The sequence below is a fragment of the Streptomyces sp. NPDC001407 genome, assembly GCF_042895325.1.
GTDB lineage: Bacteria > Actinomycetota > Actinomycetes > Streptomycetales > Streptomycetaceae > Streptomyces.
Genome location: NZ_JBIAWF010000005.1, coordinates 172224 through 227980 on the forward strand (window position 1 = coordinate 172224; position 55757 = coordinate 227980).

General features: G+C 72.5%; 48 protein-coding genes and 1 pseudogene (2 of these 49 cut by a window edge). 24 read left to right on the forward strand and 25 right to left on the reverse strand.

The features are described from left to right. The 3 genes in view from ACFY1P_RS10005 to ACFY1P_RS10015 are tightly spaced (at most 10 nt apart) and all read left to right on the forward strand, a layout consistent with a single transcriptional unit that may run on beyond the window. A protein-coding gene (locus ACFY1P_RS10005) for a SulP family inorganic anion transporter (protein ID WP_390750363.1) crosses the window boundary here: on the forward strand, positions 1-1191 show its 3' portion. The gene continues 552 nt to the left of window position 1, outside the view; the window shows 1191 of its 1743 coding nt (coding positions 553-1743); the start codon falls outside the window, past its left edge; the stop codon is at positions 1189-1191. Further along, the gene (locus ACFY1P_RS10010; RefSeq protein ID WP_390750364.1) at positions 1188-1826 is read left to right on the forward strand and encodes a DUF4232 domain-containing protein; all 639 of its coding nucleotides are present in this window, start codon (positions 1188-1190) and stop codon (positions 1824-1826) included. The genes ACFY1P_RS10005 and ACFY1P_RS10010 overlap by 4 nt, the downstream gene beginning before the upstream one ends. A 10-nt stretch (positions 1827-1836) precedes the next feature. Beyond that, on the forward strand, positions 1837-2220 hold the full coding sequence (locus tag ACFY1P_RS10015; protein ID WP_361531295.1) for a VOC family protein: 384 nt from the start codon (positions 1837-1839) through the stop codon (positions 2218-2220). A 26-nt stretch (positions 2221-2246) separates the two neighbouring features. Here the strand turns inward: ACFY1P_RS10015 and ACFY1P_RS10020 are convergent, their stop codons facing one another. Next, positions 2247-3908 carry an FAD-binding oxidoreductase gene (locus ACFY1P_RS10020; RefSeq protein WP_390750365.1) on the reverse strand — a complete coding sequence of 554 codons (1662 nt, stop codon included), beginning with the start codon at positions 3906-3908 and terminating at the stop codon, positions 2247-2249. Between the two features lie 145 nt (positions 3909-4053). Between ACFY1P_RS10020 and ACFY1P_RS10025 the strand changes: the two genes are divergently transcribed. Continuing rightward, entirely contained in the window at positions 4054-4662 is a 609-nt protein-coding gene (locus ACFY1P_RS10025) for a TetR/AcrR family transcriptional regulator (RefSeq protein WP_361531289.1), read from the forward strand. A 96-nt stretch (positions 4663-4758) separates the two neighbouring features. Here the strand turns inward: ACFY1P_RS10025 and ACFY1P_RS10030 are convergent, their stop codons facing one another. The 4 genes from ACFY1P_RS10030 to ACFY1P_RS10045 all read right to left on the reverse strand — a co-directional run bounded on the left by ACFY1P_RS10030 (position 4759) and on the right by ACFY1P_RS10045 (position 10275). Next, positions 4759-5439: a 4'-phosphopantetheinyl transferase superfamily protein gene (locus ACFY1P_RS10030; protein ID WP_361531286.1), complete on the reverse strand. Its 681-nt coding sequence runs from the start codon at positions 5437-5439 to the stop codon at positions 4759-4761. Positions 5440-6049: 610 nt separating this feature from the next. Then, complete coding sequence (locus tag ACFY1P_RS10035; protein ID WP_390750468.1) at positions 6050-8035, reverse strand: prolyl oligopeptidase family serine peptidase; 1986 nt, start codon at positions 8033-8035, stop codon at positions 6050-6052. A 64-nt stretch (positions 8036-8099) separates the two neighbouring features. Continuing rightward, positions 8100-9449 carry a M20/M25/M40 family metallo-hydrolase gene (locus ACFY1P_RS10040; protein WP_361524842.1) on the reverse strand — a complete coding sequence of 450 codons (1350 nt, stop codon included), beginning with the start codon at positions 9447-9449 and terminating at the stop codon, positions 8100-8102. Next, positions 9442-10275, reverse strand: coding sequence for a M55 family metallopeptidase (locus ACFY1P_RS10045; RefSeq protein WP_361524916.1), 834 nt, complete (start codon positions 10273-10275; stop codon positions 9442-9444). The genes ACFY1P_RS10040 and ACFY1P_RS10045 overlap by 8 nt, the downstream gene beginning before the upstream one ends. Before the next feature lie 237 nt (positions 10276-10512). Here ACFY1P_RS10045 and ACFY1P_RS10050 point away from each other — a divergent pair, with 237 nt between their 5' ends. Continuing rightward, a complete protein-coding gene (locus ACFY1P_RS10050; RefSeq protein WP_361524845.1) occupies positions 10513-10878 on the forward strand; it encodes a hypothetical protein in 366 nt (121 codons plus the stop codon). Here the strand turns inward: ACFY1P_RS10050 and ACFY1P_RS10055 are convergent. The 3 genes from ACFY1P_RS10055 to ACFY1P_RS10065 all read right to left on the reverse strand — a co-directional run bounded on the left by ACFY1P_RS10055 (position 10868) and on the right by ACFY1P_RS10065 (position 14088). Next, positions 10868-11809: a GlxA family transcriptional regulator gene (locus ACFY1P_RS10055; protein WP_390750366.1), complete on the reverse strand. Its 942-nt coding sequence runs from the start codon at positions 11807-11809 to the stop codon at positions 10868-10870. The two genes, ACFY1P_RS10050 and ACFY1P_RS10055, sit on opposite strands and share 11 nt — an antisense overlap. Then, positions 11806-12390, reverse strand: a complete 585-nt coding sequence (locus tag ACFY1P_RS10060; protein WP_361524850.1) for an isochorismatase family protein — start codon at positions 12388-12390, stop codon at positions 11806-11808. Before ACFY1P_RS10060 ends, ACFY1P_RS10055 begins: the two co-directional genes overlap by 4 nt. 87 nt (positions 12391-12477) lie before the next feature. Next, positions 12478-14088: a carboxylesterase/lipase family protein gene (locus ACFY1P_RS10065; RefSeq protein ID WP_390750367.1), complete on the reverse strand. Its 1611-nt coding sequence runs from the start codon at positions 14086-14088 to the stop codon at positions 12478-12480. 186 nt (positions 14089-14274) lie between these two features. On the opposite strand from ACFY1P_RS10065, the gene ACFY1P_RS10070 reads away from it, so the two are divergent. After that, positions 14275-14994 (forward strand): hypothetical protein, encoded by a 720-nt coding sequence (locus ACFY1P_RS10070; protein WP_390750368.1) that lies wholly within the window; start codon positions 14275-14277, stop codon positions 14992-14994. A 101-nt stretch (positions 14995-15095) separates the two neighbouring features. Here ACFY1P_RS10070 and ACFY1P_RS10075 read toward each other — a convergent pair whose 3' ends face one another. The 5 genes from ACFY1P_RS10075 to ACFY1P_RS10095 form a co-directional block, all read right to left on the reverse strand. Continuing rightward, entirely contained in the window at positions 15096-15824 is a 729-nt protein-coding gene (locus tag ACFY1P_RS10075; protein ID WP_361524858.1) for a class I SAM-dependent methyltransferase, read from the reverse strand. 99 nt (positions 15825-15923) lie between these two features. Then, a complete protein-coding gene (locus ACFY1P_RS10080; RefSeq protein WP_390750369.1) occupies positions 15924-18332 on the reverse strand; it encodes a SpoIIE family protein phosphatase in 2409 nt (802 codons plus the stop codon). Between the two features lie 205 nt (positions 18333-18537). Beyond that, positions 18538-20928: an MFS transporter gene (locus ACFY1P_RS10085; protein ID WP_390750469.1), complete on the reverse strand. Its 2391-nt coding sequence runs from the start codon at positions 20926-20928 to the stop codon at positions 18538-18540. A 325-nt stretch (positions 20929-21253) separates the two neighbouring features. After that, positions 21254-21697, reverse strand: a complete 444-nt coding sequence (locus ACFY1P_RS10090) for an SRPBCC family protein (RefSeq protein WP_361524867.1) — start codon at positions 21695-21697, stop codon at positions 21254-21256. 117 nt (positions 21698-21814) lie between these two features. Continuing rightward, positions 21815-22408: a HEAT repeat domain-containing protein gene (locus ACFY1P_RS10095; protein ID WP_361524870.1), complete on the reverse strand. Its 594-nt coding sequence runs from the start codon at positions 22406-22408 to the stop codon at positions 21815-21817. 349 nt (positions 22409-22757) lie between these two features. Here ACFY1P_RS10095 and ACFY1P_RS10100 point away from each other — a divergent pair, with 349 nt between their 5' ends. From ACFY1P_RS10100 to pssA, 9 genes are all read left to right on the forward strand, one after another. After that, positions 22758-24590 (forward strand): 3-hydroxybutyryl-CoA dehydrogenase, encoded by a 1833-nt coding sequence (locus ACFY1P_RS10100; protein WP_361524872.1) that lies wholly within the window; start codon positions 22758-22760, stop codon positions 24588-24590. A gap of 100 nt (positions 24591-24690) precedes the next feature. Further along, complete coding sequence (locus ACFY1P_RS10105; RefSeq protein ID WP_361524875.1) at positions 24691-25518, forward strand: TetR family transcriptional regulator; 828 nt, start codon at positions 24691-24693, stop codon at positions 25516-25518. Positions 25519-25887: 369 nt separating this feature from the next. Continuing rightward, positions 25888-27225: a crotonyl-CoA carboxylase/reductase gene (gene ccrA / locus ACFY1P_RS10110; protein ID WP_361524878.1), complete on the forward strand. Its 1338-nt coding sequence runs from the start codon at positions 25888-25890 to the stop codon at positions 27223-27225. Then, entirely contained in the window at positions 27225-29237 is a 2013-nt protein-coding gene (locus tag ACFY1P_RS10115; protein WP_390750370.1) for a protein meaA, read from the forward strand. Before ccrA ends, ACFY1P_RS10115 begins: the two co-directional genes overlap by 1 nt. Continuing rightward, a complete protein-coding gene (locus tag ACFY1P_RS10120; RefSeq protein ID WP_361524883.1) occupies positions 29234-30199 on the forward strand; it encodes a CoA ester lyase in 966 nt (321 codons plus the stop codon). The genes ACFY1P_RS10115 and ACFY1P_RS10120 overlap by 4 nt, the downstream gene beginning before the upstream one ends. Before the next feature lie 5 nt (positions 30200-30204). Beyond that, positions 30205-30717: a MaoC family dehydratase gene (locus ACFY1P_RS10125; RefSeq protein ID WP_361524886.1), complete on the forward strand. Its 513-nt coding sequence runs from the start codon at positions 30205-30207 to the stop codon at positions 30715-30717. A gap of 1 nt (position 30718) precedes the next feature. Continuing rightward, entirely contained in the window at positions 30719-31924 is a 1206-nt protein-coding gene (locus tag ACFY1P_RS10130; protein WP_361524889.1) for an acyl-CoA dehydrogenase family protein, read from the forward strand. A 171-nt stretch (positions 31925-32095) separates the two neighbouring features. Continuing rightward, positions 32096-32743: a phosphatidylserine decarboxylase gene (locus ACFY1P_RS10135; RefSeq protein ID WP_361524891.1), complete on the forward strand. Its 648-nt coding sequence runs from the start codon at positions 32096-32098 to the stop codon at positions 32741-32743. After that, a complete protein-coding gene (gene pssA, locus ACFY1P_RS10140; RefSeq protein ID WP_361524894.1) occupies positions 32730-33584 on the forward strand; it encodes a CDP-diacylglycerol--serine O-phosphatidyltransferase in 855 nt (284 codons plus the stop codon). Before ACFY1P_RS10135 ends, pssA begins: the two co-directional genes overlap by 14 nt. 498 nt (positions 33585-34082) lie before the next feature. Here pssA and ACFY1P_RS10145 read toward each other — a convergent pair whose 3' ends face one another. Further along, positions 34083-35264 carry a glycerate kinase gene (locus ACFY1P_RS10145; RefSeq protein ID WP_390750371.1) on the reverse strand — a complete coding sequence of 394 codons (1182 nt, stop codon included), beginning with the start codon at positions 35262-35264 and terminating at the stop codon, positions 34083-34085. A 150-nt stretch (positions 35265-35414) separates the two neighbouring features. Here ACFY1P_RS10145 and ACFY1P_RS10150 point away from each other — a divergent pair, with 150 nt between their 5' ends. Then, entirely contained in the window at positions 35415-37145 is a 1731-nt protein-coding gene (locus ACFY1P_RS10150; RefSeq protein WP_390750372.1) for a BCCT family transporter, read from the forward strand. Here ACFY1P_RS10150 and ACFY1P_RS10155 read toward each other — a convergent pair. The 5 genes and pseudogenes from ACFY1P_RS10155 to ACFY1P_RS10175 form a co-directional block, all read right to left on the reverse strand. Next, positions 37142-37927 (reverse strand): SDR family oxidoreductase, encoded by a 786-nt coding sequence (locus ACFY1P_RS10155; protein ID WP_361527749.1) that lies wholly within the window; start codon positions 37925-37927, stop codon positions 37142-37144. The genes ACFY1P_RS10150 and ACFY1P_RS10155 overlap by 4 nt on opposite strands. Before the next feature lie 74 nt (positions 37928-38001). Beyond that, positions 38002-38580, reverse strand: a complete 579-nt coding sequence (locus tag ACFY1P_RS10160; RefSeq protein ID WP_361527747.1) for a TetR/AcrR family transcriptional regulator — start codon at positions 38578-38580, stop codon at positions 38002-38004. Between the two features lie 62 nt (positions 38581-38642). Further along, positions 38643-39244: pseudogene (locus tag ACFY1P_RS10165) on the reverse strand (DUF4865 family protein). Between the two features lie 35 nt (positions 39245-39279). After that, the gene (locus ACFY1P_RS10170; protein ID WP_390750373.1) at positions 39280-39849 is read right to left on the reverse strand and encodes a TetR/AcrR family transcriptional regulator; all 570 of its coding nucleotides are present in this window, start codon (positions 39847-39849) and stop codon (positions 39280-39282) included. An 86-nt stretch (positions 39850-39935) separates the two neighbouring features. Then, positions 39936-40226, reverse strand: coding sequence for a hypothetical protein (locus ACFY1P_RS10175; protein WP_361527755.1), 291 nt, complete (start codon positions 40224-40226; stop codon positions 39936-39938). Positions 40227-41792: 1566 nt separating this feature from the next. Between ACFY1P_RS10175 and ACFY1P_RS10180 the strand changes: the two genes are divergently transcribed. Continuing rightward, on the forward strand, positions 41793-42065 hold the full coding sequence (locus ACFY1P_RS10180) for a hypothetical protein (RefSeq protein ID WP_390750374.1): 273 nt from the start codon (positions 41793-41795) through the stop codon (positions 42063-42065). Continuing rightward, positions 42062-42652, forward strand: coding sequence for a hypothetical protein (locus tag ACFY1P_RS10185; protein WP_390750375.1), 591 nt, complete (start codon positions 42062-42064; stop codon positions 42650-42652). The genes ACFY1P_RS10180 and ACFY1P_RS10185 overlap by 4 nt, the downstream gene beginning before the upstream one ends. A 16-nt stretch (positions 42653-42668) precedes the next feature. Here ACFY1P_RS10185 and ACFY1P_RS10190 read toward each other — a convergent pair whose 3' ends face one another. The 5 genes from ACFY1P_RS10190 to ACFY1P_RS10210 form a co-directional block, all read right to left on the reverse strand. Then, positions 42669-43178 carry a methylated-DNA--[protein]-cysteine S-methyltransferase gene (locus tag ACFY1P_RS10190; RefSeq protein ID WP_361527737.1) on the reverse strand — a complete coding sequence of 170 codons (510 nt, stop codon included), beginning with the start codon at positions 43176-43178 and terminating at the stop codon, positions 42669-42671. Between the two features lie 5 nt (positions 43179-43183). Further along, entirely contained in the window at positions 43184-44659 is a 1476-nt protein-coding gene (locus ACFY1P_RS10195; RefSeq protein ID WP_390750376.1) for an AlkA N-terminal domain-containing protein, read from the reverse strand. A 316-nt stretch (positions 44660-44975) separates the two neighbouring features. Then, positions 44976-45527: an isochorismatase family protein gene (locus ACFY1P_RS10200; protein WP_361527733.1), complete on the reverse strand. Its 552-nt coding sequence runs from the start codon at positions 45525-45527 to the stop codon at positions 44976-44978. Positions 45528-45537: 10 nt separating this feature from the next. Next, positions 45538-46827, reverse strand: coding sequence for an MFS transporter (locus ACFY1P_RS10205; RefSeq protein ID WP_390750377.1), 1290 nt, complete (start codon positions 46825-46827; stop codon positions 45538-45540). Next, positions 46824-47267: a MarR family transcriptional regulator gene (locus ACFY1P_RS10210; RefSeq protein WP_361527729.1), complete on the reverse strand. Its 444-nt coding sequence runs from the start codon at positions 47265-47267 to the stop codon at positions 46824-46826. Before ACFY1P_RS10210 ends, ACFY1P_RS10205 begins: the two co-directional genes overlap by 4 nt. A gap of 162 nt (positions 47268-47429) precedes the next feature. Between ACFY1P_RS10210 and ACFY1P_RS10215 the strand changes: the two genes are divergently transcribed. The 5 genes from ACFY1P_RS10215 (at position 47430) to ACFY1P_RS10235 (ending at position 53039) form a co-directional block, all read left to right on the forward strand. Next, positions 47430-48272 (forward strand): nitrilase-related carbon-nitrogen hydrolase, encoded by an 843-nt coding sequence (locus ACFY1P_RS10215; RefSeq protein ID WP_361527727.1) that lies wholly within the window; start codon positions 47430-47432, stop codon positions 48270-48272. 80 nt (positions 48273-48352) lie between these two features. Then, positions 48353-49633 (forward strand): aspartate aminotransferase family protein, encoded by a 1281-nt coding sequence (locus ACFY1P_RS10220; RefSeq protein WP_361527725.1) that lies wholly within the window; start codon positions 48353-48355, stop codon positions 49631-49633. Further along, a complete protein-coding gene (gene hydA, locus ACFY1P_RS10225; protein ID WP_361527723.1) occupies positions 49630-51030 on the forward strand; it encodes a dihydropyrimidinase in 1401 nt (466 codons plus the stop codon). The genes ACFY1P_RS10220 and hydA overlap by 4 nt, the downstream gene beginning before the upstream one ends. Positions 51031-51043: 13 nt before the next feature. Beyond that, on the forward strand, positions 51044-52048 hold the full coding sequence (locus ACFY1P_RS10230; RefSeq protein WP_361527721.1) for a TIGR03842 family LLM class F420-dependent oxidoreductase: 1005 nt from the start codon (positions 51044-51046) through the stop codon (positions 52046-52048). A gap of 307 nt (positions 52049-52355) precedes the next feature. Continuing rightward, the gene (locus tag ACFY1P_RS10235) at positions 52356-53039 is read left to right on the forward strand and encodes a GNAT family protein (RefSeq protein WP_361527719.1); all 684 of its coding nucleotides are present in this window, start codon (positions 52356-52358) and stop codon (positions 53037-53039) included. Between the two features lie 15 nt (positions 53040-53054). Here ACFY1P_RS10235 and ACFY1P_RS10240 read toward each other — a convergent pair whose 3' ends face one another. Beyond that, on the reverse strand, positions 53055-54110 hold the full coding sequence (locus ACFY1P_RS10240) for a biotin/lipoate A/B protein ligase family protein (RefSeq protein ID WP_361527717.1): 1056 nt from the start codon (positions 54108-54110) through the stop codon (positions 53055-53057). Between the two features lie 143 nt (positions 54111-54253). Here ACFY1P_RS10240 and ACFY1P_RS10245 point away from each other — a divergent pair, with 143 nt between their 5' ends. Next, positions 54254-55757 carry the 5' portion of a gamma-glutamyltransferase family protein gene (locus ACFY1P_RS10245; protein WP_390750378.1) on the forward strand. It continues 308 nt past the right edge of the window, so the window shows 1504 of its 1812 coding nt (coding positions 1-1504); its start codon is at positions 54254-54256; the stop codon falls past the right edge of the window.

The window sequence follows — 55757 nt, forward strand, 5'->3', positions numbered from 1 at the left end:
GACCGGCACGGGGCCGCCGCGGCGATGACGATCGGCGTGCTCGCGCTGTGCCTGGCAGGCAGCCGGCTGCGGCCCGCCCTGCCCGTCCCGCTCATGGCCGTGGCCCTCGCGACCGTCCTCACCCACTTCCTGCACCTGCCGCTCGCCACGATCGGTCCGCTGCCCGCGGGACTCCCGGCCCCCTCCCTCGGCTTCGTCTCCCCGGCGCTCGTCCCGCAGTTGCTGCCCTCGGTGTTCGCCGTCGTGGCGCTGAGCGCGCTCGAAGCCCTGAGGACGGCGGCCGCGGCGGACTCGCTGACCGATTCCGAGCGCCATGACGGCGACCGCGTGCTCTTCGGCCTGGCGGCCGCGAACGCGATCACGCCCGTGTTCGGCGGGATGGCCGCGACGGGCACCGTCTGCCGCACCGGCATCAACATCCGCGCCGGCGCCCTCTCCCGGCTGGCCGCCCTCGTCAACGCGGCCGCCCTCGCGCTCGTCGCCCTCACCGCCGGTCCGCTGATGTCCGCCGTTCCCCTGGCCGCGATCGCCGGGGTCCTCGTCGCCACCGCCGTGCGCATGGTCGACCTCGCGGCGCTGCGGGCCCTGCGCGGCTCCGGCCACGGGCAGTTGGCGGTGGCGGCCGTGACCGCGACGACCACCGTGCTGTTCGACCTCGTCACCGGCATCACGGTCGGGGCCGTGCTCACCGCGGCCCTCGCGCTGCACGCGGTCACGAAGTCCGCCGCCGTCCACCGCATGCTCCCCCGGCAGTCCCGGGACGGCGAGGCGCCGCCGCCCGCACCCGACGACGCGTCCGTCGCCGTCTACCGCATCGACGGGCCGCTGCTGTTCACGACCGCCGACCGCCTGCTGAAACCCGTCAGCCGCTCCCAGGCCACCGTGACCATCCTGCACATGGCCCGCGTCACCCTCATCGACGCCACCGGTGTGCTCGCCCTCGGGGAGGCCATCGACAGCCACCACCGGCGGCGCGCCCACATCCTGCTCAGCGGCATCCGCCCGAACCACCGCCCCCACCTCGACGCGCTGGGCGTCCTGCGCAGGCTGCGCTCGCACGAACACCACGCCTTTCCCGCCCCGGCCGACGCGTTCCGCTACGCACAGCGCGCCCTGCTCAACCCGCCCGCACTCCCCGGCCCGGCACCGACCGGTTCCTGGCTGGAGACGGGTGACACGATGTCCGGATGAAACCGGTGACATCCGAAGTGACGCGTATATCCCGCAAGCCTCTCGTCCGGCTCGCCGGTCTCCTCACAGCAGGCCTCCTCACGGCGTGCGGCGCCCCGGTGCCGGGGCCGGCACCGGAGACGGCCGGCCGGCCGGGCGACCGGCCTTCCCCCGACGCGATGTCCGGCGCGCCCGACGTGCTCGACTGCCCCTCGTCCGGGCTGCTCGCCCAGGCGGGCGAGGCCAACGCGGCGATGGGGCTGCGGGTGCTGACGGTCGAGCTGACCAACTGCGGCACGGATACGAAGACCGTCAACGGCTATCCGGACATCCAGATCCTCGACAGCGACCGGAAGCCTGTGGAGGTGGAACTCGAACGCGGAGCGGCGTCCGTCCTCGGCCAGGACGACTTCGACGCCGGGCCCGTGGAAGTGACTCTGGCGCCGGGCGGGAAGGCCAGGGCACGACTGGCGTGGCGCAACACGGTGGACGACCTGACCAAGTCCCCCGTCACCGGCGCGTACCTGTCCCTCGCCACCGCACCCGGCTCCGCCCGGCAGAACGTCCCCGAGACCATCGACCTCGGCACCACGGGCAGACTGGGCCTGAGTGCCTGGGCCGCCCCCTCCCTGCCGGGCGGGAAGGTGCGGCAGTGATGATGGCCCGATGAACCGTCTCGGGCTCGTGACCCTCGTCGTTCGTGACTACGACGAGGCCATCGACTTCTACGTCCACTCCGCCGGCTTCGAACTCGTCGAGGACACGCGCCTCGACGAGCACAAACGGTGGGTGGTCGTGGCCCCGCCCGGCGCGAAGGAGACCGGCGTGCTCCTCGCCCGGGCCGTCACCCCGGAGCAGGAGGCGCGGATCGGCGACCAGACGGGCGGGCGAGTGAGCCTCTTCCTCCACACCGACGATTTCGCGCGGGACCACGCCCGGATGCGAGCGGCCGGTGTCACCTTCGAGGAGGAGCCCCGCCAGGAGCCGTACGGCACGGTGGCCGTCTTCCAGGACCTCTACGGCAACCGCTGGGACCTCCTCGGGAGCTGAGGCTCCAACTGCCTGCCCGGCCTTCGCTAGGGCAGGCGCACGGACTGCGTGTGCCGGAAGACGTTCTTCGGGTCCCAGGCCGCCTTGACGCGCTGCAGGCGCGGGTAGTTGTCCTTGTAGTACAGCCGCGCCCACGGCGTCTTGGACGTGTTCCACGCCGGGTCGCCGAGGTCCGTGTCCGGGTAGTTGACGTAGCAGCCGTCGTTGACGTCGTCGGGGACGGGCACGCCGCCGGTCCCGGCGTACACGTCGCGGTACAGCTCACGGATCCACGTCAGGTGGCGGGCGTCCTCGGCGGGGTCGGTCCAGTACGTCTGGTACTGGAGCTTGAGCACCGAGTCGCGCTGGGCCACCGCCGTGTCGGCGGGGGCGACGGCGTTGATGCGGCCGCCGTAGGAGTCGACCTGCACCAGGGCGTCGGGGTTGGTGTAGTCCGTGCGGGACAGGTGCCGGTGCAGGGCCTCGATCTGGGCGTCGGTGAAGCCCTTGCGCATGTACGCCGACTTGTACTTGCCGCGCAGCGTCGGGTTGGCACCGCTGAGCGAGTCGGTCGCCAGGAACCACGGCAGCCGCCTGGGCGCGGAGAACTCCGGCATCGCCGCGTGCTCGCCCATGCGCTGGGTCATCGCCCGGCGCGTGATGCCCACCCCGTCGTGAATGGCCGTCAGATAGTCGTCGAGCATGCGCCGCGCGCCCGGCACGGTGGCGTCCACCTGCGTGACCAGACCGACCTGGCCGGCCGAGCGGTGCGTCAGCTTCAGCAGTCCGAAGAGCGCGTTGTACGGCGAGTCGGGTGCGCTGTTGCGCTCGTGCCACGTGCCCCAGTTCCGCAGCAGCCTGGCGAACGACGCCTTGTCGAGGTCGTCCCACTTCAGGGCCGTGGCGTGGACGAACACCTCGGACGGCGGCCGGGGCAGCAGGGTGGACGGGTCACTTCCGCCGGCGCCCGGCGACCGGAGCCAGTACCGCGTGATCACACCGAAGTTGCCGCCCCCGCCGCCGGTGTGGGCCCACCACAGCTCCCGGTTGGGGTCGTCGGGCTCCCGGGTCGCCACGACCGCCCGCGCGGTCCCCTTCTTGTCGACCACGACGACCTCGACGCCGTAGAGGTGGTCGACGGTGAGCCCGTGCTGTCGCGAGAGCAGACCGTAGCCGCCGCCGGATATGTGTCCGCCGGCGCTGACGGAATAGCACGAGCCCGCGGGCAGCCCCACGCCCCACATCTTGTACAGCGTCTCGTACACCGCGAGGTTCGACGCCCCCGCCTCGACCGCGAACGCCCGGCGGGCAGGGTCGAAGTAGACCTCCGTCATCGCGGACATGTCGATGACGGCCTGCACGTCCTTGTTGAAGACGAAGTCCTCGTAACAGTGACCGCCGCTGCGGACGGCGATCCGCTTCCCGGCCGACACGGCTTCCTGGACGGCGCTCACCACCTGTTCCGTGGAGGTGACCAGGCGGACGTACTCGGGCGCGCCGACCCACCGCTGGTTGATGCCGCGGACGAGGTCGGCGTAGCGGGAATCGCCCGGTGTGACCGTCACCGCCGCGGGCGCCGGTATCCCCGGCGGCGGGGCGGCCTGCGCGCGCGTGGGCACGGCCGCGGCGAGGGCGGCACCGCTGGCGGCGACGCCTCCGGTCAGCAGACTGCGGCGCCCGATGGGCGCCGTACGACCGGTGTTGCTCATGATCGGTCCCCCTGGGACTTCAGGTACGGGCTTCGCCCCAGATTTGATCATGAACGTGAACGACGTGTCCGATCCCCGTATGCCCAGGGCAGCGGCGGAAGTGGAAGGCATTGCCCTACTCCCTTACGCCTGGAAGGCTTTGCCCATGAGGCATACCGAGGTGGACGAGGGTCCGACGACGGCCGACTCCACCGCACAGCGGGCGCGGATCGTACAGGCAGCCGCCGAGACCATCGCCGACTACGGACTCCTGGGCGCGTCCCTCGCCCGGATCGCCGAGCGGGCCGACGCGACCGGAAATCTGGTGGTCCATCACCACTTCAAGAACAAACAGCAGTTGATCGACGAGTTGGTCGCGGACGTCCAGGCCGGGCTGGGGCAGCTGACAGCGGAGCGGGTGCGGCAGGAGACGACGGCCCGGGGCAGGTTCCTCGCCCTCCTGCGGGCCCACGTCGAGTTCACCGGCGCGCACCGCGTCCAGATGAGCGCGCTCCTGGCGATCTTCACCAACAGCGGCTTCCCGTTCGCGGCGGCCGGCCGCGCCGACGCGCTGGCCCCCATCGAGGCGATCCTGCGCGACGGCCAGGCCAGTGGCGAATTCCGCGCCTTCGACCCCAGGGTGATGGCCTCACTGGCCCAGTGCACGCTGGAGGGCCTGCCGGTCCTGCTGGAGACCGACCCAGAGCTGGACCTCGCGGTCTACGCGCACGAGGTGACGACGCTCTTCGACGTGGCGACGCGGCGGGTGCCCTAGGAGGAGCTACCGGACTTCACGTACCAGCGCAGCCGCGCCGGGCTCGCTCACGTGGGTGACTCCGCCTGGTTCGGTAGGGTTCGGGACCATCTCAGCCTATACGGGCGTCGCCACCGCGATCGCGGCCGCGTAGCCGGGGTCCACCTCGATGTCGGTCAGCGTCCAGCCCGGCGGTGGGCCGGGGGTGGGCGTGGTGCCGACGTAGGTCTTGGCCGGGCTCTCCGAAAGGCCCGTTCCCAGACCCTTGAGATACGCCTCCTTGCGCGTCCAGCAGCGCGCGAACGCCGCCGGGAGCTGCGCGGCCGTCAGCGCCGCCAGCTCGGCGCGCTCGTCGGGGTGGAGCATCCGTGCCACCTCGGCCGCGACCTCGGCCGACTGCTCCCGCTCCACGTCCGCCCCGACCGGGGTGTCGGCGAAGGCGATGAAGGCCAGGTCACCGGCGTGCGACAAATTGAAGTGAAAGGGCGCGCCCAGCACGGCGGGACGCCCGTGCGGACCGCCGCAGCCGGGGCACGGCTCGCGCGTCAGCTCGACGGCGGCCGGATCCGCACCGAGGTACGCGCCGAGCAGGCGGCGCAGGGCGAGGTGGCTGGCGACGTAGCGGGTACGGAGGTTCTCCGTGGCGAAGGCGGCGGCTCTGGCTTGCTCTTGGGGGTCGAGGGTCTGTCTGTGGGTGGGTGGGGGGTCGGTGATCCGCAGTAGCCACGTCCGGGCCGGGCCGGGGGTCCAGGGGGTGGGGTCCGGGTCGTGGCCGAGGATCTGGGGAGGGGCGGTCATGGGGGGGCTCCTTGTCGGTGCAGTGCGCTTGATTTTTCCCTGAAGTGGGCGCCTGCGGCGCTTTGTTCCCCTACCCCGCCCCTTCCCGAAACTGGGGCTCTGCCCCAGACCCCGACGTGCGGCTCCGTCGCCGCCTGCGGCGGGAGCGGCCTGCGGCCGCGTCCTCAAACTCCCCCAGCTACCTCCCCCAGACTCCGTCCGGGGGTGCCCCCAGAGGTGCCCCCAACGGGCTGAAAAGCAAAAGCATGGCGCGCCCGGCGAAAAGAAAAGAAAGACTGGCGTGCCCCGAAGCCGGAACGAGCCTGCACTTGCCCTCCGGTGGGAGGGGGTGGGGTCGGAGGGTGGGGTTCTGGAACGCGGTGCGACTTCACGGCACCCAATACGGATCACGGCGCCCGCACCGCGTTCCAGGTCCTCAGCCCGGAGGCCCCACCCCCGGCACCCACCACACACCCAAGCCCGGCCGGCGTTTGAGGCCACGCCCGAAGGGCGTCCCGCCGCAGGCGCGAACCGAGCCGCACCCGACAACGGCGAACCCCCACAACCCCAGCCCGGCCGGCGCCTGAGGCCACCCCACCCCAGCCACAACACACCCGCACCCGACAACCGCTCACCCTCCAAGCGACAGCACCAACCCCCCACCCACCTCCACCCCGAACGTCTGCGCATAAAGCGACAGTTCCGCCCGCAGCGCACAGATCACCGTCTCGGCCCGCCGGAAGCCATGGCCCTCCCCCTCGAACGTGAGGTAAGCGTGCGGCACCCCCCGACCGGCCATCGCCGCCACGAACCGCTCGCTCTGGCCCGGTGGGCAGATGGGGTCCTCCAGGCCCTGGAGCAGCAGGAAGGGCGCCGAGATGCGGTGCGCGCCGTGCAGTGGTGAGCGCTCGCGGCAGCGGTCTGGCTCCTTCGTCGGCGAGCCCACCAGGGACTCCGCGTAGCGGGACTCGAAGTCGTGTGTTCCGTCGGCCGCCCAGGTCAGCAGGTCGAGCACCGGATAGGCGATGGTGCCGCAGGCGTAGAGACCGGTGGAGGCGAGGGACGCCGCCGCCGTCCAGCCACCGGCGCTGCCACCGCGGATCGCCAGCCGGGCCCGGTCGGCGGTGCCCTCCTCGGCCAGGGCTTCCGCGACGGCGGCGCAGTCCTCCACGTCGACCGTGCCCCACGCCTCGCGCAGCCGCTCGCGGTAGGCGCGGCCGTAGCCGGTCGAGCCGCCGTAGTTCACCTCGGCGACCCCGATGCCGCGCGAGGTGAAGTAGGCGATCTCCAGGTCGAGGACGAGCGGGGATCGGCTGGTGGGACCGCCGTGCGCCCACACCACGAACGGCGGCAGTTCGCCGTCGGGTGCGGCGTGGTCGGGGTTGTGCGGCGGGTAGACGTGGGCGTGGATCTCCCGGCCGCCGGGCCCGGTGAAGGTGCGGACCCTGGGCCGGGGGTAGTAGGCGGGGTCCACGGCGTCGGTGTGGCGGGCGCCGATCGCGCGGGCGCGGCCGGTGCGGGTGTCGAGCTCCACCACCTCGTAGGAGGTGCGGTCGCTCGCGGCCACCCCGACGACGCGGGTGCCGCTCACCGCCAGGGCCGGGGCCCACTCCGTCCAGGGCCCGGCCGCGTCGGCGACCTCTCCGGTCGCCGGGTCGAGTATGCCGAGGACCGCGGCGCCCCTGCCGTGCAGCACCGCGATCAGACCGCTGGCCAGCGGCGCGAACCAGCGCTGGTGCGTGCGCCACAGCGGTCCCGCGAACTCCTCCTCGCGGGCGCAGAGATTGACGTTCAGTCCGCTGTCCACATCCACCCGGTGCAGGTTCCACCAGCCGCTGCGGTCGGTCGCCGCGATCAGGGAGCCGTCCGGTGCCCACTCGGTCTGGGCGACGGACTCCTCCGGTCCGCCCAGGAGCGTACGCACCTCGGTGAAGCCGCCGTCGGTGACCCGGGCGGTCTTCAGCTCGCTGCCGTCCCAGGGCATCCGGGGGTGGTCCCAGGCGATCCAGGCCGCCCGCCGGCCGTCCGGGGAGAGGCGCGGCCCGGTCAGGAAGCGGTGCGCGTCGTCGGTGAGCTCGCGGACCGCGGACCGGTCCCGGGCCGCCGAACCGTCCAGCGGCACGGCGGCGATCACTCTGCGGACGTCGGTGGGGCGCTCGCCCGTGAATTCCTCCAGCACGCACCACACTTCGCCGCGCTCGACGACGAGCACGGGGTCCGCCCAGCGCAGCCCGCCGCCGACCGGGGAGACCGGGGTCAGCGGCCGGGGCTCCGTACCGTCCGGCGCGTCGGGCTCGACGGCGTACAGCCGCTGGTCGGCGAAGTGCGTGAACACCACCAGCGGCCCGCCCCCGTCCCGGGGAACCGCCGCCCAGGGGCCACCGCCGTACTCGATGACCCTGCTGCGTACGTTCCACGGCACGTCGAGCACCGACGACTCGGTGCCGTCGGACCGCCGTCGCACCAGGGCGTGGCGGCCGCCCTCCGCCGGGCGTGGCTCGACCCACCACACCTCGTCACCGACCATGCCCACGGCATCGGGCCGGCCTCCGGCGTGGGCCGCGTGCGCGGCGTCGATCGGGGACTGCCAGGCTCCGTAGGGCGCCGTGGACACCATGTCCGTCACGTCTCCTTGTCCATCGGGGAATTCACCGCTAAATCGAGAAGTACAGCAGGGCCGTTCACAGACCCATGAGGAAGTGGTCGAGCACCCGGACGCCGAAGTGCAGCCCGTCGACCGGGACCCGCTCGTCGACCCCGTGGAAGAGCGCCTGGTAGTCGAAACCGGCCGGCAGCCGGACCGGCGCGAAGCCGTAGCCGGCGATGCCCAGGGTGGCGAACTGCTTGGCGTCGGTGCCGCCCGACATGCAGAAGGGCACCACGTGCCCGTCGGGGTCGAAGCGCTCGACGGCCTCCCGCATGCGGGCGAACAGCGGCACGTCGAGGGGGGCTTGCAGGGCGTCGTAGCGGTGGTAGAAGTCCCAGCTCACGTCCGGCCCGGTGAGCTCGTCCATGGTGGCGGCGAACTCCTCCTCGCCGCCCGGCACCGTCCGCCCGTCCACATGCCCGACGGCCGTGCCGGGGATGACGTTGACCTTGTACCCCGCGTTCAGCATCGTCGGGTTGGCGCTGTTGCGCAGCGTCGGGGCGAGCAGCGCGGCGGCCGGGCCCAGCTTGCCGAGCAGGCCCTCCGCGTCGAAGTCGGGGGCGTCCGGGTCGGTGTCGATGCCGTGCAGCGCGGCGATCTCCACCAGTGCCGCCCGCACGGTGGGGGTGAGCCGCAGCGGCCAGCGGTGGTCGCCGATGCGGGTGACGGCGGCGGCGAGCGCGCTCACCGCGTTCTCCGTGTTCACCTTGGAGCCGTGGCCGGCCCTGCCCCGCGCGGTCAGCGTGAGCCAGGCCGTGCCCCGCTCCCCCGCCGCCACCGGATAGAGCCGCAGCCGCGACCCCGCGTGGAAGGTGTACGCGCCGGACTCCCCGATGCCCTCCGTGCAGCCCTCGAAGAGGCCGGGGTGCTCGCCGGCGAGGAACCCGGACCCGAAGACGCCGGTGTCCTCCTCGTCCGCGGTGAAGGCCAGCACGATGTCCCGGCGCGGCCGGACCCCGGCGCGCGCCCAGGCCCGGACGACCGCGAGGACCATCGCGTCCGTGTTCTTCATGTCGATCGCGCCGCGGCCCCACACCACGCCGTCGCGCACCTCGCCGGAGAAGGGGTGGACGGACCACTCGGCGGGTTCGGCGGGTACCACGTCCAGGTGGCCGTGGACGAGCAGGGCGTCGGCGTCCGGGTCGGTGCCGGGGATCCGGGCGACGACGTTGGTCCGGCCGGGCGCCTTCTCCAGCAGGGCGGGCTCCAGGCCCGCCTCGCCCAGCCGCTCGGCCACGTACTCCGCGGCCGGGCGCTCCCGGCAGTCCCCGCCGCCGCGGTTGGTGGTGTCGATGCGGATCAGCTCCGAGGTGAAGCGCACCGCCTCGTCCAGCGCCCGCCCGTCGACCCGCTCCGCTCGGACGCCTGCCCGGCTGTCAGCCATATTCTTCCTCCACGGCGGCCGACACGACGGTCGTGACCGCTTTGAAGCAGCGAATGCCCTCGTACATGGTCGGCGTGGTGTAGGCGACCCGGCGCTCGCCGCTCTGCTCGACGCCCGGCACGCATGTGGCGGCTCCGGCGAGGTGCTCGGCGTCGAACTCCAGCTCCATGCTGACGGGCCCGCCGCGGACCGGCTCGTGCCGCACGGCGAGTGCCACCGCCTCCCGCGCCGCGGCCCTGATCTGCCCGGCCGTGCGCGCCGGGGTGCGGCACACCGCCGCGTACCGCGACACATAGTCCTTGACGGCGACCGAACGGGCCGCCGGGGCATAGCCCTTGGCGTCCTCGCAGGTCCGGTCGTCGCCCGTCACCAGCACCACGGGCACACCGTATTCCGCGACGACCAGAGAGTTGAGCAACCCTTCGCTGGCCCGCGTGCCGTCCACCCATACGCCGGTGAGCGAATTGGCCAGATAGGTGTGCGCGAGGACGCCCTCCGCGCCCGCGGCCGCGTGATAGCCGACGAAGGCGATCCCGTCCACGTCGCCGTGCTGCACGCCCTCGACCATGCTCAGCGACTTGTGCTTGCCGGTGAGCATCTCGGCGCGCTCGGGCAGCTGCTCCAGCAGGAGGTTGCGCATGCTCCAGTGGGCCTCGTTGACGAGGACCTCGTCGGCGCCGCCGTCGAAGAACCCGGTGATCGCGGCGCTCACGTCGGACGTGAACAGGCGGCGGCAGCGCTCCCACTGCGGGGTGCCCGGCAGTACGTCGGCGGGCCAGGTGACGCCGGTGGCGCCTTCCATGTCCGCGGAGATCAGGATCTTCACCATGCGTCAGTCTTATCGCAGGGCGGTGGGGGGCGCACGGGGGGCAGCGGGTATTTCTCCCGCGGCCCGCGGAGGGGGCGGGCAAGGGTCCCGGCCCGCCCCGGCCAAGGCCGCCTGCGCGAGCGGTTGTTCAGCGGCGCGGCGCAGCGCCCACCGACGAGTGAATCCCGCGCGCGGGCCGCGTGGCGTGGATAGCTGGTGGCACCAAGTCCACCGCTTCGTGAGGGGATTCCCCAAATGCGTATCCGCCGTGCCCTGGGCGCCGTCGCGCCCGTCCTGCTGCTCGTCGCCGCGCTCTGCCCGGACGCGCGGGCCGCGAACGGCGCGCTGACCGTGGAGTACGACCGGTGCCAGCCGGGCACCGGCGCGGCCGACACGGTGTGTCTGCACGAGACCGTGCAGCGGCGCACCGAGAACCCCGCGGCCGGCAGGTGTGTCGAGCTGCTCTCCGGCGAGCACACCACGGTCCGCCGGATCACCAACGGGACGAACAGCCGGGCCGTCTATTACTCCGACAACCGCTGCACCAGGCGGCTGGGCACGCTCGCGCCGCGTGCCGCGGCCTCGAACGTCGCGGCCCGCAGCGTGAAGTTCACCAGCTGACGGGCTCGGCGGCCGCCCGGGGCACCGGCGGCCGGCTGCGGAGGCGGCGCAGCATCCGGGCGTCCTGGAAGCCGACCGCGCGGGCGGCCGCCTCCGCGGTCGAGCCCCGGGCCATGAGGTGTTCGGCGCGCTCGACGCGCAGCTCCTGCTGATAACGCAGGGGCGTGAGGCCGGTGGCGGCGGTGAAGCGGCGGGTGAGGGTGCGCTCGCTGAGGCCGCAGGCCGCCGCCAGGTCCGCGAGGCCCAGCCGGTCGGTGAAGCGGGCGTCGATGAGGTCCTGCGCCTGGTGGACGGCGTCGATCAGGTGGGTGCGGTGCCGCAGCATCGCGCTGGCCTGCTGCTCGTCGCCGTTGCGGCGGGCGTAGACCACCATGGAGCGGGCGACGCGGGCGGCAGCGGCGGGTCCGTGCCGGGCGGCCACGAGGTGCAGGGCGAGGTCGATGCCGCTCGCGATCCCGGCGGAGGTGACGACGCGGCCGTCGAGGACGTAGAGCACGTCGCGGACGACCCTCGCCCGGGGGTAGCGCCGGGCGAGTTCGTCCTGGAGGTCGTGGTGGGTGGTGCAGCGGCGGCCGTCGAGCAGGCCCGCCCTGCCGAGGGCGTCCGCGCCCGCGCAGACGCTGGCCACGGTGCCGCCCGCGGTGTGGTGGGCGGCCAGCCGCTCCAGCGTGGCCTCCGCCAGACCCCCGTTCTCGCGGAAGCCGCGCGAGCGCCAGCCCGGGACGACGACGAGGTCGTCGGCGGTCAGCTCGGGCCAGTCGGTGGCGGCCCGCAGCGTCACGCCCTGGGCGGTGGGGACGTCTTCCCGCTCGGCCACGTATCCCACGGTGTAGCCGTGGCCGAGGTCGGCCGCCGTGGAGAAGACCTGGGCGGGCCCCGCGAGGTCCAGCAGATGCAGCTGGGGGGCGAGCAGGAAGACGACCCGTGTCACGATCCGGTCAGCTCCTCGACGGTGGCGATCCTGGCGAAGCGGCCCGCGAGCGCGTACTCCGTACGGGCGACGATCGCGTCCGTGCCCAGGGTACGGGGATCAGCCAGGATCTCATCGAGGCTCCGGCCGGCAGGGGCGTCCCAGTGCTCGATGGGGTGGGTGGCGGTCGCGTCGGTGACGAAGGTGACGCCGTAGCCGAGGTCGGATGCGACGCGGGCGGTGGTCTCGCAGCACTGCTCGGTGCGGATGCCGCTGACGAGCACCTCGCGGATGCCGCGCTCGGTCAGCAGCTGCTGGAGGTTGGTCGTGGTGAAGGCGTTGTGCGAGGTCTTGGTGAGGACGGGCTCCCCCTCCAGCGGCTCCAGGCCGTCGATGGGGCGGGTGAAGCCGAGGGCGGGGTCGAAGACGTTGCCGGTGCCCGGCTCGTGGTGGAGGACCCAGACGACGAGGTCGCCCTTGCTGCGGGCGGCGGCGACCAGGCGGTCGACCTGGCCGACGATCCCGGGGTTCGACACGGCCGCCCAGTTGGGCCGCTGCCGGAAGGATTCCTGGACGTCGATGACGAGGAGTGCGCTGTTCATGTGCTCATCCTCGGGCTGGCGCGGCCCCTCGCCCAAGGCATGATCGGGGCTCGATGCGGAACGATCCGGTCACGTCGGCGGAGCGGCTCACGAGTCCTGGGAGGGGAAGGAGTAGTCGTCCCACAGGGCGCGCTCCCTCTCCAGCGGAGCGCGCTCGACGCGGGGCGTCAGGTTCCAGATCAGCGTGGCCCGGTCCGCGGCCCGGTACGGGCGCCAGCCGGGGGTGCCGAGCCGGGCGAACGCCGCCCAGGCGTCGGTCATCGCGTGCGACAGGCGCGTCAGGGCGGGCCGCTGGGCGCTGACCGTCGCGGGCCCGCGCGGCACCCACCCGAGGTCGAGGTTGCCGAAGACGAAGGGCATCTCCAACTGGTGCATGGCGCCGAGGTTCTGAGCGGCCGGCACGCCCGGCGCGTACGGGACGTGCCAGTCGAATTGGTAGACGTACGTGGGACGCCAGCGGGACTGGGCCTCGGCGAGCCGGAGCGTGGGCACCCGCTCCAGCTGGTCGGTGAGCATGGCGTTCACCACCCGGCCCTCGCTCAGCCCGGGGCGGTCCGCGGCGTAGACGTCGTACATGCGCTGCTTGCGGGCGGCGAGCACGGACGGGAAGAAGGGATAGGAGCGCAGGGGCAGGTCGAGCAGACCCGGAGTGAACAGCGCCCAGAAGTCCGTCTCGTTGGTGTTCGTGCCGGCCATGACGTCGACGTGGCGGGCGCTGCCGGCGGCGATCCGGTCGACGACCGGGCCGGGGACCAGCGAGCCGTCGATGTACGGCGCGAAGAACACGGCGCCGGAGAATCCCGGCAGGCCGTCCCGGGTCTTCTTCTGGAGCTCCAGGATCTGCCGCGTGGAGAGGGCGTTGAGGTCGCCGACGCCGTGGATGCCGCCGAGCGTGAAGACGCGCTCGGCGGCCGTCCGCGCCGAGTGGGCGGTGTGCACGGCGTTCGCGGGGCCGCTCTCGGCGATGGCGCGGCGGAAGAGGCGCTCCGGCCGGTCCCCGGCGAGCAGGGCGTCGACGGAGACGGCGCCCGCCGACTGCCCGAAGACGGTGACGTCGCCCGGGTCGCCGCCGAAGTCGCGGACGTGGTCGTGCACCCAGGAGAGCGCGGCGACCTCGTCCCGCAGGCCGTTGTTGCCCGATCCGGCGTACGAGCGGTCCAGGCGGCCGAGTTCCGTCCAGCCGAGGATGCCCAGGCGGTAGTCGGCCGAGACGACGACGGCGTCGCCGCGTGCCGCGAGGGCGGCGCCGTCGTCCAGGGCGTCGCTCGCGGATTCGTAGATGTCCTCCCCGCCGTGCAGGAAGACCATGACGGGCTTGTGGGTGCCGGGCGCGCGGGAGGACCACACGTTGACGTGCAGGCAGTCCTCGACGCCGCTGCCATCGCCGTCGGAGAGGTCCTGGGGGCACGGCGGCTTCGCCTTGTCGGCCGGGAGGGTGCCCTGCCAGGCGGCGGGCGGCTCGGGCGGGCGGAAGCGGCGGGCGCCGGTGGGCGGCGCGGCGTACGGCACGCCGAGATAGGCACAGACGCCGCTCCTGACCGCGCCCCGCACCGCGCCGAGCGAGGTGCGCGCCCGGCAGTCGGCCGGGGCGACGGCGGTGCCCGCCGCGGGGGCGCTCAGCGCGGCGGTGAGCGCCAGGGCCGTGACGGCCGTGGCCACGGTGCGGCTGGCCCGCCGCCGGCTGTTCCACGGGAACACCAGATCTTCTCCTTCGGCCCTGCCGCGCTCCCGGTTCGGGACCCCGCGGCGCACTCCCGTCCGCCTTCGTCCAGAATCGGTTCACGCGCCGCCCCGGGCCATCACCTGTCCGGGGGAATCCGGGGTACAGATCACCCTGGCGGCGCGTACGGAGCCGACGTGCCCTCACCCACAAGGAGCCCGCTCATGGACAACGCCCCGGTGGCACCCCGCCGTACCCTGCTACGGATGATCACGTTCGGCGGGCTGGTGACGGCGGCCGGGTCCCTGACGGCCGCCTGCGGCAAGGGGAGCGGCAAGGCCTCGGCCGCGTCCTCCGGCTCCCCCGCGAGCGCGGCCGGTTCCGCTTCGGGAGCGGACATGATCATGTTCATCCGGCACGGCGAGAAGCCGAAGGAGAACGGCGACAAGCCGCCCTTCGGCATCACCGAGGACGGCGAGCGGAACGCCCACGCCCTGCTCGTGCGCGGCTGGCAGCGGGCGGGCGCGCTGGTGACGCTCTTCGCCCCCGACAGCGGCGAGCCGCGCGAGGGTCTGCGGCGCCCGGACGCCGTCTACGCCGCGGGCCCCCAGCCGGGCGCGAAGGGGCTGCGGCCGAGCGAGACGGTGGCGCCGGTGGCGGCGAAGCTGGGGGTGCGGACGAACGTCACGTACCGCACCGGTGACGAGAAGGCGCTCGCGAAGGAACTCGCCGGGCGGCACGGCTGCACCCTGGTCTCGTGGGAGCACCACGGCATTGTGGAGATAGTCAAGGCACTGGGCGGGGAGGTGCGGCCCTCCCCGCCCAAGGACTGGCCCGACGCGCGCTTCGACCTGGTGTGGGTGCTGGTGCGGTCGGGATCGGGATGGACGTTCACGCAGGTGCCGCAGCTCCTGCTGGCGGGCGACAGCAAGGACCCGGCCTGAGCGCTCCGCCGGAAGTCCGGTGCGTCATCCGCGGGGCGTGTCATGGCCGTTCGCGCGGTCCGGCTACGTCGGCGAAAGCACCGGACTTCGCCGGGCCCCGCTCAGGATGACTCCGCGCGGCTCGTCACGTACCACCGCGCCGGCAGCTCGACGCGTTCGCCGTCCTCGCGGAACTCCGTCATCGCGAGCGTGATGGCGCCCTCGGCGAGGATCGCGAGGCCCGCCTGCCTGAGCAGTTCCGGGACCTCGCCGTCCGCCACCTCGGCGGGGCGCAGGCCGTGTTTCACGACACGGCTGCCCTTGGGTGACGGACTGTCAGGACGGAGGACGGCCTCCGCCAGCACCTCCTTCGCCGCCTCGGTGAGCTCGACCACGAAGGCGCGGCCCCGCGCACCCGTCAGCTCCGCGACCGCCCGCGCGACCGCCGGGCGGTCCTCGGGGCGGCTCTGGTGGATCACCGCGCGCATATAGACGTTGGCGTCCCCGACCCGCGCGTGGAGCGCGCGCACCGCCTCGGTGTCCGTCAGGTCGAGCCGCTCGAACTCCGCCACGCCCTCGGCATCGGCGCGCCGCGCGTGCTCGACGGCCGCCGCCGAGATGTCGACGCCGACGGCGCGCGGGAAGCGGGTGGCGAGGTAGCGGGTCTGGGTGCCGTTGCCGCAGCCGAGGTCGAGGACCGGCAGGGCGGCGTCGGCGTGCGGGGCGAACAGCTCCAGGTGCGGGACCGCCGTCAGCGAGGGGTCCGCGTCCCAGATCGCGTCCCCCGGGGCGTCGGAGGTCTCCCTCCAGAAGCCTTCCCACGCCTCGGCGTACTGCTGCGATGTGCTCATACACGCTCCCGGACAGTCGGTATGACGGTTCGTCATGATCTTGACTACCGTCGCCCGGCGTGCCGCGGCAAGATCCCCGCTGCTACCGTGCCCGTAATTTCACCGGATGTTCGACCCGGTGCCAGTGGCGCTGACCAGCGACTGCTCGAACCACACTGTTTTGCCCCGGCCCGTGTGGCTCGCGCCCCACTCGCGCGCGAGAGCGCTCACCACCCGCAGCCCGCGCCCGGACTCCGCACCGGGGTCGGCGCCCAGCAGCGCGGGCAGCGCGTGGTCCTCGTCGGTCACCTCGCAGAGCAGCACGTCCGTACGCACCAGGCGCAGGCCCAGCGATGAGGATTCGGTGTGCCGTACGGCGTTGGTGACGAGCTCGCTGACCAGGCTCTCGGCGGTCGGGGCGGCCGCTTCGAGCCCCCACTCGGCGAGTTGGCCGCGCACGAGCCGGCGGGCCCGGCGGACCTCGGCCGGGGCGCGCTCCAGCTGCCACGCGGCCGTGTGCTCGGCGGGGATGCCGTTGAGCCGGGCCATCAGCAGGGCGACGTCGTCCTTGCGGCCTTCGCCGGTGTTGAGGGCGCGGATGATGGTGTCGCAGGCGTCGTCCATGGACGCCGCGGGGTGGGCGGCGGACTCGCAGAGCGCGGCGAGCCCCGCGCCGATGTCCTGGCCGCGGACCTCCACGAGCCCGTCCGTGCACAGCACCAGCCGGTCGCCCGGCGCGACCGGCACGGTCGCGGCCTCGAAGGCCACCCCGCCGACGCCTATGGGCGCGCCCGTGGGCAGGTCGAGCAGCATGCTGCGGCCGTCCGCGGCGCGGACGAGCACGGGCGGGATGTGCCCGGCGTTGGCGATCCGCAGCTCCGAGCGGATCGGGTCGTAGACCGCGTAGAGGCAGGTGGCCAGATAGTGCTCGCCGAGCCGCTGGGCGAGATCGTCGAGGTTGCGCAGCAGCTGCTCGGGCGGCAGGTCGAGGGCGGCCATGGTCTGCACGGCGGTGCGCAACTGGCCCATCATCGCCGCGGAGTTCAGGCCGTGCCCCATGACGTCGCCGACGACGAGGGCGGTGCGCGAGCCGGGCAGCTTGATGCTGTCGAACCAGTCGCCGCCCACCCGGCCCAGGCGGGTGCCCGGCAGATAGCGAGTGGCGGTGTCGCAGCCGGCCATGCGCGGGGTGAGCTGCGGGAGCATGCTGTCCTGGAGCGTGTCGGCGACGTTCTCCTGGTAGGTGTACATGCGGGCGTTGTCGAGGACGAGCCCGGCGCGCGCGGCGAGTTCGGCGCCGGTCGTGCGGTCCATGTCGTCGAAGGGGGTGCGCCCGTCGCGGCGCATGAGGACCATGAAGCCGAGGACGACGTCGCGTGCCTTGAGGGGCACGACCAGCATCGACCTGCCGTTGATGAGCGGCCGCAGGTCCCGCTTCTCGAACTGGCCGGAGATGCGGTTGGCCAGCTCCTCGCCGATGCGCGGGATGAGCACCGGCTCGCCGGTGACCATGCACTGGAAGAACGGGGTGTGTTCGGGGAAGGCGATGGCCTCGCCGACGGGCACGGTGTCGTCCCAGCGGCCCGGTTCGTCGTTGTGCTCGACCCAGACGCGGTGCCAGACGGTGGTGACGTCGGGCGGGCCGTCGGGGAAGCCCTCGCCCGCGAGGACGGCGGCGCGCAGGTGCGTGCCCGCGAAGTCGGTGAAGCGGGGCACGGCCGCGCTGGTGACCTCGCGGATGGTGCGGGCCAGGTCGAGCGAGGTGCCGATGGAGCCGCTGACCTCGTTGAGGAACTCCAGCCGCTCCCGTACGGCCGCGTATTCGAGGTCCGGCGCGTCGGCGGGGTCCACCGGGGCGGCCGGGCCCCGCGGGCGCGGTGCGGCGGTGGCGGTACGGGCGGCACGCCGGGCCTCGCGCTCGGCGTATTTCGGGGTGCCCCAGTCGGGGGTGACCGGGACCCGCTGGTGCTGGCTGAACTCCAGTACCGGATAGCCCAGTTCGAGGACCTGGGAGACGATGCGGCCGCTGAGGGCGGGGCCCATGTTCGGCAGGATGTCGGGGAGCCGGTCGGCGAGGCTCTCGCCGTCGGGCAGCGTGGTGTGCGGGGCGAAGCCGGGGAACACCTGCTCCCGGGCGGAGGAGCGGAAGGGCCCGGCGTCGGCGGCGAGGACCAGCAGCCGCTCCTCGCCGGGCCCGGCGAGCGGATAGGCCCACCACAGCACCTCGACGGGCCCGCGCTCGGGGGAGTGCGAGCGGGCCCGTCCGGCGCTGGGGTAACCGGTGGCGCCGTCGGCCGCGGCGCGGCCGAGCCGGGCGTCGAGGCCGGTGCCGCGGTGGCCGTCGTCGGGATCCTCGTGCAGGGCGCCGCCGATGGGCATGAGGTCGGCGGCGGGGGCGCCGACGGCCTCGTCACGGTCGTATCCGAACAGCTTGCGGGCGCCCGTGCTCCAGTGGGTCACCTGGCCGGCGGACCCCACGACGACCACAGCGAGCGGGATCCGTCCGGGGACGGGCGTGCCATGGTGCATGGGCGGGTGCTCCTTATGGTTTGCGCCACCGTCTCACTACCGTAGGGGGCACGGGGCGGCCCGTGTGCGGAATCGGCGGAACCGAAGCGCTCCGCCGGAAGTGCGGTCCGGCCGCCGCGGGTTCCGGTGGGAGTGACCACGCCCGCGTGACGTCACAGGCCCGCGCCCCTCGCGGGGCGCGTTACCGCACTTCGGCGAGGCCGCTTCAGTCCGCGTGGCCCAGCTGGAGGTCCCGCTCCGTGCGGCCGCCGCCCGCGACCTGGAGGACCGTGGCCACCGGGGGGTAGCCCGCCGCGATGACCGTGTACTCACCGGCGGACAGGTCCACGAAGCGGAACGCCCCGTCCGCCCCCGTGGCCGCAGAGTCGACGACGTTGCCCGCGGCGTCCAGCAGCGTCACGCGCGCGTCCTCCACGGGCCGGCCACCGCCCGCCCGGACGACGCCACGCAGCACCGCGCCGCCGGCCAGCTCGATGTCCTGGCGGGTCTCGCGGCAGGACTGGACGGTCACCGGCAGGGCCGCCGGCCGGAAGGCGGGGGCGCTGGAGGCGAGGGTGTACTCCCCGGCGACCAACTCCGAGATCACATAGCCCCCTTCGCGCCCGGTGCGGGTGGTGGAGACGACCTCACCGTGCACATTGGTGAGGGTGACGAGCGCGTCGCGCACGGGGTTGCCGTCGGGGGTGAGCACGGTGCCGGCGAGGCGGCCGGCGCCGCCCAGGACCACGTCGAGCTCGATGGGCCGCTCGCCGATGGTCACGGTGACCGCCTGCGGCTGGTGCCCGCCGGCCGCGGCGATGAGGACGTACGAGCCGGTGCCCGGCGTGCTCAGCGCGTACCGCCCGTCCTCCCCGCTCGCGCCGCGTCCGATCTGCTGGCCGCGGACGTCGATGAGCGTGAGGGCGGCGCGCGGCACGGTGGTGCCGTCGGGGTGCTGGACGGTACCGGTGACGGGGATGCCCGCGACGAAGTGCGCCGGGCCGTCCGACGGTTCGGCGCGCGCGGACGGGATGACGGGGGCTTCGGGGGCGTTGTGGGACACCAGGGGTTTCTCTTTCAGCAGGAAGGCGAGCAGAAAACCGAGGATGAGCACCGGTACGAGATAGAGGAAGATCCGCGGCATGGCGTCCGCGTAGGCCCGTACATAGCCGTCGCGGACGGCCTCGGGCAGGGCGCGCACCAGCTGCGGGGTGATCGAGTCGGGCGAGGGCAGCCCGGCGCGGTGGGGCAGTTCGGCGTGCAGCCTGTCGGCGAGGCGGCGGGCGAAGAGGGTGCCGAAGACGGCGGCGCCGACCGAACCGCCGATCTGCCGGAAGTAGTTGTTGGCGCTGGTGGCGGTGCCGAGGTCGGCGGGGTGGACGGAGTTCTGCACGGCGAGGACGAGGACGGGCAGGGCGAGTCCGACGCCGGTGCCGAGGATGCCCATCCAGAGGCTGTAGACGGCCCGCGGGGTGTGGGTGTCGAGGTGGGAGAGGTAGTACATGCCCACGGCGGAGACGGCGCCGCCGATGAGGGGGAAGGGCTTGCAGCGGCCGGTGCGGCTGATGAGCTGGCCGGTGACGAGGGAGGCCAGCACGACCCCGCCCATCATCGGGAGCATCAGCAGCCCGGACTCGGTGGCGTCCGCCCCGTCGACCATCTGGAGGAAGGTCGGCAGATAGCTGGCGGCGCCGAAGAGGCCGACGCCCATGGCCGCGCCGACGAGGCCGCAGACGTTGAAGACCGGGTCGCGGAAGAGGTGCGGCGGAATGATCGGTTCCGTGGCGATGTGCTCGACCACGACGAACAGCAGGGCGGTGCCGAGCGCGGCCGACGCGAGCCCGACGATGACGCGCGAGCGCCACTCGTACTCCGTGCCGCCCCAGGTGGTCAGCAGCACCAGGCAGGTCGAGAAGGCCATCAGCAGCAGCGCGCCGAGGACGTCGAAGCGGCCCCTGCGGAAGCGCACCGGGAGTTTGAGGCCCACGGCGACGACGAGGAAGGTGATGAGGCCGAAGGGGATGTTGACGTAGAAGCACCAGCGCCAGGAGGCGTGGTCGGTGAAGAAGCCGCCGAGCAGGGGCCCGGCGACGGAGGCGAGGCCGAAGGCGGCGCCGATGACGCCCATGAAGCGGCCGCGCTCCCGCGGCGGGACGATGTCGGCGATGATCGCCTGGACGCCGATCAGCAGCCCGCCGCCGCCGACGCCCTGGAGGACGCGGAAGGCGATGAGCTGGTTCATGGTGGCGGCGTGCCCGGCGAGCGCGGAGCCCGCGACGAAGACGACGATCGCGAAGAGGAAGACCCCCTTGCGCCCGCAGAGGTCACCGAGCTTGCCGTAGACCGGCAGCACCGCCGTGGAACTCAGCAGATAGGCGGTGACGGCCCAGGACATCCGGTCCAGGCCGTGCAGCTCCCCCACGATCTTGGGGAGGGCGGTGGCGACGATCGTCTGGTCGAGCGCGGCGAGGAGAAGCGCGAGCATCAGGCCGACGAAGACGACGCGGACGCGGGCCGGGCCGGGCCGGGGGACGTGGTGCGCGGGGGCCGGGCCGGCCGCGGGGAGGGCGGGCGGTGGGCCGTCGCCGTGCGCGAGGGCCGCGCCCTGGTCCCGCAGGGCCGGGGACGGTGGTCCCTCGCTCTGCACCAAGGTGGTCCCGAATGTGGTCCCGCCCACGTACGACTCCCCTCATCGCGCCTGCATCGCCGCCCTTTTCTCGCATTTGGCAACAACGGCTAGCAAGCGCGGTGATTGACCGGAGAGTGCCCTCTGTGCGGCTTTCGCGCCGGTCGGAGGCATACGAGGCACGGTGGGAGGGTTGGGGAAACCACCCGAAACGGTGAAGCCCGGACCGTTGCGGTCCGGGCTTCCACCGACTGTTCTCGCGTAGTTCCAGGGCTGGTTCGCGCGCGGCGGCCCCTTCTTCACAGCTGTCGCGCGGCTACTTCTCCACCTCGGCGGCGAGCTTGGCGAGCACGGCGTCGTAGATGCGGCCGAGGCCCTTGGGGGCGAAGGTGCGCTCGAAGAACCCGCCGACGCCGCCCGCCCCGTTCCACACGGTGGTGACGACGACCCTGGCCTTGCCCTCGCCCGCCGGGGTGACGGTCCAGGTGGTGACCATCGAGGAGTTGAGGTCCTTCTCGACCAGCTGCCCGGTGGTCGGCTCGGTGACGTCCAGCAGGCAGTCGCGGACGCGCTTGCTGGTGGCCTGGAGCTTCCAGTGCACCTGGGTGCCCTCGCCGTCGCCGCCCTCGCGCACCTCGTACTCGCTGAAGTGCTCGGGCAGCAGCTTGGCGCGGGTGCCGCTGTAGTCGGCGAGCGCGTCGAACACCTCCTCCGGGTCCGCCGCGATGATCCGCTCCGTGGTGGCCTCGACCTGGCCCATGGCTGTCCTCCCGGACGTCGTGCGTAGTCCCTGCGGGGGTCAGCCAACCACCAACGCGACGGGCGCCCAAATCCTCCCCGGCCGGGCGCGGCCGGAAGACGTCCGGAGCGCGGTGCCTCACGCCAGGCGCTCGAGCGCCTCGCCCGCGGCCGCGCGGAGGCGGTCGTGGGCGCGGGCCGCCACCAGGGCGTCCTCGGCGCGGCGGTCGCCCAGGGCGCCGAGGCCCTCGACGCAGGCGCGGGCGACGGGCCAGCAGTGGTCCCGGGCGGCGAGCAGCCGCTCCAGGGTGGCGAGCAGGGCCGGCACGGACTCCGGGGCGCGCAGTTCGGTGAGCAGGCGGACGGGGTGCAGGGCGTAGGCGGTGCGTAAGGGATTGGTGGCGAGGGCGGCGGCGGCACGGGCCGTGCGGGGGTCGCCGAGCCGGGCGAGGACGAAGGCGGCGGTGGCGCACCGCACCGGCTCGCGGTAGTTGAGGAGGAGCACCAGGGTCTCGAAGGCGCGCCGGTCACCCTCCGCGCCCAGCGCGAAGGCGGCGATCTCCCGCGCCCACAGCGGGCGTTCGGGGGCCACCAGGATGGCGGCGAGCTCGTCGCGGCGCCCGTCGCGGGAGGAGCGGACGAGCGCGAGCAGGCGCTCGTAGGCCGCGAACTCGGTGGGGCTGACCAGTTCGGCACGCACCCGCTTCAGCAAGGCGCGAAATTCCTCTTCCATTGCCCGCTCTCCTCCCCGAGTGGCCTGAACCACATCGTAAGTCGCACGCCCCTCCCCTGGTGCTCTTGGTTACCGTTGAGTTAATCTCCCGGCAAGAGCAGCACCCCTGCTCGGGCGGCCTGGTGACGCAGCCGCCGCACATGTGATGCCGGTTCGTCGGTTCGGCACATCCCATTACGGCCCGGCCCCGGGACAGGGCCGGCCGGTCAGCTCAACTCCCTTTCCGTGGGCCCTCCTTACCCGTACCCGGAAATCCCACGGCCGTCGCGGGCCGCCACGGTCCGCGCACCCGACCGGCACTCAACCGACGTATCCCCCGCGCACGGGGAACACTTTCTGGAGTCTCGCGATGGACCGTACGTCCACCCCTGAGTCTGTCCCCTCCCGGCCGGGACCCTCCGGCCCCGCCCTCCGCACCGTCGCCGTGGTCGGCCTCGGCACCATGGGCACCGGCATCGCCGAAGTGCTGGCCCTGGCCGGCCGCGAGGTCATCGGCATCGACGTCTCCGAGGCTGCGGCCGCGCACGCCGTCCGCGCCCTGGAGGCCGCGACCGCCCGCGCGGTGCGGCGCGAGCGGATCACCGAGGAGGAGCGGCGGGCCGCGCTGGCCCGCTTCCGCACCTCCCACGAGCTCGCGGCCGCGGCCGAAGCCGATCTCGTCATCGAGGTGGTGCCGGAGGACTACGCCCTCAAGCACGAGGTCTTCACCGCCCTCGACGCCGTCGTGCGGCCGGACACCATCCTGGCGACGGGCACCAACGCCCTGTCCGTGACCCGGCTCGCCGCCGACTCCGCCCGCCCCGAGCGCGTGCTGGGCCTGCACTTCTTCAACCCGGCCCCGGCGATGCGGCTGGTGGAGGTCGTCTCCTCGGTGCTCACCGCGCCCGCCGCCGTCACGGCCGTCACCGAGCTCGCCCGCGAGCTGGGCAAGGAGCCGGTCGCGGTCGGCGACCGGCCCGGTTTCGTGGCCGACGGGCTGCTGTTCGGCTATCTCAACCAGGCGGCCGCGATGTACGAGTCGCGCTACGCCACCCGCGAGGACATCGACGCGGCCATGCGGCTGGGCTGCGGCCTGCCGATGGGCCCGCTCGCCCTGCTCGACCTGATCGGCGTCGACACCGCCCGCACGGTGCTGGAGGCGATGTACGCCGCCTCCCGCGACCGGCTGCACGCGCCCGCGCCCATCCTCGGCCAGCTCGCCGAGGCGGGGCTGACCGGCCGCAAGTCCGGCCGCGGGTTCTATACGTACGAGGCGCCGGACTCGGCGGTCGTCGTGCCGGACGAACGGACGCCGGGCAGCGTCGCGCAGGGCGGCGGCGAGGTGCGCGAGGTGCGTGCCGTGGGCGTCGCGGGCTCGGGCACGATGGCGAGCGGCATCGCGGAGGTCTTCGCGAAGGCGGGGTACGCGGTGGTCCTCGCGGCCCGGACGGCGGAGAAGGCCGAGGCGGCGAAGGCGCGGATCGCGGGGTCCCTGGCCCGCTCGGTGGAGAAGGGCAGGCTGACGCCGGCGGAACGGGACGCCGCGCTGGCCGCGATCACCCCGGCGGGCTCGCTGGACGCCTTCGCGGAGGTGGACCTGGCCGTCGAGGCGGTGGCGGAGGATCTGGCCGTCAAGCAGCAGCTGTTCGCGGCGCTGGACAAGGTCTGCAGGCCGGGCGCGATCCTGGCCACCACCACCTCGTCGCTGCCGGTGATCGCCTGCGCCCGTGCCACCGGCCGGCCGCGAGACGTCGTCGGGATGCACTTCTTCAACCCGGCGCCCGCGATGAAGCTGGTGGAGGTGGTGCGCACGGTCCTCACCGGTGACGACGTGCACGCCACCGTCCGGGCGGTGTGCGCCCGCGTCCGCAAGCATCCGGTGGACTGCGGGGACCGTGCGGGCTTCATCGTGAACGCGCTGCTCTTCCCGTACCTCAACAACGCGATCAAGATGGTGCAGGAGCACTACGCGACGCTCGACGACATCGACGCCGCGATGAAGCTGGGCGGCGGCTATCCGATGGGCCCCTTCGAGCTCCTGGACGTGGTCGGCCTCGATGTGTCGCTGGCCATCGAGAAGGTCCTGCACCGCGAGTTCCGCGACCCGGGGCTCGCGCCGGCACCGCTGCTGGAGCACCTGGTCGCGGCGGGGTGCCTGGGCCGCAAGACAGGGCGCGGCTTCCGTGAGTACGCCCGGCGCTGACCGCTGCGTGCGGGTCGACGGCGTGGGGTGGGGCGGGCTGCTCGAACCGGCCGCCGGTCCGCCCCGGCACGCCCATACGGACGCGTGTTACGTTCCCCACATGCCCCAGCCCGCCAAGGCCGCCCGCACCCCGCGTCCGCCCGCCGACGCATCCCGAGAGCCGCGCACCGCCGCCGACAGCCCGGGCAGCCGCCGCGCGGCGGCCCAGCGGCTCACCATGCGCCGCAAACTCGCCGCGGCCGCGATGGAGTTGTTCGCGACCAAGGGTTACGAGGCCACGACCGTCGACGAGATCGCGGCCGCGGCCGGGGTCGCCCGGCGGACCTTCTTCCGGCACTTCCGCTCCAAGGAAGAGGCGATCTTCCCCGACCACGACGACACGCTCGTCCGGGCGGCGGGCGTGCTCGACGCCGCCCCCTCCCACGAGAACCCGCTGGACACCGTCTGCCGGGGGATCAAGGAGGTCATGCGGATGTACGCGGCCTCCCCCGCGGTCTCCGTGGAGCGCTACCGCCTGACCCGCGAGGTGCCCGCCCTGCGGGAGCGCGAGATCGCCTCGGTGGCCCGCTACGAGCGGCTGTTCACCCGCTATCTCCTGGGGCACTTCGACGAGAGCGCCCACCACGTGGGCGACGACGACCCGTTGCTCGCCGAGGTCGCCGCCTCGGCCGTGGTCACCGCGCACAACCACGTGCTGCGGCGCTGGCTGCGCGGCGGCGGCGAGGGCGATGTGGAGACCCAGCTCGACCACGCCTTCGCCATCGTGCGGGAGACGTTCGGCACCGGCATCGGAGCGGGCCGTTCCGCCCAGGGCGCCCCGGCCGCCACGGCGCGGGCCGAGGGCGAGGTGCTGGTCACGGTGGCCCGTACGGACGCGCCGCTCGGCGAGGTCATGCGCGCCATCGAGAAGGCTCTCAAGAAAAACTGACCCTCCATAACCTCCTATAACTCGACAGTTCAGGACATTCAAGGCGGCCGCCCGGGACAGGGTGGCCGCCTTTTCTTGCCCATGCGTGCCCTCCGGATGACATCTGAGAGAAATTGTTGGCACTCGGTGTCTTGTCCCCTGGCACGCGGTGCCACTACCTTGTGGGTGTCCGGGCGGCCGGCGCGCAGACTCAACCGTCGTGCGCCGGCTGTCCCCACAAGCACTCCTTGTGCGCCCGGACGCCTGCGTCACAGGCCACCGCGCCACCCGCGCCGCCGCACCACCCGCCGAACCGACGGCACCGCCTCTGCACCACCCCCGACGTTCCCTCAAGCCGTTCCACGACGCGCTTCGCCGGAGGCTCAACAGATGAACCACATATTGGACGCGATACTCGCCGCGGACAGCTCGGCCGAGGACTTCGCCGCGCTGCCCCTCCCCGAGTCCTACCGCGCGGTGACCGTGCACAAGGACGAGGCGGAGATGTTCGCCGGCCTCAGCAGCCGGGAGAAGGACCCCCGCAAGTCCCTGCACGTCGAGGACGTCGCCGTCCCCGAACTCGGCCCCGGCGAGGCCCTGGTGGCCGTGATGGCCAGTTCGGTGAACTACAACTCCGTCTGGACCTCGATCTTCGAGCCGGTGTCGACCTTCGCCTTCCTGGAGCGCTACGGGAAGCTGTCGCCGCTCGCCAAGCGGCACGACCTGCCGTACCACGTCATCGGCTCCGACCTGGCGGGCGTGGTGCTGCGCACCGGCCCCGGCGTCAACGCCTGGCGGCCGGGCGACGAGGTCGTCGCGCACTGCCTGTCGGTGGAGCTGGAATCCGCCGACGGCCACAACGACACCATGCTCGACCCCGAGCAGCGGATCTGGGGCTTCGAGACCAACTTCGGCGGCCTGGCCGAGATCGCGCTGGTGAAGTCCAACCAGCTGATGCCCAAGGCGAAGCACCTGACCTGGGAGGAGGCCGCGGCTCCGGGCCTGGTCAACTCCACCGCCTACCGGCAGCTGGTCTCCCGCAACGGCGCCGGGATGAAGCAGGGCGACAACGTCCTGATCTGGGGCGCCAGCGGCGGACTCGGCTCCTACGCCACCCAGTTCGCGCTGGCCGGCGGTGCCACGCCGATCTGTGTGGTCTCCAGCGAGCAGAAGGCGGAGATCTGCCGGCGGATGGGCGCCGAGGCGATCATCAACCGCAGCGAGGAGGACTACCGGTTCTGGAAGGACGAGCACACCCAGGACCCCCGTGAGTGGAAGCGGCTGGGCAAGCGCATCCGTGAACTGACCGGCGGCGAGGACGTCGACATCGTCTTCGAGCACCCGGGCCGCGAGACCTTCGGCGCCAGCGTCTACGTCACCCGCAAGGGCGGCACTATCGTCACCTGCGCCTCCACCTCCGGCTACCGCCACGAGTACGACAACCGCTATCTGTGGATGTCGCTCAAGTCGATCGTCGGCTCGCACTTCGCCAACTACCGCGAGGCGTGGGAGGCCAACCGCCTCGTCGCCAAGGGGAAGATCCACCCGACGCTGTCGAAGACCTACACCCTCGCCGAGACCGGCCAGGCGGCGTACGACGTGCACCGCAACCTCCACCAGGGCAAGGTCGGCGTGCTCGCGCTCGCCCCCGAGGAGGGCATGGGCGTGCGCGACCACGAGCTGCGCGAGCAGCACATCGACGCGATCAACCGGTTCAGGAACGTGTGATGACGGACCGCCAGAAAGACCGCCCCTGGCTGATGCGGACGTACGCCGGTCACTCCACGGCGGAGGCGTCCAACGAGCTCTACCGGCGCAACCTCGCCAAGGGCCAGACCGGCCTGTCGGTCGCGTTCGACCTCCCGACGCAGACCGGCTACGACTCCGACCACATCCTCGCCCGCGGCGAGGTCGGCCGGGTCGGGGTGCCGGTGGCCCATCTCGGCGACATGCGGCGGCTGTTCCACGACATCCCGCTGGACCGGATGAACACCTCCATGACCATCAACGCCACGGCCATGTGGCTGCTGGCGATGTACCAGGTGGTCGCGGAGGAGCAGGGCGCCGACATCACCAAGCTGGCCGGGACGACGCAGAACGACATCGTCAAGGAGTACCTCTCGCGCGGGACGCACGTCTTCCCGCCGGGGCCCAGCCTGCGGCTGACCACGGACATGATCACGTACACGGTCAACCACATCCCGAAGTGGAACCCGATCAACATCTGTAGCTACCACCTCCAGGAGGCGGGGGCCACTCCGGTCCAGGAGATCTCGTACGCGATGTCCACCGCGGTCGCCGTGCTCGACGCGGTGTTCGCCTCCGGGCAGGTGCCCGAGGACCGCAAGGGCGAGGTCGTCGCCCGCATCTCGTTCTTCGTCAACGCCGGGGTCCGGTTCGTCGAGGAGATGTGCAAGATGCGCGCCTTCGGCCGCATCTGGGAGAAGATCACCCGCGAGCGCTACGGCATCGAGGACCCCAAGCAGCGCCGCTTCCGCTACGGCGTCCAGGTCAACTCCCTGGGCCTGACCGAGGCGCAGCCGGAGAACAACGTCCAGCGCATCGTGCTGGAGATGCTGGCCGTCACCCTCTCCAAGGACGCCCGCGCCCGCGCCGTCCAGCTGCCCGCCTGGAACGAGGCGCTGGGCCTGCCCCGGCCCTGGGACCAGCAGTGGTCGCTGCGCATCCAGCAGGTCCTGGCCCACGAGAGCGACCTGCTGGAGTACGAGGACATCTTCGCCGGGTCGCACGTCATCGAGGCCAAGGTCGACTCCCTGGTCTCCGAGTGCCTCGCCGAGATCGGCCGGATCCAGGAGATGGGCGGCGCGATGGCCGCCGTCGAGTCCGGCTACCTCAAGTCGCAGCTGGTGTCCTCGCACGCCGAGCGGCGGGCCCGGATCGAGGCCGGCGAGGAGAAGATCGTCGGCGTCAACTGCTTCGAGTCCACCGAGCCCAACCCGCTCACGGCCGACCTCGACACCGCGATCATGACGGTCGACCCGGCCAACGAGGCCCGTGTCGTCGCGGCCCTGCACCGCTGGCGCGACAACCGCGACGAGGCCCGTGCCCAGGAGTCGCTGTCGGCCCTGAAGAAGACGGCCGCGGGCACGGACAACCTGATGGCGGCCACGCTGGAGTGCGTGCGCGCCGGTGTCACGACCGGCGAGTGGGCCTGGGCGCTGCGCGACGTGTTCGGCGAGTTCCGCGCCCCCACGGGCGTGAGCAGCGCCCCCGTCGCGGTCGCCGCCGAGGCGGGCACCCCGCTGGCGGCGGTGCGCGCGAAGGTCGCCCGCACCGCCGACGAGCTGGGCAGCGGCAAGCTGCGCCTGCTGGTCGGCAAGCCCGGCCTGGACGGCCACTCCAACGGCGCCGAGCAGATCGCCGTACGGGCCCGCGACGCGGGCTTCGAGGTGGTCTACCAGGGCATCCGGCTGACCCCTGAGCAGATCGTCTCGGCGGCCGTGGCCGAGGACGTGCACTGCGTCGGCCTGTCGATCCTCTCCGGGTCGCACGCCGAGCTGGTGCCCGATGTGCTGACCCGGCTGCGGAGCACGGGGGCGGACGACGTCCCCGTGATCGTCGGTGGCATCATCCCGTCCGCGGACGCCGCCGCCCTGCGGGCGGCGGGTGTGGCGGCCGTCTTCACCCCCAAGGACTTCGGTATCACGGAGATCATCGGCCGTATCGTCGACGAGATCCGGAAAGCGAACCACCTCGACCCTCTGGAGGTCCCCGCATGACCACGCCTGTCAACCGTCTGCGGCCGCGCCGCTCCTGCCTGGCCGTCCCCGGCAGCAACCCGCGCTTCCTGGAGAAGGCCCAGGGCCTCCCCGCCGACCAGGTCTTCCTCGACCTGGAGGACGCGTGCGCCCCGCTCGCGAAGGAGGGCGCCCGGCACACCGTCGTCGACGCGCTCAACAACGGCGACTGGACGGGCAAGACCCGGGTCGTGCGGGTCAACGACTGGACGACGCACTGGACCTACCGTGACGTGATCACGGTCGTGGAGGGCGCGGGCCCCAACCTCGACTGCATCATGCTGCCGAAGGTGCAGGACGCCGAGCAGGTCGTGGCGCTGGACCTGCTGCTGACGCAGATCGAGAAGACGATGGGCTTCGAGGTCGGGCGCATCGGCATCGAGGCGCAGATCGAGAACGCCAAGGGCCTGGTCAACGTGGACGCGATCGCCGCCGCGTCGCCGCGCCTGGAGACGATCATCTTCGGCCCGGCGGACTTCATGGCCTCGATCAACATGAAGTCGCTCGTGGTCGGCCACCAGCCGCCCGGCTACGGCGCCGACGCCTACCACTACATCCTGATGCGCATCCTGATGGCGGCCCGCGCCAACGACCTCCAGGCGATCGACGGCCCCTACCTCCAGATCCGCAACCCCGACGGCTACCGCGAGGTGGCGGGCCGGGCGGCGGCGCTGGGCTTCGACGGCAAGTGGGTGCTCCACCCCGACCAGGTCGGGCTCGCCAACGAGATCTTCTCGCCGTCGCAGGAGGACTACGACCACGCCGAGCTGATCCTGGACGCCTACGACTACTGCACCTCCGAGGCGGGCGGCATGAAGGGCTCGGCGATGCTCGGCGACGAGATGATCGACGAGGCCAGCCGGAAGATGGCGCTGGTGGTGGCCGGCAAGGGCCGCGCGGCCGGGATGACGCGTAACTCCAAGTTCGAGATCCCGGAGGCCTGAGCGCGATGCAGTTCGGCCGCACCTTCGAAGAGTTCACCGTCGGCGATGTCTACAAGCACTGGCCCGGCAAGACGGTCACCGAATACGACGACCACCTCTTCTGCTTGCTCACCATGAATCACCATCCGTTGCACATGGACAGCAACTACGCGGAGAAGACGACCGATTTCGGCAAGAACGTCGTGGTCGGCAATTACATCTACTCATTGCTGCTGGGCATGTCCGTGCCGGACGTCTCGGGCAAGGCGATCGCCAATCTCGAGGTCGAGTCGCTGAAGCACATCGCGCCGACCTTCCACGGTGACACGATCTACGGCGAGACCACCGTGCTCGACAAGACGCCGTCGAAGTCCAAGAGCGACCGCGGGATCGTGTACGTCGAGACCAAGGGTTACAAGCAGGACGGCACCGTCGTCTGCGTCTTCCGGCGCAAGGTGATGGTCCCCACCGCCACATACACCGAGGAGCGCGGCGGAGAACAGCCCGGCCGCCCCGAGCCGATCATCCGGGAGAAGTGAGATGGGACGCCTCGCGCAGACCGACGGGCTGACGGACATCCAGCGGGAAATCCTCTCCACCGTCCGTGAATTCGTCGACAAAGAGATCATCCCGGTCGCCACGGAGCTGGAGCACCGTGACGAGTACCCGACGCGCATCGTCGAGGGCCTCAAGGAACTCGGGCTGTTCGGCCTGATGATCCCGGAGGAGTACGGCGGGCTCGGTGAGTCGCTTCTCACATACGCGCTGTGCGTCGAGGAGATAGCCCGCGGCTGGATGAGCGTCTCGGGCATCGTCAATACGCACTTCATCGTCGCCTACATGCTGAAGCAGCACGGCACCCAGGAACAGAAGGACCATTTCCTGCCGAGAATGGCGACCGGCGAGGTCCGGGGCGCGTTCTCGATGTCCGAGCCGGGGCTCGGCTCGGATGTGTCGGCCATCACGTCCAAGGGCGTCCGGGACGGTGCGGACTACGTCCTCAACGGCCAGAAGATGTGGCTGACCAACGGCGGCTCCTCCACCCTGGTCGCGGTGCTGTGCCGGACCGACGAGGGGCACCCCGAGGGCACGGCGCCGCACAAGTCGATGACGACCTTCCTCGTCGAGAAGGAGCCGGGCTTCGGCGAGGTCAAGCCGGGACTGACGATCCCCGGCAAGATCGACAAAATGGGCTACAAGGGCGTCGACACCACCGAATTGATCATGGATGGGCTGCGCGTCCCGGGCAACCGGGTGCTCGGCGGCGTCACCGGCCGGGGTTTTTACCAAATGATGGACGGCGTGGAGGTCGGCCGCGTCAATGTCGCCGCGCGTGGTTGCGGCGTCGCTCAGCGCGCCTTCGAACTCGGCGTCTCCTATGCGCAGCAGCGGCAGACCTTCGGAAAACCCATCGCCCAGCATCAGGCCATTCAATTCAAACTGGCCGAAATGGGGACAAAGGTCGAAGCGGCGCATGCGATGATGGTGAATGCGGCACGCAAGAAGGACTCGGGGCAGCGCAACGACCTCGAGGCCGGAATGGCCAAGTACCTCGCTTCCGAGTACTGCAAGGAAGTGGTCGAGGACGCGTTCCGCATCCATGGCGGCTACGGCTTCTCCAAGGAGTACGAGATCGAGCGCCTCTACCGCGAGGCGCCGATGCTGCTCATCGGAGAGGGTACGGCCGAGATCCAGAAAATGATCATTGGGCGTCGGCTACTCGAGGAGTACCGACTCCAGGGATGAATGTCCCGATTGGGAGTGGTTTCACCGAGAAGAAGATCACACCGAGTCATCGGTGTTCGGCCATCGACTGGCCCTGGCGCTTAGCCAGTTGCCGGTCGTACCCGATAGCATCCCCGGAAAGCCGCCGTCCCCCAATCGTTACGCGGCACCACTCCGCTACGAAGGTCACCCATGCCCCACAGCTCTTCCTCTGCACCACGCGGCCGCGTCCGCCTTGCGCGCGGAGCATCGCCGTGGCTCCTCCCGACCGTCGCCACGGCTGCGGTCAGCCTCACCCGCGCCCGCCGTTCCGGCCGCTGGGCGGCGCTGGCCGTCCCCAGCACCGCGCTCGCGGCGGGCATGCTGTGGTTCTTCCGCGACCCCGATCGCGAGATCGCCGAGGGCCGGGTCATCTCCCCGGCCGACGGCGTGGTCCAGAGCGTCATGCCCTGGAAGGACGGGCGCACCCGCGTCGCGATCTTCATGAGCCCGCTGAACGTCCACGTCAACCGGGCGCCGCTGGCCGGCACCGTGACGTCGGTCGAGCACATCCCCGGTGGATTCGTTCCCGCCTTCAACAAGGAGAGCGAGAACAACGAGCGCGTCGTCTGGCACTTCGACACCGAGCTCGGTGACATCGAGATGGTGCAGATCGCCGGCGCCGTCGCGCGGCGTATCGTTCCTTATGTACCGCAGGACACGAAGGTGGAGCAGGGCGAGCGGATCGGTCTGATCCGTTTCGGCTCTCGCGTCGACGTCTATCTCCCCGAGGGGATCGAGGCCGGGGTCGAGGTCGGCCAGCCCACCACTGCAGGGGTGACACGCCTTGACCGTGATTGATCCGGACACACAGGCCGCCTGGGTACCGGAAGCCGAGCCGGAGGACGAGGTCGACATGCCGCTGTCCACGCGGCTGTCGATAGCGGACACGCTCACTCTCGGTAACGCGATCTGTGGCTTCATGGCGGTGTACTTCACCACCACCGGCGTCCTCATGCCGCACCTCACGGGCAACGAGGACGGCGGCATGGCCCGCCACAGCGCGGCCACCGCCGTGATACTGATGCTGCTCGCGTCGGTCTTCGACCTCTTCGACGGGCTTGTCGCGCGGAAGCTGCGCAGCTCGGCGATGGGTGCCGAGCTGGACAATCTGTCCGACCTGATCAGCTTCGGGCTGGCGCCGGCGTACTTCGTGGTCGTCTGGGGCGTCGTCGCCCAGGACGCCCACCAGAAGGTGTCGGCGGTGGCGGCGGTCGTGGTGCTGCTGGCGGTGGTGCTGCGGCTCGCGCGCTTCTCGTGCGTCCAGCTGCGGGACGGCATCTTCCAGGGGATGCCGAGCCCCTTCGGCGCGCTGACCGTCGTGTCGATCGTGCTGCTGGAGCTGCCGTTCGTGCCGACGCTGCTGGCGATCGTGGGGGTGGCGTGGCTGATGGTGAGCCGCGTCGAGTACCCGAAGCCGCGGGGACGGCTGGCGGTCGCCATGCTGAGCTGGATCGTGCTGAGCATGGGCCTGCTCGCGGCCTGGGCCTTCGACGCCCCCGGCGGCGAGCTGCTCCTCCAGACGGGCTGCGCGCTCCAGGTCGTCCTGGGCGCGGTCATCCCGCTCTTCGCGACCGCGCGCCGCGTGAACACGTTCCGCGACAACCGCCGCGAGGCGCGCGAGGCGGCGCAGCTGCCGTGACGCTGCGCTGTGCGTAGCGGATTTCCTGCGGGGCCCGAGCGATGAGCTCGGGCCCCGCGGTGTTTTCGGGGGCGGATCTTTGTTCCCCAGCCCGCCCCTTCCCGAACTGGGGGCTACGCCCCAGACCCCCGAAGCACGCTTCGCGCGCTGTCCTCAAACTCCCCCAGCTACCGCTGGGAGGTGCCCCCAACGGGCTGAAATCAGCCCGTCCGGCGTTTGAGGACGCTCCCCCAGACTTCGTCCGGGGGGACCCCCAGCAGGGCGCTCTCCGCCGCTGGGGGCACCTCTGGGGGCACCTCTGGGGGCACCCCCGGACGGAGTCTGGGGGAGGTAGCTGGGGGAGGCAACGGACCCGCACATCGGGGTCTGGGGCAGCGCCCCAGAAGGGGCGGGGCAGGGGAACAAAGCGCCGCAGGCGCAGCCCCCCGCGCGGCGGAGCCGCACATCAGACGCAGCCGGGAAGGGGCGGGGCTGGGGAACAAGGCCCGCCGCAGGCGGTCAAAGGAGGAAATCCGCGGCCACCTGCCCCGCCAACCGTTCCAGAAGCCGCCCCGCGTCAGCCATGCACCGCTCCCGATCCGGCTCCAGCGAAGCAATCGCGTAGGCCCCCAAAATCCCCGCCCCCCGCAATTCCGCCGCGGAAAGCGAAAGCGCGCCGCAGACGGCCACCACCGGCACTCCCCGCCGGCGCGCTGCCGCCGCCACCCCTGCCGGGGCCTTGCCGTGGAGCGTCTGGGCGTCGAGGGAGCCCTCACCCGTGATCACGAGGTCCGCCCGTTCCAGTGCCGCGGCGAAGCCCAGCACGTCGAGCATGACCTCGATGCCGGGGCGGAAGGCGGCGCCCAGTCCGACGAGCGCGCCGTAGCCGACGCCGCCCGCCGCGCCCGCGCCCGGAGCGGCCGCGTACTCGGCGGCGCGGGGGCCGACGGCCTCGGCCAGGACGCGGGCGTAGCGCGCGAGGGCCGCGTCCAGCGCGGCCACGTCGTCCGGCGAGGCTCCCTTCTGCGGCCCGTAGACGGCGGCCGCGCCCTTGGGCCCCGTCAGGGGATTGTCGACGTCGCTCGCGAGCACGAACCGGGTCCGGGCGAGCCGGGGGTCCAGCCCGGACAGGTCAGCGGCCGCGAGCCGTGCCAGCGGGCCGCCGCCGGGGGCGAGCGGCGTGCCGTGCGCGTCCGTGAAGCGGGCGCCCAGGGCGCTCAGCATGCCCGCGCCACCGTCCGTCGAAGCGCTGCCGCCGACGCCGAGGACGACCGTGGCCGCGCCCGCGTCGAGCGCGGCACACAGCAGCTCGCCGGTGCCGTACGTCCCGGCCGTGAGCGGGGCGTACCGCCCGCGTGGCAGGTGCCGCAGGCCCGAGGCCTCGGCCATCTCCACGACGGCGGTGTCGCCGCGCAGCGCGTACGCGGCCGTGACGGGCTCCCCCAGGGGCCCGGTGACCCGCTCCGTGCGGCGCTCGAAGCCCGCGGCCACGGCGGCGTCCACCGTGCCGTCGCCGCCGTCCGCGACGGGCAGTGCCTCGGTCCGCACGCCGGGCGCCGCGCGCCGCAGGCCGACCGCCACGTGCGCGGCGACCTCGACCGCCGTGAGCGAGCCCTTGAACTTGTCCGCGGCGATCAGCACCCGGCGGCCGGACGCGCCCGGGCCCCCCGCCGTCGCCCCCGCGGCCGTCGTGTCCGTCATCCCGCCGTCCCCTCGCCGTCCGGGCCCGCGCCGCACAGCGAGCACGGGTCGTCGCGCCGCGACCCTACCCGGGGGATTGCGTGTTGCCCATGCCCGCGGACGGCGTGCCAGGACGCCCATTTCAGTGCATCCCGGCCATAGTGGGGCGACATGAGCACCGACGCATACGAGTCGCCCGACCCGGCCTCCTCTTCCCCGGCCGCCTCCGGTCCGCCGGCGGGTGACTCCCCCGACCTCACGCTCGTCGCGATCGGCGGCGTCGCCGTCCTCGCGGTGGTGGCGTGGGCGGCGCTGGCCAAGCACTCCTTCGACCGGGCGACGTCGGCCGCGCTGAACTGGGTGCTGTCCAACTTCGCCTGGCTGTTCGTGATCGCGGCCGACGTGTTCCTCGTCCTGTGTGTGGTGATCGCGTTCAGCCGCTTCGGGCGGATCCGGCTGGGCCGGGACGACGACCAGCCGGAGTTCAGCAATCTCGCGTGGATCGCCATGATGTTCAGCGCGGGCATGGGCATCGGCCTCATGTTCTACGGCGTCGGGGAGCCGCTGCTGCACTTCGTCTCCCCGCCCCCGGGCAGTGGCGTCACCGCCAACTCGCCCGCCGCTGCCCGTACCGCCCTCGAATACTCCTTCTTCCACTGGACCCTGCACCCGTGGGCGATCTACGGCATGTCCGGCCTCGCGCTGGCCTACGCGGGCTTCCGCAAGGGCCGCGGCAACCGGCTGAGCTCGGCCTTCGTGCCGCTGCTCGGTGAGGAGCGGACGGCCGGCTGGCCCGGGCGGGCCATCGATCTGCTCGCGGTCTTCGCGACCGTCTTCGGCACGGCGACCAGCCTCGGGCTGGGCGCGCTCCAGGTGTCCAAGGGCCTCAACATCACCACCGGCATCAAGGACACCACCACCCTCGAACTGATCATCATCGGTTCGCTGTCGGCGGCCTTCGTGCTGTCGGCCTTCTCCGGCCTGCACAAGGGCGTCAAGTGGCTGAGCACGCTCAACATCGTGCTCGCCGCGTGCCTGATGCTCTTCGTGTTCGTCCTCGGCCCGACCGTCTTCGTCCTCAACACCATCCCGGCGGCCACCGGCGGCTATCTGCACGACCTGCTGAACCTGGCGACGCGCACCGGGGCGTTCACCGACTCGGCGTGGCTGGGCGCCTGGACGATCTTCTACTGGGCGTGGTGGCTGTCCTGGGCCCCCTTCGTCGGGACGTTCATCGCCCGCATCTCGCACGGCCGGACCATCCGGGAGTTCCTGATCGGGGTCCTGCTGGTGCCCAGCGGGGCGACGGTGGTGTGGTTCTGCGTGATGGGCGGGAGCGCGCTGCGCCTGGACATGACGGGCGCGGCGGACATGGCCGGGACGGTCAAGGAGGGCGCGGAGGCGTCCCTGTTCGCGCTGCTGGACACCCTGCCGCTGGACGCGCTCACCTCGTGGATCGCGATGGCGCTGGTGATGACGTACTTCATCACCAGCGCCGACTCCGCGTCCCTGGTGATGGGTTCGCTCTCCAGCCGGGGCGCGCTGCACCCGCGCACCTGGCTGGTGGTGATGTGGGGCATCCTGATGGCCGCGGTCGCGGCGGTCCTGCTGGTGGCGGGCGGCCTGAAGTCGCTCCAGTCGGCGACGATCCTGGTCGCCCTGCCGTTCGTCCTGGTGATGCTGGCGCTGTGCTGGTCCCTCGTACGGGAGTTGCGCGAGGACCCGGGCGCGGGCCCGGCCCGGCACCACGCGCTGCACGGGCTGCGGAACGCGATGCGCACGATGATCGGCGAGGCGATCACGGAGCAGGGCCCGGTCCGCCACCCCCGTCTGCGCCGCGTCGCGGAGAGCGCCCGCGAACGCGAGGACGGCGACAAGGGCGGCGGGGCCGGGGGCGCCTAGACCGTCTTGACCGCTCCGCCGTCGATCCGCAGCTCCGCGCCCATGATGCTGCGGGCGTGGTCGGAGAGCAGGAAGGCGACGAGGGCCGCCACCTCCTCGGGTTCGGTCATGCGGTTCGTCGTCATGCCGATCATCTGCGGGACCTGCTCCAGGAAGGTCTTGAGGTCCGAGGCGCCCATCGCCTTGGCGAGGTGGTCGCCGAAGCCGTTCTCCGCCTCCCACAGGGGGGTGCGGACCGGTCCGGGCGAGACCGTGTTCACCCGGACCCCGCGCGGGCCGAACTCCTCGGCCAGGGACCTGCCCAGGGCGCTCAGCGCGGCCTTGGCGGTGGTGTAGTCGACCGGCCCGCTGGAGGGCACGCGGGCGCCCATGGACGAGATGTTGACGACGGCGCCGCCCCGCTCCAGCAGGTCCGGCAGTGCGGCACGGGTGACGCGTACGGCGCTGAAGAAGTTGACGCCGAAGGTGGCGTCCCAGGTCGCGTCGTCGGTGGCGAGGAAGCCGTCGACGGAGTACGAGTCGCCGCCGCCGACCCCGTTGACCAGCAGGTCGATGCCGCCGAGCGCCTCCCGCGCCGCGTTCACCGCGTGGGCCGCGCCCTCGGCGGTGGCGAGGTCGGCCGTCACGGCGACCGCACCGCTCGCGGTCAGCTCGTCCGTGACCGTACGGGCCACGCCGACGGTCCGTACGCCCTCGGCGACGAGGAAGCGGGCGGTGGCGAGGCCGATGCCCTTGCTCGCGCCGGTGACGAGGGCGGTCTTGCCGGTGAGGTGGAGGTCCATGGAAGTCTCTTTTCTTTACCTATAGGTACAGAATCAAGCCAGGGGTGGGCCCGGCCGAAGCCGGGCGAGGCGGTTCACAGGGCGCCGAGCACACCGTCGATCACCCGGCGCAGCCGCTCCGGACCTTCGGCGGTGCGGGCGATGACGCGCATGCCGATCACGGTCGCCAGCAGCAGGCTCGCGGCGGCGTGGACGTCGAGGCGGCCGCCGATCTCGCCGGAGCGCTGCCCCTCTTCGAGCGCGGCCCGGAAGGCCCCCTCGGTGCGCTCGAACATGCGGCGCACGAGCTCGGTGGCCTCCGCGTCCACGCCGCCGAGCTCGGTGGCCGTGTTGACGCCGAAGCAGCCGCGCCGGCCGGGGTCGCCGAGGTCGATCTCGACGAGGGCCTCGAGCCCGGCCCGCAGCCGGTCGCGCACGGGCCCGCTCCCGCCGAGGAGTTCGACGAGCGCGGCCGCCTGCGTGTCGCGGTAGCGCTCCAACGCACGGGCGAACAGGGCGTGTTTGCTGCCGAAGGCGTGATAGAGGCTGCCCTTGCCGATGCCCGTCTCGTCGACGAGGTCCTGCGGCGTGGTCGCGCCGTACCCCTTGCGCCAGAAGACGTCCATGGCCTGGTCGATCACCATGTCCGGGTCGAACTGCTTCGGTCTGCCCATGGGTTGGAGACTAGATCGTTTTTGACCTGGAGGTCAACTACTGGGCGCGGGAATTCCCGGGGCTACCAGTGGCGGCCCTCGGGGAGTCCGGACAGGTGCGGAGCCGACAGGTGCAGCACTTCGTACCGCTCGGTGGCGTCCTCCGCCTCGGGAACGGCGTACTCCCAGAGGACGAAGCGCATCAGCTGCCAGTGCCGGGGGTCGACCGCCAGTGCGGCGGTGTGCACGCCGTCGCGGCGGGCCAGCGCGCGCAGTTCGTCGGTCTCGCGGCGGACGAGTTCGGTGAGCCCCATGGGGTCGGCGTCGACGGGGACCGGGGACAGGCGGCGCGAGGCGGCCTTCGGCGTCGCGCCACGCGCCGGGCCCGCCTCGGTGGCGACGCCCGCCCAGTGCTGGACGACCGGCCGGCCGAAGTCGCGGATGACGCCCTGGAAACCGCCCCCGCCGACGAGGAAGGCGCTCATCGCGCCGGTGTCGTTCCAGAGATAGAAGGGGGCGTACTGATTGACGGGAGAGCCGTTCACCCCGCGCTCGCGGATGACGTACGCCTTCAGGCCAGCCCGGCCCGGCCATCGAGGGCGTGGCCGAAGTCGGCCACCCGCTTGCGGATGACGCGCATGTCGTAGTCGGCGGGCAGGGTGATCTCGTACTGCTGGGCGTGCATGCGGTTCGGTGTCTTCCTGATGGTGTTCGGGTGTCTCACCTGGTGGTGGCGTGGCCTGCCAGCAGGCCGAGCACGCCGGCGACGGCCTGCTGGAACGGCTCCGTCGACTGCGCCGCGCGGGCCAGGACATAGCCGCCCTGGAGCACGGCGACGACGGCCGAGGCGGTGGCGGCGGGGTCCAGCGCCGCGTCCAGCTCACCCCGGTCGCGACCCTCCGCGAGGATCTCGGCGAGGCGGCCGCGCAGCCACTCGAAGGTCTCGTCGACCGGACCGCGCAACGTCCGGTCGGTCATCACCTCCGGATCCTGCGTCAACCGGCCGACGGGACAGCCTTTGAGGACGTCGCGCTCGCGCAGCAGATACGCGGTGATCCGCTCCAGCGCGGTGCCCGGCGCGGAGAACTGCTCCTCCGCCTTGGCCCGCATCTCCTCCGCGGTGCGGCGGATCGCGGCGAGCGCCAGGTCCGGCTTGCCCGCGAAGTGGTGGTACATGCTCCCCTGACCGGCGCCCGCCCGCTGCTGGATGGCCTTGGGGCTGGTGCCGACGTATCCGCGCTCCCACAGGAGCTCGCGGGTGCTCTCGATCAGGCGTTCCGAGGTGCTCATGAGACGAGTGTACATACCAGTAGGTACAGAAGAGAGGGAGGGAATGACCCGTCGTCAGGCGACGGGCCATTCCGGGCGCCCGGCGGTCAGGAGGGCTGGCACACCCCGAAGACCGTGAGGGTGACCTCGCTGGGGCTGACGCTGTTCACTCCCAGCAGATAGCGGTTCTCCTGGACGAGGGGATACTCCGCGACCTTCTCCAACGCCCCCGACCACGTGCCGACCTGGGCGTATCCGCCGCCGACGATCCGCGTGCCGGAGGGGCACACCGGGCTCTTCAGCACTTGCTCACGGGCGAGGGAGGCGATGGTGAACTCCTGCTGTACGACGCGCGGGGGGCCGCCGCGTCCGGGGCCGGCGGGGCCTTGAGGACCCACGGGTCCGGCCGGGCCTTGCGCTCCCGCGGGGCCCCTTGCCCCGGGGTCCCCCTTGTTGCCCTTCGGGCCCATCGGGCCTGTGGGACCCGTGGGGCCGGCGGCGCCGGACGGGCCGACAGGGCCTTGGCGGCCGGAGGGCCCTGCGGGCCCGGTGGGCCCCTCCGGGCCCGCAGGACCCGTGGGACCGCTGGGACCCGCAGGGCCTCTGTCACCCGCGTCGCCCCGCTCTCCCTGGGGGCCGGGCGGGCCGCCGGGACCGGCGGGTCCCGCGGCTCCGGCGGGACCCGTGGGGCCGGCCGGACCGGGTCTGCCAGTGGAGCCGGACGGCCCGGCGGGACCGACCGGACCGCTGGGACCCGCGGGCCCGGCGGGCCCGGTGTCACCGGCCTCACCCCTGTCACCCTTGGGCCCGGCAGGACCGACAGGACCACCGGGATCGCCCGGGTCACCCTTGGGCCCGACCGCACCGGCATCACCCTTGTCACCCTTCGGCCCGGCGGGACCGACGGCACCGGCCACTCCCGCTTCGCCCCGGGGTCCGGCCGGTCCCATGGGCCCGGCGGGACCACCCGGCCCGGCGGGACCCTTCGCTCCCGCCGGGCCCGCGGGCCCCACGCGTCCGGGGTCACCCTTGGGGCCTGCCGGGCCCGCCGGACCGGTGCCCCCGGTCGGGCCGGTCTCGCCGGTCGCTCCCTCCGGACCTGCCGGGCCCGCGGGGCCTACACGTCCCGGGTCGCCCTTCGGGCCTGCCACGCCGGGCCTGCCTTGCGGCCCGACCCGGCCCGGGTCCCCCTTGGGCCCCTTCGGGCCTTTCGGCCCCACCGGACCGGTATCCCCCTTCGGACCCTTCGGCCCCGCCGGGCCCCGATCCCCCTTGTCGCCCTTATCTCCCTTGTCGCCCTTGGGCCCCTTCGGTCCCGGAACCGGATGCCGGGAATCGTGGTGCCGGCCGTCGCCGCACACCGGCACCGAGCCGTACGCGTGGATGTAGCGCGCGCTCATCCAGCCACCGCCACGGATGAGCTTGTACCACGAGCGGTCCCCCCGGACGTCCTCACCGAGGACCCTGCAATCGATGCGGACGCGTTCCCCGGGGCCGTACATGCCGACGATCGGCGCGGCGGTCGACGGCTCCTTCCGTACGTGCTGCCCCGCACCGGAGGTCACCTTTCCGGGGACCCCGTCGTCACGGCCCCGTGCGGCCGCGGACAGCGCGCCGCCCGCGGACGTGCAGAGCGCGAACATCACCCCCAATGTGACGGCGCCGCCACCCGCCACGAAAGCGCCGACCCGCCTCCTCTTTAGCGACATATCGCTCCCATCACCCTCAGAAACCTGGAGTCGCACAGGAACACAGCGGCAGGGACGCGCCGTCGAGACAAGCCCGCGCCTTGGCCCGGATGCGGGCAGCTCACCACCCGCGGGAGGGACGGCGGGTCATACAAAACGACCCCGGAAGGGTGATGGGTTCAAATATCGACAAACCGATACATTCGCAGAATTGCGAACACTGCCCACGTCAAGGAAAGGTTGACAAACGGTCGACGTCAAGGAAATCTTGACGCCATGATCACCGAGACGCGGTCGCCCGCCGACCACCCTCAAGCCCTCCGGGCCTGCGCGTTCGGCATGTTCCCCATGGCCATCGCCCTGGTCGTCATGAGCACACAGCTCTCGGACGGCGCCGATATCGCCCGCTACATCGTCCGGGGCGCCGCCGCCTTCGTCGTCCTCACCGCCATCGCTGTCCTCGCCCGGGCGGGCCGGGCCGCGCGGTGTGAGCGTGACCGCGCGGCCCTGGACGCGCTGGAGCCGCTCCGCGCGGCGGACGGCCGATGAGCGACGGACCGCTGATCGGCCGGGAGGAGGCCACGCGCATCCGCGAGGGAATCGCGGGCGCCGTCCTCGGCGCACCGGAGGGGCTGGCCGAGTCGCTGGAACACGACGCCGAGGGCTATCTCCGCCTGGTCGCCGCCACCCGGGTCGGCGCCGAGGAGACCAGCCGGCTGCTGCGCGAGGCGGTGCAGGGCGCGCGGGCGGCGGGCCACAGCTGGGACACCATCGGCCGCATCCTCGGGGTGAGCCGGCAGGCGGCCCAACAGCGGTTCGCCGCGAAGGGATCCGCCGTGGCGGCCGGCGCCACGGCCGGAGGACCGGGGGTTCCGGAGCGGCGGGTGCTCACCCCGCTGACGGCTTTCGACGAGATGGCCGCGCTCGCGGAGGCGGGGCTGGAGGGCTGGCACGTCGTCGACTACGGCCCGTACTTCCACGTGGTGGAGGCGTCGGACCACCCGTGGGAACACCGTCGCGTCCCGTTCGCCGTCGGCAACCGCCACCGGCGCATGGAAGCGGAGGGCTGGGTGCAGGTGGGGGCGGGTTCCTTCCCGTGGGCGTACTACAAACGGCCGTTGAAGGGCCGGCGTTAAGGACGGGCCGTCCCCCCTAGAACAGCCGGTCCGGAGCAGCCGCGCCCACCTCCGCCCCGCGCTCCAGCGCGAGAAGCTTCCGCTTGCGGTCCAGGCCGCCCCCGTAGCCCGTGAGCCCGCCCGTCGAGCCCACGACGCGATGGCAGGGGACGATGATGCCGATGGGGTTCTTGCCGTTCGCCAGGCCCACCGCGCGGGACGCGTTGGGCGCGCCGATGTGCTCGGCGAGCTCGCCGTACGAGAGCGTCTCGCCGTACGGGATCTCCAGGAGCCCCGCCCACACGCGCCGCTGGAAGGGTGTGCCGTCCAGGCGCAGCGGGAGCTCGAAGCGGGTCGACTCGCCCGCGAAGTACGCCGCGAGCTGGCGCAGTGCCTCGGGGAACGGCCTGTCGTCCCGCTCGCCGAACGTCTCCTGGGGCGGCCGGTGCCGCTGGTCGGTCATGTAGAGGCCGGACAGGGTGCCGTCGGTGGCGACGAGGGTCAGGGGGCCCACGGGGCTGTCGATGACGGTGTGTACGCGCTGCATGGTGCTCAGTCCTTGGGCATGTCGTTGATGGGGTGGTCGTGGGCCGCCCACAGGTGCTGGACGGCGTATGCCCGCCACGGCCGCCACGCGGCGGCGTGCCGGGTCAGTGCCCCGGGGGTCGCGGGCAGGCCGCGGGCCGCGGCGCCGTGCCGGACGCCGAGGTCTGTCGGCACGAAGGCGTCGGGGTCGCCGAGCGCCCGCATGCCGATGATCCCGGTGGTCCAGGGGCCCATGCCGGGCAGCTCGGCGAGCTGGGCGTACGCCTGCGCGCGGTCGCTGCCGACGCCGAGGGAGAGTCCGCCGGACGCGAGGGCCCGGACCAGGGTCACGACGGTGGTGCGGCGGCCCCCTGGCATGGCGAGCGCCGCGGGGTCGAGGCCGGAGAGTGCCTCGGCCGACGGGAAGAGGTGGGTGAGGCCGCCCCCGGCCGGGTCGTCGACGGGCTCGCCGTGGGCGGTGACGAGGCGGGCGGCGAGCGTGCGGGCCGCGGCGGTCGACACCTGCTGGCCGAGCACGGCCCGGACGGCGAACTCCTCCGGGTCCACGGTGCGCGGCACCCGCCGGCCGGGGGCCTTGGCGACGAGGGGCGCCAACCGCTCGTCGGCGGCGAGCAGTTCGTCCACCGCCTGCGGGTCCGCGTCGAGGTCGAGGAGGTTCCGGCAGCGGCTGATGGCTCCGGCCAGGTCGCGCAGGTCGGAGAGGGCGAGCCGGCAGTCGATGTGGTCGGGGCGCGGGGCGAGGGCGACCGTGCCGTGGCCGTACGGGAGGCGCAGGGTGCGGCGGTACGCGCCGTCGCGCCACTCCTCCACGCCGGGCACGGCGGTCGCCACGAGGTGGCCGAAGAGGTTGTCGGGGCACAGGGGCGCCCGGAAGGGCAGCCGGAGCGCCAGCACGCCGGGGGTGGCGGGCCGGCGGCCGTGGGCCGCGCGGGCGCGGAGTTCGGTGGGAGAGAGCGCGAAGACCTCGCGCACGGTCTCGTTGAAGGCGCGGACGGAGGAGAAGCCGGAGGCGAACGCGGCGTCCGCCATGGACAGTTCGCTGGTCTCGATGAGGATGCGGGCGGTCTGCGCCCGCTGGGCGCGGGCCAGGGCGAGCGGACCCGCGCCGAGCTCGGCGAGCAGCTGGCGCTCGATCTGCCGGGTGCTGTAACCGAGACGGGCGGCGAGGCCGGGGACTCCTTCGCGGTCGACCGTGCCGTCACCGATGAGCCGCATGGCCCGGGCGACGAGATCGGCCCGTTCGTTCCACTGCGGCGAGCCGGGGCTCGCATCGGGCCGGCAGCGCTTGCAGGCCCGGAATCCGGCCTGCTGGGCGGCGGCCGCACTCGGATAGAAGCTCATGTTCCGGTCCTTCGGCGGCACGGCCGGGCAGCTCGGACGGCAGTAGATGCGTGTGGTGAGCACGGCGGTGTAGAACCACCCGTCGAAGCGGGCGTCCTTGGAGCGGACGGCCCTGACACAGCGGTCGAAGTCGGTGTACATGCTTCAAGGATGGGCCGGTGGGGTGGGTTTGGCTCGCGGGAATCCGACATGGACGTTTGGGGGTGGCGGGCTTTGTTCCCCAGCCCCGTCCCTTCCCGGCTGCGTCTGATGTGCGGGTACGTCGGCTGACGCGCAGCGCCTGCGGCGCTCGTCCTCAATCGCCGGACGGGCTGAAATTGCGTACCCCCATCAGCCAAAACCAGCCCGTCCGGCGATTGAGGACACCGCGCGAAGCGCGGTCAAGGGGGTCCGGGGTCTCCCAGGTTTCGGGAAGGGGCGGGGCTGGGGAACAAAAATCGCCGCCGCCAGGCGCCCGTCAGCCCAACAACCTCAGCACGTTATCCACCGTATCCACCTCCGCCACCCGCGGAAGCACCCGCTCCACAGCCACCCGATGGACCTCAGGGTCAGGATCGGTGACGGCATCGACAGCGACCGTCACGTGATAGCCGTGCTCGTGCGCCGCGCGAGCCGTCGACTCGACACCCGCGCCCGTCGCGATGCCTCCGAGGACGATCTGGGTGACACCCCGCCGCCGCAGCTGGAGGTCGAGATCGGTGGCATGGAACGCACCCCACGTGTGCTTGGTGATCACGATGTCGCTGTCCTGGCGGTCGAGTTCGGGGGCCAGGTCGGCGAAGTCGGCCGGGGGCCGGCCGCCGCGCGGTGGAGCGTCGGTGCGGCCGGGTGCGGCGCCGACGACCCGTACGAGCACGACCGGCAGGCCGCGCTGGCGGAAGGCGGCGGCCAGCCGGGCGCCGCGGGTGAGGATCTCGGCGGCGGGGTGGGCGGTGGGGAGGGCGAGGATGCCCTTCTGGAGGTCGATGAGGACCAGTGCGGTCCGGGGGTCGAGGGTGGTGGCGGGCATGAGGGGCTCCTCAGGTGCGGGGGCGCAGGGCGCGGTCGGTGAAGGTCAGGAGGACGAGGGCGAGGCTCAGCGCACCGGTGACGGTGGCGAGGTGGTGCAGGCCGGTGTCGGTGGCCCGCTGCCCGTAGCAGAGGCCGATCAGGGCGGTGGCGGCGATGGCACCGAGATACTGCGCGGCGCGCTGGATCCCGGCCGCGGCGCCGACGCCGCCGGGCGGTGCCTGGGCGTAGACGGCGGCCTGGTTGCCGGTGGAGGCGAGGCCCTGCGGTACGCCGAAGAGCGCGGAGATCAGCAGCAGTGCGGCGAGCGGGGTGCCGCCGCGCGCGAGGAAGAGTCCTCCGCTGCCGAGGGCGAGCAGCGCGGCCGCCGCGGTGAGGGGCGCGCGCAGGCCCTTCGTACGGGCGCCGAGCAGTGAACAGACCGCCGCCGCACCGGACATGGGGAGCATGACGAGGCCGGTGGTCAAGGAGGAGTAGCGGTGGGATTCCTCCAGCCACTGGGTGAAGCCGTAGAGCGTGCAGTAGATGGTGAGGTAGGCGAGCCCGTGCCGCAGGCAGGTGACGACGAGGGGCCGGTTGCGCAGGAGCGCGGGCAGTGGGGTGTGCTCGGTGGGGCGGTCGCCGCCGCGTGCCGGGCGTACGGTGTCGCGCGGCAGCCGGCGCAGGCCGAGGAGGAACGGGACGAGCGCCAGCGGCACGTTGACGGCGAAGATGCCGCGCCAGCCGGTGGTGGCGGTGAGCAGCCCGCCGAGCGCGGGGCCGACGGCGGCGCTGCCGAGCGCCGCGAGGGAGAGCCGTCCGAGGACGGTGCGCGGTGGTTCGCGGCCGACGCGCAGGGATTCGGCCCGGAGCATGGCCATGGCGGCGGGGTAGGCGGCGGAGGTGCCGATGCCGAGCAGGACGCGGGAGACGATCAGCTGGCCGAGGCCGGTGGCGAGCGCGCCGGTCAGCCCCGCGGCGCACACCACCAGCAGGCCGGCGAGGAAGACGCGGCGGGGGCCGAGCAGGTCGGCGAGCCGTCCCATGAGGGGCTGGCCGACCGCGCTGGCGAGGTAGAGGGAGGAGATCAGCCAGGCGGTGCCGGACGGGCCGGTGCCGAGGTCGTGGCCGATGGCGACGAGGCCGGTGGCGATCGCGGTGGTGTTGAGGGGGTTGAGGACCGCGCCGAGGAGGAGCGGTGCCATGAAGCGGCCGCCGAAGGCCGGCCGGGAGCCGTCCCCGTCCGGGGGTAAGTCCGTCCCGCTGTTGTCGTGCCCCGCCCCCGTGCCGGGTATCCGGGGCAGGCGTCCGGGCCGTTTCACTCTTCGACCAGGCGTTTGAGCAGGCGAGTGGCTTCGGTCAGGGTGCGCTGTTCGTCGGGGTCGAGGCGGCGCTCGATGGCGGCCGCGAGCCAGCTGTTCTTGGAGTCGCGTACGGACGCGAGCCCCTCCTCCCCCTCGGCCGTGAGGGAGAAGACGACCTGCCGGCCGTCCGTGGGGTGCGGGGCGCGGGTGACCATCTCCATCTCCTCCAGGACGCCGAGGATCACGCGCATGGACTGGGGGCGGACGAGTTCCGCGCGGGCCAGTGCCGCGGTCGTGGCGGGTCCGTCGGTGCCGAGCCGGCTGAGCACGGCGCGCTGGGAAGGGGTGAGGGCGCCCTGGGGCGAGGCCGCGCGCAGGCGCCGCATGAGCTGGGAGACGGTGGCGGCCAGATCGGCGGCGACGCGTTCCCGCTCCTTTTCGCTTTCCTTGTCACGCATGACCCCACCGTAAATAACGACAGAAAAACTTGCAAGTTTGCCTGTCTAGTTATCCACAGGCCGCGCGCTGGTCTTGCCACAGAGCGTGACGGGTCATACGGTCGCAGCACACGTGGATCTACGCGTGTCAGCCTGGCTGACGCCCCGGCAAAGGAGCAGCTCATGGCCAATGTTGTGCGCGCCGCTCTGGTTCAGGCGACCTGGACCGGCGACACCGAATCGATGATCGCCAAGCACGAGGAGCACGCCCGCGCGGCCGCCGCCCAAGGCGCGCAGGTGATCGGCTTCCAAGAGGTCTTCAACGCCCCGTATTTCTGCCAGGTCCAGGAAAGCGAGCATTACCGCTGGGCCGAGGAGGTGCCCGACGGGCCCACGGTGCGGCGGATGCGGGAGCTCGCGCGGGAGACCGGCATGGTGATCGTCGTGCCCGTCTTCGAGATCGAGCAGTCCGGTTTCTACTACAACACGGCGGCCGTGATCGACGCCGACGGCCGCTATCTGGGGAAGTACCGCAAGCACCACATCCCCCAGGTCAAGGGCTTCTGGGAGAAGTATTACTTCAAACCGGGCAACCTCGGCTGGCCCGTCTTCGACACGGCCGTCGGCAAGGTCGGTGTCTATATCTGCTACGACCGCCACTTCCCCGAGGGCTGGCGCTCGCTCGGCCTGGCCGGGGCCCAGCTCGTCTACAACCCCTCGGCGACCTCACGCGGACTCTCCGCCCACCTCTGGCAGTTGGAGCAGCCCGCGGCGGCCGTCGCCAATGAATACTTCGTGGCCGCGATCAACCGCGTGGGCCGCGAGGAGTACGGCGACAACGACTTCTACGGCACCTCGTATTTCGTGGATCCGCGCGGGCAGTTCGTCGGTGACGTCGCCAGCGACACCAAGGAGGAACTGGTCGTCCGCGACCTGGACTTCGGGCTCATCGACGAGGTCCGCAAGCAGTGGGCCTTCTACCGCGACCGCAGGCCCGACGCCTACGACGGGCTGGTCCGGCCGTGAGCGCCGCGCCCCCGGCGGGGCCTCCCCCCGGCCACGCGCCCACCCCCGCCGCCCCGTTGCACGTCCGGCACCGGGCCGTAATGCCCGAGTGGCTCACGCTCTACTACCGCGAGCCGCTGGAGCTCACCCACGGCGAGGGCCGTCACGTGTGGGACTCCGAGGGCCGCCGCTATCTCGACTTCTTCGGCGGCATCCTCACCACCATGACCGCCCACGCCCTCCCCGAGGTCACCAAGGCGGTCGCCGAGCAGGCGGGCCGCATCCTGCACACCTCCACGCTCTATCTCGACCGGCACATGGTGGAGCTGGCCGAGCGGATCGCCTCGCTCTCCGGGATCCCCGACGCACGGGTCTTCTTCACCACCTCCGGCACCGAGGCCAACGACGCGGCCCTGCTGCTCGCCACGACCCACCGCCGGTCCAACCAGATCCTGGCGATGCGGAACAGCTACCACGGCCGCTCCTTCTCGACGGTCGGCATCACCGGCAACACCTCCTGGTCACCCACCAGTCTCTCCCCCTTGCAGACCCTCTATCTGCACGGCGGCGTGCGCACCCGCGGGCCGTTCGCGGAGCTGTCCGACGCGGAATTCATCGCGGCCTGCGTCGCGGATCTGGAGGACATGCTCGGCCAGGCGCACGGCAATGTCGCCGCCCTGATCGCCGAACCGGTGCAGGGCGTCGGCGGGTTCACCGCACCGCCCGACGGGCTGTTCGCCGCGTTCCGCGAAGTCCTCGCGCGCCACGGCATCCTGTGGATCTCCGACGAGGTGCAGACCGGCTGGGGCCGCACCGGCGACCACTTCTGGGGCTGGCAGGCGCACGCGGCGAGCGGCCCGCCCGACATCCTCACCTTCGCCAAGGGCATCGGCAACGGCATGTCCGTCGGCGGGGTCGTCGCTCGCGCCGAGGTGATGAACTGCCTCTCCGCCAACTCCATCTCGACCTTCGGCGGCAGCCCCGTCACCATGGCCGCCGGCCTGGCCAACCTCACCTATCTGCTGGAGCACGACCTCCAGGGCAACGCCCGCCGCGTCGGCGGCCTCCTCATCGAGCGGCTGCGCGCGATCGCCGCCGGGCTCCCCGTCGTGCGGGAGGTGCGCGGCCGCGGCCTGATGGCCGGGGTCGAGCTAGTACGGCCCGACGGATCGCCCGCGCCGGAGGCCGCCGCCCTCGCCCTGGAGCACGCCCGCGAGCGCGGCCTGCTGATCGGCAAGGGCGGCCACGAGGGGAATGTGCTGCGCATCGCCCCGCCCCTCAGTCTCACCGTCGCCGAGGCGGAGGAAGGCGCCGCGCTCCTCGAAGAGGCCCTGCGCCAGGTGCAGGACGCACACCAGGAGGACAAGGAGGAGGGGCCATGACCAGAACGGCCATTCGCGGCGGGCTCGTCATCACCGCCGCCGAGGAGACCATGGCGGACGTCCTGGTCGAGGACGGCAGGATCGCCGCCCTCGCCACGCCCGACAGCGCCTTCGCCCAGGGCTGGACGGCGGACCGCACCCTGGACGCCACGGGGAAGTACGTCATCCCCGGCGGGGTGGACGCCCACACGCACTTCGAGCTCCCCTTCGGCGGCACCGCCTCCTCGGACACCTTCGAGACGGGCACCCGCGCCGCCGCGTGGGGCGGCACCACGACCGTCGTCGACTTCGCCGTCCAGCCACGCGGCGGGGCGCTGCGCGAAGGGCTCGACGCCTGGCACGCGAAGGCCGAGGGCACCTGTGCCGTCGACTACGCCTTCCACATGATCCTCTCCGATGTGAACGAGAGTTCGCTGAAGGAGATGGACCTCCTGGTGGGCGAGGGCGTCACGTCGTACAAGCTCTTCATGGCCTATCCAGGGGTGTTCTACAGCGACGACGGGCAGATCCTGCGGGCCATGCAGCGCGCCGCGGGCAACGGCGGGCTGATCATGATGCACGCCGAGAACGGCATCGCCATCGACGTTCTGGTGGAGCAGGCCCTCGCGGCGGGCCACACGGATCCGCGCTATCACGGCGAGGTCCGCCGGGCGCTGCTGGAGGCCGAGGCCACCCACCGCGCCATCCAGCTCGCCCGGGTGGCCGGCAGCCCTCTCTACGTCGTGCACGTCTCGGCGGAGGAGGCGCTCGCCGAGCTGGCGCAGGCGCGGGACAAGGGCCTGCCGGTCTTCGGCGAGACCTGCCCGCAATATCTCTTCCTCTCCACCGACAATCTCGCCGAACCGGGCTTCGAGGGCGCCAAGTACGTCTGCTCGACGCCCCTGCGGCCGCGCGAGCACCAGGAGGCGCTCTGGCGCGGGCTGCGCACGGACGATCTCCAGGTGGTCTCCACCGACCACTGCCCGTTCTGCTTCGCCGGCCAGAAGGAGCTGGGCCGCGGGGACTTCTCGAAGATCCCCAACGGTCTGCCCGGCGTGGAGAACCGCATGGACCTCCTGCACCAGGCCGTCGTCGACGGCCGCATCACCCGCCGCCGGTGGATCGAGATCGCCTGCGCCGCCCCCGCCAGGATGTTCGGCCTCGCCCCGCACAAGGGCACCATCACGCCCGGCGGTGACGCCGACCTCGTCATCTACGACCCGCACGCCCGGCAGACCCTCTCCGCCTCGACCCACCACATGAACGTCGACTACTCCGCCTACGAGGGCAAGCGGATCACCGGGCAGGTCGAGACCGTGCTGTCGCGCGGCGAGACCGTCATCGAACAGCGGCGGTTCACGGGGCGTGCCGGGCACGGCCGTTACGTACCGCGCAGCACTTGTCAGTACCTCGCGTAAGGAGCACACCGCCGTGGACTTCGGAATCGTCCTCCAGACCGACCCGCCCGCCTCCGCCGTGGTGGACCTGATGCGCCGTGCCGAGGGCGCCGGCTTCCGCTACGGCTGGACCTTCGACTCCGCCGTGCTGTGGCAGGAGCCCTTCGTCATCCTCAGCCGCGTCCTCGACCACACCGAGCGGCTGATCGTCGGGCCCATGGTCACCAACCCCTCCACCCGCACCCCCGAGGTCACGGCCTCCACCTTCGCCACGCTCAACGACATGTACGGCAACCGCACCGTGTGCGGCATCGGCCGCGGCGACTCCGCGATGCGGGTGGCCGGCCGCAAGCCCAACACCCTCGCCACCCTGAGCGAGGCGATGCGCGTCATCCGCGACCTCGCCGAGGGGCGCGAGGCGGATGTGGGCGGCACGCCGATGCGCCTCCCCTGGGTGCGGAACGGCAGCCTCCCGGTGTGGATGGGGGCGTACGGCCCCAAGGCGCTCGCCCTCGCCGGTCGGGAGGCCGACGGCTTCATCCTCCAGCTCGCCGACCCCTTCCTCACGGAGTGGATGGTCAAGGCCGTGCGGACCGCGGCCTCCGACGCCGGGCGCGATCCGGACTCCGTCACCATCTGTGTCGCCGCGCCCGCCTATGTGGGCGACGACCTGGACCACGCGCGCGAGCAGTGCCGCTGGTTCGGCGGCATGGTCGGCAACCACGTCGCCGACCTGGTCCAGCGGTACGGCGAGCACTCCGGTCTGGTGCCGGAGGCCCTCACCGACTACATCAAGCAGCGCCACGGCTACGACTACAGCCACCACGGCCGCGCGGGGAACCCCTCCACGGACTTCGTGCCCGACTCCATCGTCGACCGGTTCTGCCTGCTCGGCCCCGTCGAAGCGCACCGCGAGCGGCTGGCGGAGCTGCGGGCGCTGGGGGTGGACCAGTTCGCGGTCTACGCGATGCACGACGCGAAGGAGGCGACCATCGACGCCTACGGCCGGGAGATCATTCCCGCGCTGGCCGGCTCCTAGGGGGTGCGTCCAGGGGGGGCGTCCTCGACCGTCGGCCGGGGCTCCCCCGGCCCGGCGGTCAGCGGCTCCGCACACGGGCTGCGAGTAGCTCCGCACACGGGCTGCGGGTATTCGCATACGCGATGCGACGGGGCCGCGAGGGCCCCGCACCACGCCTTCACCTGCCCGTCCCCTGACCTTCGCCCTGCCGACCCTCGACCGGCGACTTCCCACACGCACACTGGCCACACCCGGCGCACATGCCTCGCGGTGCACGCGACGCCCGCCGCCGGGTCCCCGGTTCCCCCGCTGAAGGAGGCAAGGCCCCATGCCCGTACCCGTCTTCCTCCACGGACGCGCCGTGCGGCTGGAGCCGCTCGGTGAGCGGCACGTCGAGGCGCTGGCCGCCGCGGCGGCCGAGGACAGCGGTGGCTACGCCTTCACGCCCGTCCCCCACGGGGTGGAGGCCACGAAGCGCTATGTCGCCGAGGCCGTGGCGGCCCGGGTCGCGGGCCGGGCGCTGCCCTTCGCCGTGGTCCGGGCAGCCGACGGCCTGATCGTGGGCTCGACGCGGTTCTGCGAGCTGGACTACTGGCAGGGCCCGGTGCCCTGGCCGCCCGCCCCGCGCGAGCCCCTGGGCGACCCGCTCACCGCGATACCCGACGCGACGGAGATCGGCGGCACCTGGCTCTCCCCACGCGCCCAGGGCACCGGGATCAACACCGAGGCCAAGCTGCTCCTGCTGCGCCACGCCTTCGAGACGTGGGGCGTCCGGCGCGTGTCCCTGCGCGCCGACGCCCGCAACCTCCGCTCACGCGCGGCGATCGAACGCCTCGGCGCGACCCTCGAAGGCGTCCGCCGGGCCCACACCCGCGGCCTGGACGGCATGGTGCGGGGCACGGCGTTCTATTCGGTCCTCGACGAGGAGTGGCCCCACGTACGGGAGCGCCTCGAAGAGCGGGTGGCGGCGGCTCCAGGCCCGCGGCAACTGCGCCCGCTCATGTCGGCCTAGGGCGCTCCTTCCCTTTTACGGGACGCGCGCCGTCCACTCCTCCGAGCTGAACTTCGTCTCCGCCAGAGCGCGGGCGCGGGCCATCTCCTCGGGGGTGACCGCGCCCTCCGTCAGTCCGTAGCGGTCGCGGAAGGACGCGACCATCCGCTCGATGACGGCGGCCCGCGGCAGCCCCGTCTGGCGGCGCAGCGGGTCCACCCGCTTCTTCGCGCTCTTCGTCCCCTTGTCGGACAGCTTCTCCTTGCCGATCCGCAGCACGTCGAGCATCTTGTCGGCGTCGATGTCGTAGGCCATGGTCACGTGGTGCAGGACCGCGCCCTCCGCCCCGACCAGCCGCTTCTGGGCCGCGCCCGCGATCTTCCCGGAGTCGGTGGCGATGTCGTTGAGCGGCTGGTACCACGCCTTGACGCCCATGCCCTCCAGCGCGCCCAGCACCCAGTCGTCCAGATAGGCGTAGCTGTCGGCGAAGGACAGGCCCTGCACCAGGGCGTCGGGCACGCACAGGGAGTAGGTGATGGTGTTGCCCGGTTCGATGAACATCGCGCCGCCGCCCGAGATCCGGCGTACCACGGTCATGCCGTGGCGGGCCGCGCCCTCGGGGTCGACCTCGTTGCGCAAGGACTGGAAGCTGCCGATGACGACGGCGGGCGAGCCCCACTCCCACACCCGCAGCGTCGGCGGCCGGCGCCCGGCCGCGACCTCGGCGGTCAGCACCTCGTCCAGCGCCATGTGCAGCGCCGGGGACTGGGGGCCGTCGTGGATGAGCTGCCAGTCGTAGTCATGCCAGTCGGAGGCGTTCGCGAGCGCCCGTCGCACCGCGATGCCCACGGCCTCGGAGGTGAGGCCGAACATGACCGTGCCTTCGGGGAGGGCGGCGTCGATGCGGGCGGCGAGCTCCGGGGCGGGGGTGTCGGCCGGCGCGCCCTCCAGGGCGCGGTTGATGTCGAACAGCGCCTCGTCCGGTTCGAGGAAGAAGTCACCGGCCACCCGGACGTCGCGCAGGGCTCCGTCCTCGACGTCCACGTCCACGACGACGAGCTTCCCGCCCGGTACTTTGTATTCGCCGTGCACGGCGCGTCCTCCTGCTTGTTCTCTCGGGGCGCCCGGCCACCCGGCCGATCGCGGGATCAACCGTAACTCCACCGCCGGCGGGCCCCCGCCGGGCGTCGCGGCGCTATTGCGTGCCAGTTGAAGCATCTGTCTTCCTAGAGGTCATGTTCACCACGCGACCCACCCTCCAGGGCACCTTCGGCATGGTCTCCTCCACGCACTGGCTCGCCTCGCAGTCCGCGATGGCCGTGCTGGAGGGTGGGGGCAACGCCTTCGACGCGGCCGTGGCGGCGGGCTTCGTGCTCCAGGTCGTCGAGCCGCACATGAACGGGCCGGCCGGTGAGGTGCCCGCCCTCATCGCTCCCGCGGGCGGTGCCGTGCGGGTGCTCTGCGGTCAGGGGCCCGCGCCCGCGGGCGCGAGCATCGCGCACTACACCTCGCTGGGTCTGACGCTCGTGCCCGGCACCGGGCCCCTCGCGGCCGCGGTGCCGGGCGCGTTCGACGCCTGGCTGCTGCTGTTGCGCGACCACGGCACCAAGCCGCTCGCCGACGTCCTGTCGTACGCCATCGGGTACGCGGAGACCGGGCACGCACCCGTCGAGGCGGTCGGCCGGACCGTGCGGGCGGTGCGGGAGCTGTTCACCACCGAGTGGCAGGACTCCGCCGCGCTCTATCTGCCGGGCGGCCGGCCGCCCGTCCCCGGGCGGCTCTTCCGGAACCCCGCGCTCGCCGCCACCTGGCGCCGTCTCCTCGCCGAGGCCGACGCGGCGGGCGGCAGCCGGGAGCGGCGCATCGACGCCGCCCGCCACGCCTGGCGCGAGGGCTTCGTGGCCGAGGCGCTCGTGCGGGCCGCCGCCCGCCCCACCCTGGACTCCTCCGGTGAGCGGCACACCGCCCCGCTCACCGGCGACGACCTCGCCGGATTCCGGGCCGGTTACGAGGACCCGGTCACGTACGACTGGCATGGCTGGACCGTGTGCAAGGCCGGCCCCTGGTCCCAGGGACCGGTCCTCCTCCAGCAGCTCGCCCTGCTGGGCGAGCTCCCGGAGTACGGCACCGGCGACTACGTCCACACGCTCGTCGAGGGCGGCAAGCTCGCCATGGCCGACCGCGAGGCGTGGTATGGCGACGCCACCGGTGTCGTGCCCCTGCGCGAGCTCCTCTCGGACGGCTACAACTCCGCCCGCCGGTCCCTGATCGGCGAGACCGCGTCGTACGACCTGCGGCCGGGCAGCCCCGGGGGCCGTACGCCGCGTCTGCCCCGGCACGCGCTCACGGCCGCCGAGGTGCCGGAGGTGCCGCTGCTGTCGGGCGGGGGCGAGCCGACCCTCGCCTACGGCGCCGACCCGGCCGTCGGCCCCGACGGGGTGACGCGTGGCGACACCTGTCACCTCGACGTCGTCGACCGCTGGGGCAACATGATCTCCGCGACGCCCAGTGGCGGCTGGCTGCAGTCCAACCCCGTCGTCCCCGAGCTCGGGTTCCCCCTCGGCACCCGGCTCCAGATGACCTGGCTCGAGGCCGGGCTGCCCAATTCGCTCACCCCCGGGCGGCGTCCGCGTACGACGTTGACGCCGTCCCTGGCGCTGCGCGGCGGTGAGCCGGTGCTGGCCTTCGGCACACCCGGCGGGGACCAGCAGGACCAGTGGCAGCTGCACTTCCTCCTCG

What these genes read in the sequence shown, in the direction of transcription:
- ACFY1P_RS10010 (WP_390750364.1), top strand. Translation starts at nt 1,188, where the DNA reads ATGAAACCGGTGACATCCGAAGTGACGCGTATATCCCGCAAGCCTCTC.
- ACFY1P_RS10015 (WP_361531295.1), top strand. Translation starts at nt 1,837, where the DNA reads ATGAACCGTCTCGGGCTCGTGACCCTCGTCGTTCGTGACTACGACGAG.
- ACFY1P_RS10020 (WP_390750365.1), bottom strand. Translation starts at nt 3,908, where the DNA reads ATGAGCAACACCGGTCGTACGGCGCCCATCGGGCGCCGCAGTCTGCTG.
- ACFY1P_RS10025 (WP_361531289.1), top strand. Translation starts at nt 4,054, where the DNA reads ATGAGGCATACCGAGGTGGACGAGGGTCCGACGACGGCCGACTCCACC.
- ACFY1P_RS10030 (WP_361531286.1), bottom strand. Translation starts at nt 5,439, where the DNA reads ATGACCGCCCCTCCCCAGATCCTCGGCCACGACCCGGACCCCACCCCC.
- ACFY1P_RS10035 (WP_390750468.1), bottom strand. Translation starts at nt 8,035, where the DNA reads ATGGTGTCCACGGCGCCCTACGGAGCCTGGCAGTCCCCGATCGACGCC.
- ACFY1P_RS10040 (WP_361524842.1), bottom strand. Translation starts at nt 9,449, where the DNA reads ATGGCTGACAGCCGGGCAGGCGTCCGAGCGGAGCGGGTCGACGGGCGG.
- ACFY1P_RS10050 (WP_361524845.1), top strand. Translation starts at nt 10,513, where the DNA reads ATGCGTATCCGCCGTGCCCTGGGCGCCGTCGCGCCCGTCCTGCTGCTC.
- ACFY1P_RS10060 (WP_361524850.1), bottom strand. Translation starts at nt 12,390, where the DNA reads ATGAACAGCGCACTCCTCGTCATCGACGTCCAGGAATCCTTCCGGCAG.
- ACFY1P_RS10070 (WP_390750368.1), top strand. Translation starts at nt 14,275, where the DNA reads ATGGACAACGCCCCGGTGGCACCCCGCCGTACCCTGCTACGGATGATC.
- ACFY1P_RS10075 (WP_361524858.1), bottom strand. Translation starts at nt 15,824, where the DNA reads ATGAGCACATCGCAGCAGTACGCCGAGGCGTGGGAAGGCTTCTGGAGG.
- ACFY1P_RS10080 (WP_390750369.1), bottom strand. Translation starts at nt 18,332, where the DNA reads ATGCACCATGGCACGCCCGTCCCCGGACGGATCCCGCTCGCTGTGGTC.
- ACFY1P_RS10090 (WP_361524867.1), bottom strand. Translation starts at nt 21,697, where the DNA reads ATGGGCCAGGTCGAGGCCACCACGGAGCGGATCATCGCGGCGGACCCG.
- ACFY1P_RS10095 (WP_361524870.1), bottom strand. Translation starts at nt 22,408, where the DNA reads ATGGAAGAGGAATTTCGCGCCTTGCTGAAGCGGGTGCGTGCCGAACTG.
- ACFY1P_RS10100 (WP_361524872.1), top strand. Translation starts at nt 22,758, where the DNA reads ATGGACCGTACGTCCACCCCTGAGTCTGTCCCCTCCCGGCCGGGACCC.
- ACFY1P_RS10105 (WP_361524875.1), top strand. Translation starts at nt 24,691, where the DNA reads ATGCCCCAGCCCGCCAAGGCCGCCCGCACCCCGCGTCCGCCCGCCGAC.
- ccrA (WP_361524878.1), top strand. Translation starts at nt 25,888, where the DNA reads ATGAACCACATATTGGACGCGATACTCGCCGCGGACAGCTCGGCCGAG.
- ACFY1P_RS10115 (WP_390750370.1), top strand. Translation starts at nt 27,225, where the DNA reads ATGACGGACCGCCAGAAAGACCGCCCCTGGCTGATGCGGACGTACGCC.
- ACFY1P_RS10120 (WP_361524883.1), top strand. Translation starts at nt 29,234, where the DNA reads ATGACCACGCCTGTCAACCGTCTGCGGCCGCGCCGCTCCTGCCTGGCC.
- ACFY1P_RS10125 (WP_361524886.1), top strand. Translation starts at nt 30,205, where the DNA reads ATGCAGTTCGGCCGCACCTTCGAAGAGTTCACCGTCGGCGATGTCTAC.
- ACFY1P_RS10130 (WP_361524889.1), top strand. Translation starts at nt 30,719, where the DNA reads ATGGGACGCCTCGCGCAGACCGACGGGCTGACGGACATCCAGCGGGAA.
- ACFY1P_RS10135 (WP_361524891.1), top strand. Translation starts at nt 32,096, where the DNA reads ATGCCCCACAGCTCTTCCTCTGCACCACGCGGCCGCGTCCGCCTTGCG.
- ACFY1P_RS10145 (WP_390750371.1), bottom strand. Translation starts at nt 35,264, where the DNA reads ATGACGGACACGACGGCCGCGGGGGCGACGGCGGGGGGCCCGGGCGCG.
- ACFY1P_RS10150 (WP_390750372.1), top strand. Translation starts at nt 35,415, where the DNA reads ATGAGCACCGACGCATACGAGTCGCCCGACCCGGCCTCCTCTTCCCCG.
- ACFY1P_RS10155 (WP_361527749.1), bottom strand. Translation starts at nt 37,927, where the DNA reads ATGGACCTCCACCTCACCGGCAAGACCGCCCTCGTCACCGGCGCGAGC.
- ACFY1P_RS10160 (WP_361527747.1), bottom strand. Translation starts at nt 38,580, where the DNA reads ATGGGCAGACCGAAGCAGTTCGACCCGGACATGGTGATCGACCAGGCC.
- ACFY1P_RS10170 (WP_390750373.1), bottom strand. Translation starts at nt 39,849, where the DNA reads ATGAGCACCTCGGAACGCCTGATCGAGAGCACCCGCGAGCTCCTGTGG.
- ACFY1P_RS10180 (WP_390750374.1), top strand. Translation starts at nt 41,793, where the DNA reads ATGATCACCGAGACGCGGTCGCCCGCCGACCACCCTCAAGCCCTCCGG.
- ACFY1P_RS10185 (WP_390750375.1), top strand. Translation starts at nt 42,062, where the DNA reads ATGAGCGACGGACCGCTGATCGGCCGGGAGGAGGCCACGCGCATCCGC.
- ACFY1P_RS10190 (WP_361527737.1), bottom strand. Translation starts at nt 43,178, where the DNA reads ATGCAGCGCGTACACACCGTCATCGACAGCCCCGTGGGCCCCCTGACC.
- ACFY1P_RS10195 (WP_390750376.1), bottom strand. Translation starts at nt 44,659, where the DNA reads ATGTACACCGACTTCGACCGCTGTGTCAGGGCCGTCCGCTCCAAGGAC.
- ACFY1P_RS10200 (WP_361527733.1), bottom strand. Translation starts at nt 45,527, where the DNA reads ATGCCCGCCACCACCCTCGACCCCCGGACCGCACTGGTCCTCATCGAC.
- ACFY1P_RS10210 (WP_361527729.1), bottom strand. Translation starts at nt 47,267, where the DNA reads ATGCGTGACAAGGAAAGCGAAAAGGAGCGGGAACGCGTCGCCGCCGAT.
- ACFY1P_RS10215 (WP_361527727.1), top strand. Translation starts at nt 47,430, where the DNA reads ATGGCCAATGTTGTGCGCGCCGCTCTGGTTCAGGCGACCTGGACCGGC.
- ACFY1P_RS10220 (WP_361527725.1), top strand. Translation starts at nt 48,353, where the DNA reads ATGCCCGAGTGGCTCACGCTCTACTACCGCGAGCCGCTGGAGCTCACC.
- hydA (WP_361527723.1), top strand. Translation starts at nt 49,630, where the DNA reads ATGACCAGAACGGCCATTCGCGGCGGGCTCGTCATCACCGCCGCCGAG.
- ACFY1P_RS10235 (WP_361527719.1), top strand. Translation starts at nt 52,356, where the DNA reads ATGCCCGTACCCGTCTTCCTCCACGGACGCGCCGTGCGGCTGGAGCCG.